The following is a 55,874-nucleotide window of genomic DNA, read 5'->3' on the forward strand; positions in this document are numbered from 1 at the left end:
ACCACTGGGGCCCGCGCCGGGTGTTTTCGGTGCTGCTGGTGGTGATGGCCGCGCCGGCGCTGTTCTTCGCCTTTGGTGACAGCCGCACCCAGCTGCTGGTGTCGCGGCTGATCCTCAGCTCCATCGGCGCCAGCTTCGTGGTTGGCATCCACATGACCGCCATGTGGTTCAAGCCCAAGGACATCGGTTTCGCTGAAGGCTTCTACGCCGGCTGGGGCAACTTCGGTTCCGCCGCCGCCGCCATGAGCCTGCCGGCCATCGCCATCCACGCCTTCGGTGGCCCGGAAGGCTGGCGCTGGGCGATCGCCAGCTCGGCGATCATCATGGCCGTCTACGGTGTGTACTACTGGTTCGCCCTTACCGACGGCCCAGCCGGCACCGTGCACCGCAAGCCGCACAAGGCCAGCGCGCTGGAAGTCAGCACCTGGGCCGACATGATCAAGCTGATCATCTGGACCATCCCCATGGTCGGCGTGCTCGGCATCCTCGTCTGGCGCATCGAGAAGCTGGGCTACCTGGGTTCCACCGGCGCGCTGATCAGCTACGCGGTGATCGCGCTGGTGGTGGTTTTCCAGATCGTGCAGATCCTGCGGGTCAACGTGCCGATCCTGAAAAAGGGCGTGCCGGAAGACGACAAGTATCCCTTCAACACCGTGGCCGCGCTGAACTCCACCTACTTCGCCAACTTCGGCGCGGAGCTGGCGGTGGTCTCGATGTTGCCGATGTTCTTCGAGCAGACCTGGGGGCTGACCCCGACCACCGCCGGCATCATCGCCGCCTCGTTCGCCTTCGTGAACCTGGTGGCGCGGCCCATGGGCGGGCTGGTCTCCGACCGCTTCGGCAACCGCCGCTTCGTCATGCTCGCCTACATGCTCGGCATCGCCGTCGGCTTCTTCCTGATGGGGCTGATGAACGCCGCCTGGCCGCTGATCGTCGCCGTCGCCATCACCGTGGCCTGCTCGATGTTCGTCCAGGGCGCCGAGGGTGCGACCTTCGGGATCATCCCCTCGATCAAGCGCCGCGTCACCGGGCAGATCTCCGGCATGGCCGGGGCCTACGGCAACGTCGGCGCCGTCTGCTACCTGACCCTCTACACCTTCGTGACCCCCTCGCAGTTCTTCATGGTGATCGCCGCCGGTGCCTTCGTCAGCTTCGGGCTTTGCCTGCTCTGGCTGAAGGAGCCCGAGGGCGCGTTCTCCGACGAGTACTACGTGTCCAGCGTCGACCGCGAGCTGGAGGCCCGCCAGAAGCTCGCGTCCTGAAATTTCACCGAACGAATGCGCCAGCCACCCCGGCTGGCGCAAGCCGAGATTGATAAGCCGACCGGTCGGGCCAGTGGTTCGCAACCGGAGTGAGGAGAGAAACCAATGAGCCACTTGCTCGATCAACTGCGCTTCTTCAACAGGAAGCAAGGCGAGTTCGCCGATGGTCATGGCGAAACCCGCATCGAATCCCGCGACTGGGAGAACGTCTACCGCTCGCGCTGGCAGTACGACAAGATCGTGCGCTCGACCCACGGCGTGAACTGCACCGGTTCCTGCTCCTGGAAGATCTACGTCAAGAACGGCCTGATCACCTGGGAAACCCAGCAGACCGACTACCCGCGCACCCGCAACGACCTGCCCAACCACGAGCCGCGCGGCTGCCCGCGCGGTGCCAGCTACAGCTGGTACATCTACAGCGCCAACCGCCTGAAGTACCCCAAGGTGCGCAAGCCACTGCTGAAACTCTGGCGTGAAGCGCGGCGCAACATGACCCCGGTGGACGCCTGGGCCAGCATCGTCGAGGACAAGGCCAAGGCCGAGTCCTACAAGAGCAAGCGCGGCATGGGCGGCTTCATCCGCTCCAGCTGGGACGAAGTCAACGAGATCATCGCTGCGGCCAACGTCTACACCGTCAAGCAGTACGGTCCGGACCGCGTCATCGGCTTCTCGCCGATCCCGGCCATGTCCATGGTTTCCTACGCGGCCGGTAGCCGTTACCTGTCGCTGATCGGCGGCGTGTGCCTGTCCTTCTACGACTGGTACTGCGACCTGCCGCCGGCCTCGCCGCAGATCTGGGGCGAGCAGACCGACGTGCCGGAATCGGCCGACTGGTACAACTCCAACTACATCATCGCCTGGGGCTCCAACGTCCCGCAGACCCGTACGCCGGACGCCCACTTCTTCACCGAGGTCCGCTACAAGGGCACCAAGACTGTCGCCATCACCCCGGACTACGCCGAAGTCGCCAAGCTCACCGACCTCTGGCTCAATCCGAAGCAGGGCACCGACGCCGCGCTGGCCCAGGCCTTCGCCCACGTCATCTTCAAGGAATTCCACCTGGAGAAGCCGAGCGAGTACTTCCGCGACTACGCCAAGCGCTACACCGACCTGCCGGTGCTGGTGCGCCTGAACGAGAAGGACGGCAGCTACATCGCCGACCGCTTCCTGCGCGCCTCCGACCTGGCTGACAACCTCGGCCAGGAAAACAACCCCGAGTGGAAGACCATCGCCGTCGACGGCAGCACCGGCGAGCTGGTTTCGCCGCTGGGTTCGATCGGTTACCGCTGGGGCGAGAAGGGCAAGTGGAACATCGAGGCCCGCGAAGGCAAGGAAGGTCGTGATGTCGACCTCTCCCTGACCCAGATCGAGGGCGGCGAGACGGCCGAGGTCGCCTTCCCGTACTTCGGCGGCATCCTCCACGAGCACTTCCAGCACGCCGAAGGCGAAAGCATCCAGCTGCGCCGCGTGCCGGTCCGCACCATCACCCTGGCCGACGGCAGCACCACCAAGGTCGCCACCGTGTTCGACCTGATGGCTGCCAACCTGGGTATCGACCGTGGTCTGGGTGGCGGCAACGTCGCTTCCAGCTACGACGACGCCAGCGTGCCCGGCACTCCGGCCTGGCAGGAAGTCATCACTGGCGTGTCCCGCGAGAAGGCCATCCAGATCGCCCGTGAATTCGCCGACAACGCCGACAAGACCCATGGCCGGTCCATGATCATCGTCGGTGCGGCGATGAACCACTGGTACCACATGGACATGAACTACCGCGGCCTGATCAACATGCTGATGTTGTGCGGTTGCGTGGGTCAGACCGGTGGTGGCTGGGCGCACTACGTGGGTCAGGAGAAGCTGCGTCCGCAGTGCGGCTGGCTGCCGCTGGCCTTCGGCCTCGACTGGAGCCGTCCGCCGCGCCAGATGAACGGCACCAGCTTCTTCTACAACCACAGCTCTCAGTGGCGCCACGAGAAGATGAGCATCCACGAAGTGCTCTCGCCGCTGGCCGACAAGTCGCAGTTCCCCGAGCACATGCTCGACTACAACATCCGCGCCGAACGTGCCGGCTGGCTGCCGAGCGCACCGCAGCTCAACCGCAACCCGCTGCAGATCTGCCGTGACGCCGAAGCGGCCGGCATGTCGCCGGTCGACTACGTCACCCAGTCGCTGAAGGACGGATCGCTGAAGTTCGCCTGCGAACAGCCGGACAATCCGGATAACTTCCCGCGCAACATGTTCGTCTGGCGCTCCAACCTGCTCGGTTCTTCGGGCAAGGGCCACGAGTACATGCTCAAATACCTCCTGGGCACCAAGAATGGCGTGATGAACGAGGACCTCGGCAAGCGCGACGGCTTCAAGCCGACCGAGGCCGAATGGCAGGACGAGGGCGCCATCGGCAAGCTCGACCTGGTCACCACCCTCGACTTCCGCATGTCCTCGACCTGCGTGTACTCCGACATCGTCCTGCCGACCGCGACCTGGTACGAGAAGGACGACATGAACACCTCGGACATGCACCCCTTCATCCACCCGCTGTCGGCAGCGATTGATCCGGCCTGGGAAGCCCGTTCCGACTGGGAGATCTACAAAGGCATCGCCAAGGCGTTCTCGAAGATGGCCGAAGGTCAGCTGGGCGTGGAGAAGGACCTGGTCACCGTGCCGCTCCTGCACGACAGCCCCGGCGAACTGGCGCAGCCGTTCGGCGGTACCGACTGGAAGACCGCTGGCGTCGATCCGCAGCCGGGCAAGAACTGCCCGAACATGGCGGTGGTCGAGCGCGACTACCCGGCCACCTACAAGAAGTTCACCTCCCTCGGCCCGCTGCTCGACAAGCTCGGCAACGGCGGCAAGGGCATCAACTGGAACACCCAGGATGAAGTCGATTTCCTCGGCGAGCTGAACTACAAGGTGCGCGACGAGGGCGTCAGCCAAGGGCGTCCGCAGATCGAATCGGCCATCGATGCTGCCGAGGTCATCCTCAGCCTGGCACCGGAAACCAACGGTCACGTTGCCGTGAAGGCCTGGGCCGCGCTGTCGGAATTCACCGGCCGCGACCACAGCCACCTGGCGCTGCCCAAGGAGCACGAGGCGATCCGCTTCCGTGACATCCAGGCGCAGCCGCGCAAGATCATCTCCAGCCCGACCTGGTCAGGCCTGGAAGACGAGCATGTGTCGTACAACGCCGGCTACACCAACGTCCACGAGTACATCCCGTGGCGCACCATCACCGGTCGCCAGCAGTTCTTCCAGGATCACCCCTGGATGCAGGCCTTCGGCGAGCAGCTGATGAGCTACCGGCCGCCGATCAACACCCGCACCGTCGATTACGTGAAGGGCAAGAAGAGCAACGGCAACCCCGAGATCGTCCTGAACTGGATCACCCCGCACCAGAAGTGGGGCATCCACAGCACCTACTCGGACAACCTGATCATGCTCACCTTGAGCCGTGGCGGCCCGATCGTGTGGATGTCCGAAGTCGACGCCAAGAAGGCCGGCATCGAGGACAACGACTGGATCGAGTGCTTCAACGCCAACGGCGCCCTGACCGCCCGCGCGGTGGTCAGCCAGCGCGTGATGGAAGGCATGGTGATGATGTACCACGCCCAGGAACGCATCGTGAACGTGCCGGGCGCCGAGAGCACCAAGACCCGCGGCGGCCACCACAACTCGGTGACCCGTGTGGTGCTCAAGCCCACCCACATGATCGGCGGCTACGCCCAGCAGGCGTACGGCTTCAACTACTACGGCACCGTGGGTTGCAACCGTGACGAGTTCGTCGTGGTGCGCAAGATGAACAAGGTCGACTGGCTCGATGGCCCGAATGGGCATGAGCTGCCGCAACCCCTGCCGCAAGATATCTGAGGAATAAGGCCATGAAGATTCGTTCACCCAAGGTGGCAGCGCATGGTCCCCGGACCATGCCCGCTCTGAAGATCAAGGCGCCGGTTGTGGAGGTCGCACAATGAAAATTCGTTCACAAGTAGGCATGGTCCTGAACCTGGACAAGTGCATCGGCTGCCACACCTGCTCGATCACCTGCAAGAACGTCTGGACCAGCCGCGAAGGCATGGAATACGCCTGGTTCAACAACGTCGAGACCAAGCCCGGCATCGGCTACCCGAAGGAGTGGGAAAACCAGGACAAGTGGAAGGGCGGCTGGGTGCGCAACGGCGACGGCACCATCAACCCGAAGATCGGCGGCAAGTTCCGCGTGCTGGCGAACATCTTCGCCAACCCGGACCTGCCGACGATCGACGACTACTACGAGCCGTTCGACTTCGACTACCAGAACCTGCACACCGCGCCGATCTCCGAACATCAGCCGGTGGCGCGTCCGCGCTCGCTGATCTCCGGTCAGCGCATGGAGAAGATCGAGTGGGGCCCGAACTGGGAAGAGATTCTCGGTACCGAGTTCGCCAAGCGCCGCAAGGACAAGAACTTCGACAAGGTGCAGGCCGACATCTACGGCCAGTACGAAAACACCTTCATGATGTACCTGCCGCGCCTGTGCGAGCACTGCCTGAACCCGGCCTGCGCCGCGTCCTGCCCGAGCGGTGCGATCTACAAGCGCGAGGAGGATGGCATCGTCCTCATCGATCAGGAGAAGTGCCGCGGCTGGCGGATGTGCATCAGCGGCTGCCCGTACAAGAAGATCTACTTCAACTGGAAGAGCGGCAAATCCGAGAAGTGCATCTTCTGCTTCCCGCGCATCGAGGCCGGCATGCCGACCGTCTGTGCCGAGACCTGCGTGGGCCGCATCCGCTACCTCGGCGTGCTGCTGTACGACGCCGACCGCATCCATGAAGTGGCCAGCACCGTCAACGAGCAGGACCTGTACGCCAAGCAGCTGGAGATCTTCCTCGATCCGTTCGACCCGAAGGTCATCGAGCAGGCGCTCAACGACGGCGTACCGATGTCGGTGATCGAAGCCGCGCAGAAGTCGCCGGTCTACAAGATGGCGGTGGACTGGAAGCTGGCCCTGCCGCTGCACCCGGAATACCGCACGCTGCCGATGGTCTGGTACGTGCCGCCGCTGTCGCCGATCCAGAACGCCGCCAGCGCCGGTCACGTCAGCATGGACGGCGTGCTGCCGGACGTCGACAGCCTGCGCATCCCGCTGCGCTATCTGGCCAACCTGCTCACCGCAGGCGACGAGGAACCGGTCAAGCTGGCGCTCAAGCGCATGCTCGCCATGCGTGCCTACAAGCGCGCCGAGCAGGTCGATGGCGTGCAGGACCTCAAGGTGCTGGACAGCGTCGGCCTGTCGGTGGCCCAGGTGGAGGACATGTACCGCTACCTGGCCATCGCCAACTACGAGGACCGCTACGTGATCCCGACCGCGCACCGCGAAGAGGCCATGAGCGACGCCTTCGCCGAGCGCTCCGGTTGCGGCTTCAGTTTCGGCAGCGGCTGCTCGGGCGCCTCGGACACCAACATGTTCGGTGCCAAGAAGGCCAACCGCCGCGACATCATCAAGACCGTCCAGCTGTGGGAGGACTGAGCCATGCGCATCCTTAAAGTGATATCCCTGCTGCTGGACTACCCCGACCAGCACCTGCGCGACGGCCATGCCGAACTGGCCCAGGCCATCGGCTCGGCCCGCGAGATCAGCCCGGAGCAGCGCATCGCGCTGCGCCGCCTGCTCGACGAGCTGACCGAAGGCGACCTGATGGACGTGCAGGAGCGCTACACCGACCTCTTCGACCGCGGCCGCGCGCTGTCGCTGCTCCTGTTCGAACACGTGCATGGCGAGTCCCGCGATCGCGGCCAAGCCATGGTCGACCTGATGGCGCAGTACACCGAGGCCGGTTTCGACATCGGTGTGCGCGAGCTGCCGGACTACATCCCGCTGTACCTCGAGTACCTCGCCACCCGCGAAGACCTCGAGGCCCGCGAGGGGCTGGCCGATGTCGCCCATCTGCTGGCCCTGCTGGCAGCGCGTCTGCAGGAACGCGAGAGCCCGCATGCCGCGTGCTTCCGCGCACTGCTGCAGATCGCCGGCGAGCCGGTGCAGGAAACCCTGGCCAGCCTGCAGGAGCAGGTCGCCGCCGAAGAGCGCGACGACTCGCTGGAGGCGCTGGACAAGATCTGGGAGGAGGAGCAGGTCAACTTCCTCCAGGCCGAGCAGCAGGATCGCTGCCCATCCATGCCGAGCGGGCCGGGTAAGGCTCGCGAGGAAAGCCCGGTGCCGCTGCACTGGACCGATTTCAAGCATGACGGGCAGGCCGCCGCGCTCGCCCAGGAGGTGCGCAATGTCTAACTTCAATTTCCTGCTGTTCGGGGTCTACCCCTACATCGCCCTGGCCATCTGCCTGATCGGCAGCTGGGCGCGCTTCGACCTGTCGCAGTACAGCTGGAAGGCCGGCTCGAGCCAGATGCTGTCGAACAACCGCATGCGCCTGGCGAGCAACCTGTTCCACGTCGGCATCATCTTCATCCTGGCCGGTCACTTCGTCGGCCTGCTGATGCCCGAGGCGCTGTATCACCACTTCATCACCAGTGGTCAAAAGCAGATCGTGGCGATGGTGTCCGGTGGCTTCTTCGGCATCCTCTGCCTGATCGGCCTGGTGATGCTGATCCATCGCCGTCTGACCGATGCGCGTGTGCGGGCCACCTCCAACACCAGCGACGTGATGATCCTGTTCGTGCTGCTGGCGCAGCTGGTGCTGGGGCTGCTGACCATCGTCGCCTCCACCGGCCACCTGGACGGTTCGGTGATGGTGCTGCTGGGCACCTGGGCACAGAGCCTGGTCACCCTGCAGCCGGTCAAGGCCGCAGGCGCCATCGAGTCGGTCAGCGTCATCTACAAGCTGCACGTGTTCCTCGGCATGACCCTGTTCGTGCTGTTCCCCTTCACCCGTCTGGTGCACATCGTCAGCGCGCCGGTGTGGTACCTGGGCCGGCGCTACCAGATCGTCCGGCAGAAGGGCGTCAAGCCGGCCATGCCGCGTCCGCAGCGCCCGCGCACCTACGAAGCACCGGTACGCGAAACTGCCGTGCCGTCCGCCGTGCCTGCCACGGCAAAGAGCAAGAGCCCGGTATGACCCTTGCCGGCTGACGCCCACGCGTCAGCCGGTCTGGCCGATCGGATCGAAGCTTCAAGCGTCTTATCGAGGTAATCATCATGGGTTGTGGATGTGGTGGAAGCACGGGTGGTGGCGGCTGCGGTGGCGGCGCCCGTCCGGAAATCGAAGTGCCGGCAGATGCCCCTCTGTTCGAGGAGCTGCCGCACGAGGAAGACAGCGAGCCGGCTGCCGAGCAGGCATCCGCTGAGCCGCTGCTGATCGCCAGCAGCGAGCAGGAGTGGCCGCGGGTGCGGGTCAACGGGGTGGCGATCGCGGCCCAGGCCATCGCCCAGGAATTGCAGTATCACCCCGCCGAGAGCCGCGACGAGGCGGTCTTTCTGGCGACCCAGGCACTGGTGGTGCGCGAGCTGTTGCAGCAGCGCATCGCCGAACTCGGCCTGGTGGTGCGTGCTGAATCCGGTGAAAGCGAGGAAGAAGCGGCCACCCGCACGCTGATCGAACAGGAAGTGCCGCTGCCGCTGGCCGACGAGGCGGCCTGTCAGCAGTACTACAACGGCAACCGTCAGCGCTTCTTCAGCGCGCCGCTGCTGGCCGCGCGGCACATCCTGCTGGCCTGTCCGGCGGATGACGCCGAAGCGCGCAGCCTGGCGCGTGAACAGGCGCTGGGCCTGTTGCAGCAACTGCAGGCGGCGCCGCAAAGCTTCGCCGAACTCGCGTTGCAGCATTCGGCCTGTCCGTCCAAGGAGCAGGGCGGGGCGCTTGGGCAGATCAGCAAGGGCCAGACTGTGCCGGAGTTCGAGCGCCAGCTGTTCCGTCTGCCGGTCGGTCTCTGCCAGCAGCCGCTGGAAAGCCGCTATGGCTACCACCTGGTGTTCGTCGACCAGCGTATCGAGGGCGAGCAATTGCCCTACGAGATCGTCGCCGGCACGATTCGCGCCGAACTCAACCAGCGTGTCTGGCAGATCGGCGTCAGCCAGTACCTGCAGAACCTGGTGGGGGCGGCGAACATCGAGGGCATCCACCTGCAGGGCGCGGAAACGCCACTGATGCAATGACGGCGGCTTGGCCCTGCGTCGGGTGGATGATGCTTCACCACCCACCGCGCGGGGCCCACGGTGGATGAAAAAGTGTCATCCACCCTACGAGGCTTCAGAGGTGTTATCGATGACTCAACTACGCGATGCCCACAACCGCCAGATCGACTACCTGCGCATGTCGGTCACCGACCGCTGCGACTTCCGCTGCGTCTACTGCATGGCCGAGGACATGACCTTCCTGCCGCGCCAGCAGGTGCTCGGTCTGGAGGAGCTGGAGCGCATCGCGCGCATCTTCGTCGGGCTGGGCGTGAAGAAGATCCGCCTCACCGGCGGCGAGCCGCTGGTACGCCAGGGCATCGTCGGTCTCTGCGAGCGCATCGCGGCCTTGCCCGGTCTGCGTGAACTGGTGATGACCACCAACGGCTCGCAGCTGGTCAGGCTCGCCGCACCGCTGGCACGGGCCGGGGTCAAGCGGCTGAACATCAGTCTGGATAGTCTGGACGCCGAGAAATTCCACGCCATTACCCGCACCGGCCAGCTGCAGCAGGTGCTCGACGGCATCGATGCGGCGCGCGCCTCCGGCTTCGAGCGGATCAAGCTCAATGCCGTGGTGATGAAGGGCCGCAACGCAGAGGAAGTCGCCGACCTAGTGGACTTCGCCATCGCCGGCGGGCTGGACTTGAGCTTCATCGAGGAAATGCCGCTGGGCGATGTCGGCCGTTCGCGCGGCGAGAGCTTCTGCTCCAGCGACGAGGTCAAGGCGCTGATCGCCGAGCGTCACGCGCTGATCGATTCGGCCGAGCAGAGCGGCGGGCCGGCGCGCTATGTGCGCCTGCCGGAGCACCCGCAGACGCGCATCGGCTTCATCTCGCCGCATTCGCACAACTTCTGCGCCACCTGCAACCGCGTGCGGCTGACCGTGGAAGGTCGCCTGCTGCTGTGCCTGGGCCACGAGCATTCCATCGACCTGCGCGCACTGCTGCGCCGCCACCCGACCAGCGACCAGCCGGTGATCGACGCCATTCACGCCGCGCTGCAACGCAAACCGCTGCGCCACGAATTCTCCAGCGGCGGCGAGGTCCAGGTATTGCGCTTCATGAGCGCCAGCGGCGGTTGACTGCCCGCGCCGAACGGGCTGCGGGCCGACCGTTTTATTCGCTACCATCGGCCGGCACTGCCGGTCTGACCCATGCCCCGCTGCGTTGCAGTCGGGCTTGTCGCAGCGCTCGCTGACCAACGCCATGCGCGTTGGTCGACCTGCCGGCACCGCCTGCCGCGCGCCTACCTCCAACGGGGAATGGGCTGGCCCGCGGCGCCGGTGCAGCCTGCGCACACATCTTCAAGGGAGTTTCGAGCCATGGCTCACCTGTCCAACACCGAATTCCAGCCTCTGAACATCGCCGTGCTCACGGTGAGCGACACCCGCAACCTGGACACCGACACCTCCGGCCAGGCGCTGATCGACGGTCTGCAGAGCGCAGGCCATACGCTGGCCGAACGGGCCATCGTCAAGGACGACATCTGGCAGATCCGCGCCCGGGTGTGCAGCTGGATCGCCAGTGAAAACGTGCAGGTGGTGCTGATCACCGGCGGCACCGGCTTCACCGCCCGCGACAACACCCCGCAGGCCGTACAGCCGCTCTTGGACAAGGACGTCGATGGCTTCGGCGAACTGTTCCGTCATGTGTCGCTGAGTGAGATCGGCACCTCCACCGTGCAGTCCCGCGCGCTGGCCGGGATGAGCAACGGCACGCTGGTCTGCTGCCTGCCGGGCTCGACCAACGCCTGCCGCACCGCCTGGAACAAGATCCTCGTCGAGCAGCTGGACAGCCGTACCAAACCCTGCAACTTCGTCCCGCACCTGAAGGCGGCCGCGGTGGACAACTGCGGGCCACGCTCATGAGCGGCTGCGGCTGCGATACCGGCGGGCTGAAGCCGGTCGACGAGGCCATCGCCGAGCTGCTGGCGCGGGTGCCGGCGCCGCCCGCGGTGGAAGAGGTCGCGCTGCCCGATGCCCTCGGTCGCGTGCTCGCCGAGCCGCTGGATGCCAGCTTTCCGGTGCCGCCCTGGGACAACAGCGCGATGGACGGCTACGCCCTGCGCGCCGCCGATCTGCCGGCCGAGGGCGGTGCGCTGCCACTGGCCGGACGCATCGCCGCCGGCGACGCCGCCAGTCAGCAATTGCCGGCCGGGCATGCGGTGCGCATTTTCACTGGCGCGCCGTTGCCGCCGGGCGCGGACGCCGTGGTGGCGCAGGAAAACTGCCGTATCGAAGGCGATCGCATCTGGCTGCCGGCGGTGAACGCCGGTGACAACGTGCGCTGCCTGGGTGAGGAAACCGCGGCTGGCGAGCGTCTGATCGACGCCGGCAAGCGTCTGCGCCCGCAGGAACTCGGCCTGCTGGCGACCTTCGGCGTGGCGCGGGTGAAGGTGTACCGGCGTCTGCGCGTGGCGCTGCTGTCCAGCGGCAACGAACTGCGCGAGCCGGGCGAGCCGCTGGACGCCGGGCAGATCTACAACTCCAACCGCTACAGCCTGCTCGGCGTGTTGCAGAGCCTCGGCTGCGAAGTGCACGACTACCCGATCCTGATCGACGATCTGGGCGCCAGCCGCGACGCGCTGGCCGATGCGGCGAGCCGCTTCGACCTGATCATCACCTCGGGCGGTGTTTCGGTGGGCGAGGAGGATCACCTCAAGCAGGCGATTCGCGAATTGGGCGAGCTGCACCTGTGGCGTCTGGCGATCCAGCCGGGCAAGCCGCTGGCCTTCGGCGAAGTCAACGGCACGCCGTGGATCGGCCTGCCTGGCAACCCGGCGGCGGCGCTGGTCACCTCGCTGGTGGTGGCTCGACCGTTCCTGCTGCGCGCCCAGGGCTGCACGCAGGTGCAGATCACGCCGCTGCGCCTGCCTGCCGGCTTCGCCTGGCGCAAGGCCAACGTGCGCCAGCAGTTCCTGCGCGCGCGGCTCGAAGCGGTCGATGGCCGGCTCGAGGTGCGTCTGTTCCCACGCCAGGGCTCGGCCATGCTGACCTCGGCGACCTGGGCGGATGGCCTGGCCATCGTCGAATGCGGGCGCACCCTCGCCGAAGGCGAGCTGGTGCAGTATCTGTCGTTCAGCGAACTGCTCGGCTGAGACATGCGAACGCCCGGTCGATGATGAGTCGACCGGGCGTTCTCATGCCCGGGTGCTGCTCCGTGACGCCGCGAGCGCGTTGCATCGACAGCGGGCTGGTGCAGTGGCGATTACCCGACAGCGTTTTCACTTCGCTGATAAAACACGGGGGAGCGTGGTCCTGCCGTGATCCCTGATAGCCGCGTCGCCGATCGATATCGGTACATGTAAAGCCAGCGAGCCTGTACCTACCGCCTAAGGCACCCGCCTTCGGAGGCGGCGGGGCAATCTGCTTTTCACTTTTTCTTCACATTCTTTTGACGAGGCGTTGATTCGCGTCTCGCTAGTTTGGCGTTCCGTTACCGACCGGAATGGCTCGCCATGACCACATCAAGCTCCACCCAGCTGGAGTTCTCGAGCAGATCCGGCTACCGGCGTGCGCTGGAGGCTCTCCACCGGCGCCCGGATGGATGGCCCCGACAGTGGCACGACCAGCAGGCCGCTCATCCCACCTCCAGTGAGGTGCGCTGCGATGTCATCTGAGCTCTCATCCGAGCGTGACCGCGCGGTGGCCGATGGCGCAGCGCTCAAGGGGCGCAGCGGACTGACGCGGCTGTGGCTCGCCGGCGGCTATTCGTTCGCCGGCCTCCGGGCCGCCTATGTCGGCGAGGCGGCGTTCCGCCAGGTGGTGGTGCTCAACCTGCTGCTGATCCCGCTGGCGTTTCTGCTCGACGTCAGCCGCGTCGAGCGCGCCGTGCTGATTGCCGTGGTGCTGCTGGCGCCCATCGTCGAGCTGCTCAATTCGGCCATCGAGGCCACCGTCGACCGCATTTCGCTGGAGCTGCACCCGCTGTCCAAGCGCGCCAAGGACATGGGTAGCGCGGCCCAGCTGCTGACCATGACGCTGATCGCCCTGGTCTGGGCGGTGATCCTGCTCTGAGTCCCTTCCCGTTGCCCAGGAATTTCCCATGACCGATGGAACCGCTCGCCCCCAGGCCGGCCAGCCCGACCTGCGCCACCACCTGCTGTTCATGGCCGGCAGCGCGCTCGCACTGCTGATGCTGTTCACCCTGCTGCGTCTGGCATTGTTGCTGTACAACCGCGAGCTGCTCGGCGATGCCTCGCCGGCCACCCTGCTGGAAGGCTTCGGCAACGGCTTGCGCTTTGACCTGCGCCTGCTGGTCTACATCTGCGTGCCGCTGTCGCTGGCGGTGCTGAGTCGCCGCGCGATGGCCGCGCGCAGACTGCAGCGGCTCTGGCTGGCTGCCTGCGCCAGCCTGGTGATCCTCCTCGGCATGGTCGAGCTGAACTTCTACCAGGAATTCCACCAGCGCCTGAACAGCCTGGTCTTCCAGTACCTCGCCGAGGACCCGGCGACGGTGCTGAGCATGCTCTGGCATGGCTTTCCGGTGCTTACCCTGTTGAGTGTCTGGGGCGGGCTGACCCTGATCTGGTCGCTGCTGTTCGGTTGGCTCGACCGTCGTTGCCGGCCACGCGCTGGGCTGCTGACCAAACGATCGACAGCACCTACGCAGCTGAGCTGGCACTGGCACGGTGCGACGCTGGTCGCGCTGGTGCTGATCAGCGTGGTCGCCGCTCGCGGCACCCTGCGCCAGGGGCCGCCGCTGCGCTGGGGCGACGCCTTCACCACCGATTCGGTGTTCATCAACCAGCTCGGCCTGAACCCGGCGCTGACGCTCTACGAGGCGGCGAAGAACCGCTATTCCGATCATCGCGACAATGCCTGGAAGGCTGTGCTGCCTGAGGACGAGGCCCTGGCGGTGACCCGCGAGCTGCTGTTGACCGGCAACGACCAGCTGGCCGACCCGGAGCTGGCCGCCGTGCGCCGCGACTACCGGGCGCCAGGGGCCGGTCGCCTGCCGGTGCGCAACGTGGTGGTGATCCTGATGGAGAGCTTTGCCGGGCGCTATGTCGGTGCGCTGGGCAGCCGCGACGGCATCACACCCAACTTCGACCGCCTGGCCGCTGAGGGCCTGCTGTTCGAGCGCTTCTTCGCCAACGGCACCCACACCCACCAGGGCATGTTCGCCAGCATGGCGTGTTTTCCCAACCTGCCGGGCTTCGAGTACCTGATGCAGTCACCGGAAGGCGGCAACCGCTTCTCCGGGCTGCCGCAGCTGCTCAGTGCGCGGGCGTTCAATGATGTCTATGTCTACAACGGCGATTTCGCCTGGGACAACCAGCTGGGCTTCTTCGGCAACCAGGGCATGACCCGCTTCGTCGGCCGCAACGACTATATCGACCCGGTGGTGGCCGACCCGACCTGGGGCGTCTCCGATCAGGACATGTTCGACCGCGCGGTGCAGGAGCTCGGCGCCCTGGCACCGGGCGAACCCTTCTATGCATTGCTGCAGACGCTGTCCAACCACACGCCATACGCGCTACCGGACCCGCTGCCAGTGCCGGCGGTCAGCGGCCATGGCTCGCAGGATGCGCACCTGACCGCCATGCGCTACTCCGACTGGGCGCTGGGCCGCTTCTTCGAGCAGGCCAAGCGCCAACCCTGGTACAAGGACACCCTGTTCGTGGTGGTTGGCGACCATGGCTTCGGCGCGCCGGAGCAGCTCACCGAGATGGACCTGTTCCGCTTCCATGTGCCGCTGCTGCTGATGGCCCCCGGCGTCACCGAACAGTTCGGCAGCCGTCGCGAAGTGGTCGGCACCCAGGTCGACGTGGTGCCGACCATCATGGGCCGCCTCGGTGGCGAGGTGCGCCATCAGTGCTGGGGCCGTGACCTGCTGGCACTGGACGAGCGCGATCCCGGCTTCGGCATCATCAAGCCCTCGGGCAGCGACCAGACCGTGGCGATGATTCGCGGCGAGCAGATCCTGGTCCAGCCCAAGGACCTCGCGCCGCGGCTGTACCGCTATCGCCTCGGTGCCGATGCCAGCGCCCAGCGGATCGAGGATGCCGACAACGCGGCGTCGATGCTGCGCCAGCTGCAGGCCTATCTGCAGGTCGCCACCGCCAGTCTGCTGGCCAACACCAGCGGAGATCGCAGCGGCGAGGGCGAGTCGGAAGCGGTGGCCGCCGAGGTGCCGCTCGCGGTGAAAGCGGCCCCGCCGGCACGGCCGGACAAGGGTTGAGCGCGGCGGTCGATCAGTGTTCCAGCGGCTTGAAGCTGTCGTCGGCGAAGTAAGTGGCGTAGTCGCCCAGCGCGCCGACCACCGTCACTGCGCCGTCGCGCTGACCGGCCGGGGCGCCGCTCATGGCGTCGGCACCGGCGAGCAGCTGGGCGATGATCAGGTGCAGCTGCGCGTCGGCCTCGGCGCTCAGCTTGCAGTTCTCCACCATGTAGGCGACCTGGCCGCGCACCGTGTCGGCCTGTTCGCCGTAGCGGGCGGCGGGCAGACGGTCCTCGTGGATCGCCGGCAGCGCCTGGCGCATATCGTCGTTGATGGTGCCCATCGCCTGGCGCAGCGGCGCATCGGTGGACCAGCGCTTGCCGGCATCGAGTTGCAGCGCCGGCGCGCCTTCGCCGTGGCCGTGGTCATGGCTGGTGGCGGCGAGACTGACGCCGGCGTGGCCGAGGGTGCCGGCGAGGATGATGGCGAAGGCGAGAGCGTGGGGTTTGCGGATCATCGATAGAACTCCATTGAGCGAGCCGGCGAAGTGCGGCTCCTGATGTTCTAACGCAGGCGCGACGGTTTTGTTCCATCGCGCCGTGCAATCCGTCATTTGCGGTGCAATTGCTCGATGTTGTCGGCGCCGAACGACTGCTGCGTGAGCACCTGGACGAGCCGCGCGCGCTGCTGCGGTTCGAGGATCTCGCGCTCCTGCAGCAGCTGGTCGATGAGCAGGCGCTGCTGTTCGTTCTGCAGTTCGGCGATCTTCGCCTGCTCGGCGTCGATCACCGTGCGGTCCACCTGTTCGGCGAAAATCGCCTCGATCAGCCGGTTGCGGTGTTCGCCGAGGCTGGCGTTGGAGGCGCGCAGGTAGGCCAGGAACGGCGCCTCGGCATCGTGCCAGCGCTGCAGCTGGCTGGCGCTCAGTTGCAGCTCGCGCGACAGCTCGGTCGGTGCGCCAGAGGGCATCGGCAGGCCATCGCGACTGAGTTTCTGCCAGCCGAGGCCGGCGAGCACGCCGACGTTGACCAGCACGGACAGGGCCAGGGCGTTGCGCAGGGTGGTGTTGCTCATTTCGGGTTTACCTTCAGATAGCAGAATTCGGGACGCGCGCAGAGCGCGCCGGGTGGCGCGCTGCCGAGGACGGCGAGCAGGTCGTGGCTGGGTGAGCTGCCCGGCGGCTGGCCGGGCAGGGCATAGCCGAGCAGCAGGCCGAGCAGGATCGACGCCGCGGCGCCGATACCCTGCGCCCAGTGCCGGGCCCACCCGCTGCGCACCGGCGGCGGCGCGAAGGGCCGCTGCAGACGCGTCTGCAACTCGGCCGGCAACTCCGGGCAGGCCAGCGCACGCAAGCCCTGGCCGAGCCCGTCGAGTTCGGCCAGGGTGGCGCGACACTGCGGACAACCCGCCAGGTGGGCGTCGGCGTGGCGCTGTGCGGCTGCGTCGAGTTCGTTGTCGAGGTAGGCGGACAGGATCGCCATGTCCAGATGCTCAGTCATCGAGGGTGCCTCCGTTGGCCTGGCGATAGCCGTGCAGCAGCGCCTCGCGGGCGCGTGCCAGGCGCGACTTGACGGTGCCGGCGTTGAGCTGCAGCGTGGCGGCCAGTTCGTCGTAGGCCAGCCCCTCCACTTCGCGCAGCAGCAGGATCTCGCGCTGTTCGTGGGGCAGGCGGGCCAGCAAGCGTTCCAGCAATGCCAGATCGCGCCCGGTCTGCAGCCGGCTCAGCGGCGATGGCGCCGGATCGACCGGCTCGGCCAGTTCCTCCGGCGCCACGTCGACGTGGCGTTGCCGCTGGCGCAGCGCATCCAGCGCGGCATTGCGTGCGATCTGCAGCAACCAGGTCTGCAAGCGTGCTTCCGGGCGCCACCTGGGGAGCGCCTGGAAGGCGCGGATGAACGTTTCCTGAGTCAGGTCCGCGGCCTCGTCGGCGCTGCCGAGCAGGCGACGGAGGAAGTGGAAGACCCGCGCCTGATGGACGCGCACCAGCGTGCCGAACGCCTGGCGATCACCACGCGCGGCCTGCTGGATGAGGTCCTGTTCGCTGTCGTTCATTAAGCGCTCGTCTGGGCTGACCGCGCAGGGCGCCGCTAAAACCTGCCTGCGTTACCAACGCCTCGGTTTTTACCGGTGCCCGTGCGCTGCCGGCCGGGTTGCCGCAGGGATATAACGCAACGGTTGGCAAAATGTTCCGGCTATTTTTGTCTCAGCGCGGAATCTTCACCCGGTCCTCGTCGAAGTCGCCTTTTTCTGCGTCGCGATGGCAGGCCACGCAGTTGAAGCGGCCGCCGACCGACTCGCGGGCGAACTTGGCTTCGCTGACCTCGTCGTGCTTGTGCTCGAACCAGCGCGTCTGGCTGATGCGTGGCGGCTCGCCGGCGGTGGGTGACGGCTCCACCGGCAGGCGGTTGGCGGCCGAGGCGCGGACCAGGAAGTCGAGGATTTCCTTTTCCTGCACCGGGTCCAGCGACGCGTTGCTGCCGTAGTGATCGCCCAGGGTGCGCATCTGCTCGCGCCAGGCATCGGCAGGCAGCAGACCGGGGGAATAGAGCATGTGGCAGGCCGCGCATTCTTCCTTCCACACCAGCGGCGCGTCGCTGGGTACCGCCAGGCGCTTGGGCCGCTTGTAGCCCTTGCGCTCGCGATGGTCGTCGTCATCGGCGAAGCTGAGGCCGGCCAGTACCAGGGTCAGGCCCAGCCCGGCGACGGCCGCGAGGGGTGCAATCTTCATGGCAGGCTCCTTACTTGATGCTGTCGATCCAGCTGATGAAGTCACCCTTTTCCTGCGCGGTGCATTCACGGGCGTAGACGTCGTCGCAGTTGCGGCGGAACCATTTCTCGACCTTCTTCAGGTCGGTGAAGCGCTTGGGGTTGGCTGCCGGGGCGAGCGGATCGACCTTGCGGTGCGCCGGCGTCTTGCCAGGCTGACGCGGGTCGGCGGTGTGGCAGGTGGTGCAGCTCATGGTCTTGCCGTTGCGCTGCTCCTCGGCGAAGTACAGCGCCTTGCCGCGCTCGGCGGAGAAACCGGCGAAGTTCGGATTCTCCTGGCGCGCCTGGGTGGCGTAGCCGGCCAGCAGTGGGTGTTCGGTTTCGGCCAGGGCCGGCAGGCTCAGGCAACAGGCGAGGGCAATCCAGTGGGCTTTCATGGTGCGGTCTCCGGGGTGGATGAGCGCAGCCTAGGCGCGCCGCCTTACGCCAAACTGAATCTGGCCAGGTGATGGCATTCAGCTTGGCTTCAGCTGAGGGGCATACAAGGGAGGTATTCCGTTCATCGAGGATTGCCACCGTGGCTGCCTTCAACCGCTTTCGTTTGTTCCACTGGCTGCTGGCCGGTTTCTTTCTTGGCGTTTACCTCAGCGGTGACGACGCCGAGACGCTGCATATCTGGCTGGGCTACGGCCTGGTAGCGCTGTTGGTGTGGCGCGTGCTGATCGTGCCGCTGCGCCTGCGCGGCTTCCCGCAGCTGCTGCCGCCGAAGAGCCAGCGGCGCAAGCCCGGCCTGTCGGCAATCGGCAAGTGGCTGACGGTGGGTGCGCTGGGCTGTTTTGCCATCGACAGCCTGGTCGGACTGGGCATGGTCGATAACGGCGACGTGCTGGCCACGCTGCCGGGCGTGGGGCCGGACGTGTTCGGCGCCGCCAGCGACATCGACTTTGTTGGCTGGATGGGCGACGCCGACGAGGTGCACGAGTTCTTCGCCAACCTGGGGCTGTGGCTGATCGGCCTGCATGTCGGCTACGTGCTGCTGTTTCGCCGCAAGATGGTGTGGCCGATGCTGCGTGGCACGTCCTCGGCAGGACCGGCTCGGAGCCCGAGCACGACATTAACTGCACCCGCACCTGCTCCCGTCTCAGGGGAGTTCACCCGGCTGCGCATCGCCTCACGCCAGGCCGAAACCGCCGACAGCTGCTCATTCATCCTGCAGGTCCCGGCCGCCCAGCGCGCACGCTTTGTCGCGCAGCCGGGGCAGTTCCTCACGCTGAAGGTGCCTGGTGCCGAGCCGGTGCTGCTGCGCTGCTACTCGCTGTCGCAGCGGCCGCAGGCGGATGGTGCGCTGCGCATCACCATCAAGCGGGTGCCCGGCGGCCGGGCGTCGAACTGGCTGCTGGACAACCTGCAGGCGGGCGACTGCATCGAGGCGCTGCCGCCGGCCGGTGTATTCGTGCCGCGCAACCTGGATGACGATCTGCTGCTGCTTGGCGCCGGCATTGGCATCACGCCGCTGATGGCGATCCTGCAGGCCGCGCTGGTCGAGGGCAGTGGGCGGGTATGCCTGTTCTACGCCAGCCGCGATGCAGCCTCCCTGATCTTTGCCGAGGAACTGGCCGAGTTGGCCGTGCGTTACCCCGAGCGCCTGCAGCTGCGCATCTGGCTTGATGCGGAGCAGGGCGTGCCGAGCGGTCGGGCGATCGCCGAGAGGATTGCCGGCTGGTCTGCCGCCGACGCCTTTGTCTGCGGACCGCAACCGTTCATGGATGCCGCCAGCGCCGCGCTGGTCGAGCTGGGTGTGGATGCCTCGCGCATCCATCTGGAGCGCTTTGCCGCCGCAGTGCCGACGGTCGCACCGGGCGGGCGCCGCAGTCGCCTGCGGGTCGCGCTCGACGGTCGCCGTCACGAATTGGACGTGCCGCGTGGAGAGGTGCTGCTGGAGGCTATGGAGCACGCCGGCCTGCAACCACCGAGCGCCTGCCGCTCGGGTGTCTGCGCCGCCTGCAAGTGCCGGGTGGTGGAGGGCAGCGTGAGCATGCGCAGCAATCAGGTGCTGAGCGAAAGCGAGGTGCGCCAGGGCTGGACGCTGGCCTGCCAGGCCGAACCGCGCAGCGCCGAATTGCAGGTGGAGTACTGAGATGCAAAAGGCCCTGGTTTGCATGATTTGACGCAGCGTCCGCCGGATAACGGCATAGCCTTTATCCGGCGGGCGGAAGCGCCCGGGCAGTCGAAAAGGCCGTCGGCCGTTTTCCACCCTTGGCGGGTTACCCCGCGGCGGGCTTAGCGCTCCGCCACCGGCAGATCGTGCTTCTGCCAGGCGAGCCACGAGCCGGGCACGTTTACCACGTCGCGGAAACCCTCGCGCTTGAGGATGCTGGCGGCAATCGATGCGCGGTAGCCGCTGCCGCAATAGGTCGCCACGGTCCTGTCCTTGTCCAGTTGCTCCAGTCCTTCGGGCAGATGGGCGACGAAGGCGTGGCGGGCGCCGGGCACGCGCCCTTGCTCGACCTCCTCGGGGGCACGCACGTCGAGTACCTGTACCTGGGGATCGTCGCGGCGACGATCGAGCTCGTGCACCGTCCATTCGCCGACGCACTCCAGTGGCAGGCCGGCGTTCTGCCAGTCGCTCATGCCGTTGCGCAGGTAACCCGCCACGTGGTCGAGGCCGATGCGGTACAGCTGCAGCGTCGCCTGGTGGATTTCGTGACTGTCTTCGCCGATCAGGTAGATCGGTCGCTGGTCGTCGAGCATCCAGCCGGCCCAGCTGACGAACTCGTTTCGCAACGCGATGTTCAGTGCGCCATCCACATGGCCGCCGCCAAAGGCGAGTATCGAACGCAAGTCCACCAGCTGCACCGCTTCCTTGTCGGCGATGCGCTCGGCGAAGCGCTCCGGTGACAGTGGCGGCGGCAGCGCCGGCCCATGGATGCGCGTGGCCGGCCGCACGTTGTAGCGCTTGAGTCGCGCATAGTGGCGTGGTGGTTCGGGCATCCCGGTCAGCAGCCAGTCGACGAATTCGCTTTCGCTGCGCCGCTGGTTGAGCGCCGGGTTGAACAACAGCTCGTTGCCGAGCGTGGAGCGTCGGCGATCACCGATGGATTTGCCGCAGGCCGAACCCGCGCCGTGGCAGGGATAGATCTCGACGCGCTCGCCCAATGGCAGGTAGCGGGTGAAGAGGGTGGCATAGAGCTGTGCGGCCAGCTGTTTGGTGCTGTCTTCGCCGAGCAGGTCCGGCCGGCCGACGTCGAGGTTGAACAGGGTGTCGCCGGTGAAGAGAGCGAACGGCTGTTTGCCCTGCTGGCTGTCGCGCAGCAGCAGGGAGATGTGTTCCGGCGTGTGACCGGGCGAGTAGATGATTTCCAGGCTGACCTGGCCGAGCTCCAGCACCTCGCCATCGGCAGCCTGGCGCAGCTCGAAACCGTAGTCCGCTGAGCAGCCGCCGATGATCTCTGCGCCGCTGCGTTCGGCCAGCGCCTGGGCACCGGAGACGAAGTCGGCATGGATGTGGGTTTCGATGGCGTAGGCGATGCGCAGGCCTTTTTCGCGGGCCAGGTCGAGGTAGATATCGACGTCGCGCCGCGGGTCGATCACCGCGGCGACGGCGGCCTTGCTGTCGCCCACCAGGTAGGAGATCTGCGCCAGGCCATCGGTATAGATCGGCTCGAACACCAGCATGGTTGCACCTCCGTAACGGCTGAATGGTTACGGATGTGGAACGTCGACGGGTTGCCGACGTTCACTCGCCGATCACCGGCGGACCAGCAGAACCCCGGATTCCATATGGTGGGTGTATGGGAACTGGTCGAACAGCGCACAGCGCTCGATGCGATGGGTGTCGGCGAGCTGGGCGATGTTCTGCGCCAGGGTTTCCGGGTTGCATGAGATGTAGAGGATGCGCTCGAAGCGACGGGCCAGTTCGCACGTGTCCGGGTCCATGCCGGCGCGCGGTGGGTCGACAAAGATGCTGCCGAAGTCGTAGCTCTTCAGGTCGATATGGGCCAGGCGGCGGAACGGGCGCACCTCTTTCAGCGCCTGGGTCAGCTCCTCGGCGGAAAGACGCACCAGCTCGATGTTGTCGATGCCGTTGTCGGCGATGTTGGCCAGCGCGGCGTTGACCGAAGTCTTGCTGATCTCCGTGGCCAGCACGCGGCGCACGCGGGTGGCCAGCGGCAGGGTGAAGTTGCCGTTGCCGCAGTACAGCTCCAGCAGGTCGTCGTCGCGCTCGCCGAGCGCTTCAAAGGCCCAGTTCAGCATCTTCTGGCAGACCTCGCCGTTGGGCTGGGTGAAGGCGCCTTCCGGCTGGCGATAGCGGAAGCGGCGTCCGGCGACCGTTAGCTGTTCTTCCACGTAATCGCGGCCGATGACGATGCGCTTGCCCTTGGAACGGCCGACCAGGCTGACGCCGAGGTCTGCGGCGAGCTGCTCGGCTTCGGCCTGCCAGGCCTCGTCCAATGGGCGGTGGTAGGCGAGGGTGATCAGCGCATCGCCGCTCAGGGTGGTGAGAAATTCCACCTGGAACAGTTTGAAGCTGAGTACTTCCGAGGCCTGCCAGGCGGCCTTCAGTTGCGGCATCAGCTCGTTGATGCGGCGGCTGGCGATGGGGAAGTCGTCGATCAGGATCGCCTTGTGCTTGTCGCCCTGCTCGAACATTGCGTAATGGCGCTGGCCGTCTTCGCGCCACAGGCGGAACTCGGCACGCAGGCGGTAATGCTCGCGCGGCGAATCGAAGACTTCTGCTGCCGGTGCATCGAACGGTGCCAGCAGCTCCTCCAGCCGGGCGGCTTTTTCGGCGAGTTGGGCGTCGTATTGGGCGGGGTCGAGGTGGGGCAGCGGCATGGCAGGGCTTCGTGCAGAGGTTTCAGGAGCTTCGCGGCCAAGCCCACTTCCGGGCGGACAGTGGGGGAGCGGCCGCGAACGTGTACGGTCTGGTCAGCCGGTAAACCAGCCCAGCTTGACCACGAACAGTGCCGAGAGCACCCACATCGCCGGGCTCAGCTCGCGCCAGCGGCCGGCCAGCAGCTTGATGGCGGTCCAGGCGATGAAGCCGAAGGCGATGCCGTTGGCGATGGAGAAGGTCAGCGGCATGGCCAGCGCGGCGATGGCCACCGGCGCGGCGACGGTGAGGTCGTCCCAGTCGATGCCGGCCAGGCTGCTCATCATCAGTACGGCGACGAACAGCAGCGCCGGGGCGGTGGCGTAGGCCGGCACGGCACCGGCCAGCGGGGCGAAGAACAGGCTGAGCAGGAACAGCAGGGCGACCACGCAGGCGGTCAGGCCGGTGCGGCCACCGGCAGCGGTACCGGCGGCGGATTCGATGTAGCTGGTGGTGGTCGAGGTGCCCAGCGCCGCGCCGGCCATGGTGGCGGTGCTGTCGGCGAGCAGGGCGCGGCCCAGGCGCGGCATCTTGCCGTCCTTGTCCAGCAGCTCGGCTTTCTGCGCCACGCCGATCAGGGTGCCGGAAGTGTCGAACAGGTCGACGAAGAGGAAGGCGAAGATCACGCTGATCAGGCCGATATCCAGCGCCCCCATGATGTCCAGCTGCATGAAGGTCGGCGCCAGCGACGGCGGCATAGACACCACGCCGTTGAGCTGCGACAGGCCGAGCAGGATCGACAGGCCGGTGACCACCAGGATGCCGATCATCACCGCACCGGTGACCTTGCGGTAGGCCAGCGCGGCGATCAGAAAGAAGCCCAGGCACGCCAGCCGCGGGCCGCCGGCGCTGAGGTCGCCGAGGCCGACCAGGGTGGCCGGGTTGTCGACGACGATGCCGGCATTCTTCAGGGCGATGATCGCCAGGAACAGGCCGATACCCGCGGCAATGCCGGCGCGCAGGGCCAGCGGAATGCTGTGGATGATCCATTCACGGATCTTGAAGATCGACAGCCCGAAGAAGATCAGGCCGGAAAGGAACACCGCACCCAGCGCGGTCTGCCAGGTGTAACCCATGGTCAGCACCACGGTGTAGGTGAAGAAGGCATTCAGGCCCATGCCCGGTGCCAGCGCGATCGGGTAGTTGGCGACCAGACCCATGATCGCCGAGCCGATGGCTGCCGCCAGGCAGGTGGCGACGAACACCGCGCCGTGGTCCATGCCGGTCTCGGCGAGGATGCTCGGGTTGACGAAGAGGATGTAGGCCATCGTCAGGAAGGTGGTGATGCCGGCCAGGATCTCGGTGCGCAGCGTGGTGTTGTGCGCCTTGAGTTGAAACAGCTTTTCCAGCATGGTCGATCCTCTTGTGCCGGTTAAGTGTGGGGCCGTCGCCTCTGGCGGGCGGCTGGCCTGTCGTCGCAAAAGCCGGGCATCTTACACCGGCCGGCAGCGCGGTTGAATTTCCATTGAGCAGGTGAACGCCATGAGCAAACGTGTCCTGATTCCGATCGCCGACGGTTCCGAAGACCTGGAGGCCGTCACCCTGATCGACGTGCTGCGCCGTGCCGAGTTCGACGTGGTGGTGGCCAGCGTCGAGGAACGGCGCATGCTGACCTGTGCGCGCGGCACCCGGATCACTGCCGACACCATGCTGCTCGACGTGCTGGCGCAGGATTTCGACCTCATCGTGCTGCCCGGCGGCATGCCCGGCGCGAAGACCCTCGGCGAGCTGGAGCCACTGGCCGAGCGCGTACGCCAGCAGGCCCGCGCCGGACTGGACTACGCGGCGATCTGCGCCGCGCCGGCGGTGGCGCTGCACCCCTACGGCGTGCTCAAGGGCCGCCAGGTGACCTGCTACCCAGGCATGAGCGACAACCTCACCGGCACGCATTTCCTCGACCAGCCGGTGGTGGTGGACGGCAACTGCATCACCAGCCAGGGCCCGGCGACCGCCCTGGAATTCGCCCTGACCCTGGTGGAGCGCCTGGCCGGACGGGGCAAGCGGCGCGAGGTGGCCGACGCCATGCTGGTGCCGGCGACGAACTAACCACATAGCCCATCGGTCACTGCTTGCATGCCGGCCAGCCGGTGCAAACGGTGAATTCGAGGAGAACGATGGACAGTGTCGATCTGGCAGTGCTGCGGCGTGCCCGCGACTGGTTGCGTGACGGTCACGCGGTGGTGCTCTACACGGTGATCGAAACCTGGGGCAGCGCGCCGCGCCCGGTGGGCTCGCTGCTGGCGCTGCGCGGCGACGGCCGTGTCGAGGGCTCGGTGTCCGGTGGCTGCGTCGAGGACGACCTGCTCGCCCGGGTCATGGCCGATGAGCCACCGTCGACCTGCCAGCTGATCACCTATGGCGTGAGCAAGGAAGAATCCGCGCGTTTCGGCCTGCCCTGCGGTGGCACCCTGCGCCTGCTGCAGGAGCCATTGCGCGATGCCGGCTGGATCGACGAGCTGCTGTCGCGCTGTGCCGCACACGAGCGGCTGCTGCGTCGGCTGGACATGGCCAGCGGCGCGGTCGTCCTGCAGCCCGCCGGGCGTGAGGCTGTGCTGCAGTTCGACGGGCATACCCTGCGCGCGCCATTCGGTCCGGCCTGGCGCCTGCTGATGATCGGCGCCGGGCAGCTGTCGCGCTATGTCGCCGACCTGGCTCACGGCCTCGGCTTCGAGGTGCTGATCTGTGACCCACGCGAAGGCTATGCCCACGACTGGAATCCGGCCGCCGTGCGCTTCGTGCCCGGCATGCCGGACGACGCCGTGCTGGCCATCGAGCCGGATGCGCACACCGCCATCGTCGCGCTGACCCACGACCCGCGGCTGGACGACATGGCGCTGCTCACCGCGCTGCAGTCCGAAGCCTTCTACGTCGGCGCCCTGGGCTCGCGGGTCAATAGCGAGAAGCGCAAGGCGCGCCTGCTCTCGCTGGGTCTTGGCGAGCGCCAGGTGCAGCGCCTGCACGGCCCCATCGGGCTGCCCATCGGCAGCCGCACGCCGGCGGAAATTGCCCTGTCGCTGATGGCCGAGGTGGTGGCGCTGAAGAATGGCGCCCTGGCGCCGAGCCTGTCGGCGCAGCAGCGCTGTGCCTGAGCGCAGGGTGCCTGGTGCCGGTGTCTGCGCCATCGTGCTCGCCGCCGGGCAGGGCAGCCGCTACCGCGCCATAGGCGGGGCAGACAAGCTGCTGGCGCCGAGCCTCAGCGATGCGCCGGCGCCGCCGGTGCTCGCCGCCACGCTGGCGAACCTGCGCGGCGTCGCCGAGCGGCTGCTGGTGGTGAGTCGCGCCGACAATGGTCCGCTGCACGACTGGCTTGCCGCCCATGCCGGGGACTGCGAGCGGCTGCTGGTGGAGACCCGTGGCCTCGGTCATAGCCTGGCGCAGGCGGTCGCCCATGCACCGGCGGCCGGCGGCTGGCTGGTGGCGCTGGGCGACATGCCCTATGTGCAGCCAGCGACCCTGCGGGCCATCGTCGCGGCGATCGACCACGACAATCTGGTGGTGCCTGTCCATCAGGGGCGGCCCGGCCATCCGCGCGGGATTGGTGGCGCTTATCGCGAACGGTTGCTGCAGCTCGATGGCGATCGCGGTGCCCAGGCGCTGTTCGCCCGGCATGCCGTGCAGCAGCTGGAGGTGGACGACCCCGGCGTGTTGCAGGACATCGACCACCCGGACGATCGCCGGCGGTGCTGATCCGATAAGCCTGCACGGCGATGCTCCGGCCCCTGCTCAGGGAGCTGAACGATTTCGGCGCCACGCCAGTCGTACCCCAAGACGCACGGACAGCGCACACCAATGCCCAAACCGTGAGGCTGCCATGAGCGAACATTCTTCAGCTGCAGGCCAGACCTGCACCATCAGCCTGGAGCTGAACGGCGAACGCCGTGAGCTCCAGGTGCAACCCTGGACCACCTTGCTCGACCTGCTGCGCGACCAGCTCGGCCTGACCGGCACCAAGAAAGGCTGCGATCACGGCCAGTGCGGCGCCTGCACGGTGCTGCTCGACGGGCGGCGCATCAACAGTTGCCTGACCCTGGCGGTGATGCACGACGGCGCGCGTCTGACCACCATCGAGGGCCTGGCCAGCGCCGAGGCGCTGCATCCGCTGCAGGCCGCCTTCGTCAAGCACGATGCCTTCCAGTGTGGTTATTGCACGCCGGGGCAGATCTGCTCGGCGGCCGGGCTCGCGGCCGAGCACCGCGCCAGCAGCCGCGACGAGATCCGCGAACACATGAGCGGCAACCTCTGCCGCTGCGGCGCCTATCCGAACATCCTCGCCGCCATCGAGGAGGCACTGCCGGTGCTACGTGGCCAGGAGGGTGCGCAATGACGCCGTTCAGCTACCAGCGCCCCGAACGTATCGACCAGGCCATCGCCCTGCACGGGCCGGACAGCCGCTATATCGCCGGTGGCACCAACCTGCTCGACCTGATGAAGGAAAACGTGCTGCATCCGGGCCAGCTGATCGACATCAACGGCCTGCCGCTGCGCGAGATCGAACAGACCGCCGAGGGTGGCCTGCGCATCGGTGCGCTGGTGAGCAACGCCGACCTGGCCTGGCACCCGCAGATCGAGCAGCGCTACCCGCTGCTGAGCAAGGCCATTCTTGCCGGCGCATCGCCGCAGCTGCGCAACATGGCCAGCACCGGCGGTAACCTGCTGCAGCGCACCCGCTGCTACTACTTCTATGACACCGCCACCCCGTGCAACAAGCGCGAGCCGGGGTCCGGCTGCGGCGCACGCGACGGACGCAACCGCATCCACGCCATCCTCGGTGCCAGCGAGGCGTGCGTCGCCGTGCATCCCTCGGACATGTGCGTCGCGCTGGCTGCGCTGGACGCGCGGGTGCACATCGAAGGGCCACATGGCCAGCGGCGCGTCGACCTGGTGGACTTTCACCGCCTGCCCGGCGACCAGCCGCAGCTGGACAACGTGCTCACCGAAGGCGAGCTGATCACCGCCGTCGAACTGCCGGTGGAGGGCTTCGCCAGCCACTGCGCCTACCTCAAGGTGCGTGACCGCGCGTCCTACGCTTTCGCGCTGGTCTCCGTTGCCGCCGCGCTGGAGGTCGATGGCGACGTCATCCGTCGCGCACGCATCGCCCTGGGCGGCGTGGCCCACAAACCCTGGCGCCTGGAGGAAGCCGAAGACCTGCTCAGTGGTCAGCGCGCCGAGCCGGCGAAGTTCGCCGCGGCGGCCGATCGCCTGCTGCAAGGTGCGCAACCGCTTGCCGACAATGCCTTCAAGATCGACCTGGCCCATCGCGCCATCGTGCGCGCTCTCACCGAAGCCGCCGGAGGAACCGTCCGATGAACAGCGCCAACTCTCCACTCGGCAAGCCGCTGGACCGCGTCGACGGCCCGCTCAAGGTCACCGGCAAGGCCTGTTATGCCGCCGAAGCCGAGGTGCCGGGGCTGCTCTACGGCGCGGTGGTCTCGAGCAGCATCGCCCGTGGCCGAGTCACGCGCATCGATGCCGCCGCGGCCGAGGCATTGCCCGGCGTGCGCCTGGTGCTGACCCATCAGAACCGACCGCCGGTGGCCAGCTACGACAAGCCCTACGAGGACGACGATGCCGCCGAAGGCTCGCCGTTCCGCCCGCTGTACAACGATCGCGTGCTCTACAGCGGCCAGCCTCTGGCGCTGGTGGTGGCCGAGACCCAGGCCCTGGCGCGCCATGCGGCGAGCCTGGTGCGAGTCGAATACGAAGTCGAGGCACACCAGACCGATCTGCAGGCCGTGCGCGATCAGGCCCACGATGCGCCTGCCGAGCTCCCCGAGCCGCGTGGTGATTTCGACTCGGCGTTCGCGGCGGCGGCAAATCACATCGACCGTGAGTACGAGACCCCGGTGGAACACCACAACCCCATGGAGCCGCATGCTTCCATCGTCCAGTACCAGCCGGGCGGGGAGCTGCTGATCCACGACAAGACCCAGGGCGTGCAGAACTGCCAGCGCTACCTGGAGCAGGTGTTCGACATGGAGGGCAAGATCCGCGTGCTGTCGCCCTTCGTCGGCGGCGCCTTTGGCTCCGGCCTGCGCCCGCAGTACCAGCTGCCGCTGGCGGTAATGGCCGCGCTCAAGCTCAAGGCTTCGGTGCGCGTCGAGCTGACTCGCCAGCAGATGTTCACCTTCGGCTATCGCCCGCGGACCGTCCAGCAGCTCAAGCTCGCCGCCGATGGCGAAGGGCGGTTGCAGGCCATCGAGCACAGGGCCATCGGCCAGACCTCGCGCTTCGAGGACTTCACCGAGCACGAGGTGGAGTGGTCCGGCATGCTCTACGCCTGCGACAACGTGCGCCTCGGCTACCGTCTGGCACCGCTGGACGTCTATACCCCGCTGGACATGCGCGCCCCGGGGGCGACCATTGGCGTCTATGCGCTGGAGTGCGCGATGGACGAGCTGGCGTATGAAGTCGGTATCGATCCGTTGGAGCTGCGCTTGCGCAACTACACCGAGACCAACGGCAACGAGGGCAAGCGCTATTCCAGCAAGGAGCTGCGTGCCTGCTACCAGCAGGGTGCCGAGCGTTTCGGCTGGTCGCGGCGCCCGACGCAACCACGCAGTCTGCGCGACGGCCATCAGCTGGTCGGCATGGGCATGGCCACCGGTGTCTGGGAGGCGATGCAGATGCCTGCCTCCGCTCGCGCCTGTCTCGACGCGGACGGAAGGCTGCTGGTAACCAGCGCCACCGCCGACATCGGCACCGGCACCTACACCGCGATGACCCAGATCGCCGCCGACGCGATGGGCCTGCCGATGAGCGAGGTGGAATTCCGTCTCGGCGACTCCAGCCTGCCGCAGGCGCCGCTCGAAGGCGGTTCGGCCACCGTGTCTTCGGTGGGCAGCGCGGTGCAGCGGGCCTGCGCCGGCCTGCGGCAGAAGCTGCTGGACGCCGTGCAGCAGTCGCCGGCCTCGCCGTTCACCGGGGCGAGTCTGGACGCGGTGGAGTTCGTCGATGGGCAGCTGCGGCTGAAAACCGGCGAACATGCCGTGGCGCTGCGCGACATCGTCCAGGTCAGCGGGGCGCTGGACGCCGAAGCCAGCGTCAAGCCTGACGAGAAGCGCGACGCCTGGGCCACCGCGACCCATTCGGCAGTGTTCGTCGAGGTGCGCGTCGACGAGGACCTTGGCACCATCAAGGTCAGTCGCGTGGTCAGCGCGATCGCCGCCGGACGAATCGTCAACCCGAAGACGGCCGGCAACCAGATCGTCGGCGGCGTGGTATGGGGCATCGGCCAGGCGCTGCACGAGGAGACGCTGATCGACCACCGGCTCGGCCGCTACATGAACCACAACCTCGCCGAGTACCACATCCCGGTGAACGCGGACATTCCAGAGGTCGAGGTGATCTTCGTCGAGGAACACGACGAGGTGGTCAACGAGCTCGGGTCGAAGGGAGTAGGGGAGATCGGTATCGTCGGCGTGGCGGCGGCGGTGGCCAATGCGGTCTACAACGCGACCGGCAAGCGGGTTAGGGACCTGCCGATTACCCTGGATAAATTGCTGTAGTCGCCGGCGCGCTGGGTGGGCTTCGGCCCGCCGGTGCGGCTGCGTCAGCTGGAGCAGCTGATCGTGCCCACGCAGCGGCGTGGTGGGCGCGCCGTTTTGGACGCTACGCGTTCGGAGGGGTTTGGGTCCGTGTTGCCTGTAGATTTTCGGTCGCGATCTTTCTTCGCTTGTTCTGGCGCGCATGGGCATGCGACTTCACGCGCCCCTGCATCAAACCTTCAATACTCGCCTCAGCAGGAACTGCCTCACCGGTACCACCGCTCGCTCCTGCGCCAGCACGCAGACCACGATGCACAATCCCAGATACAGCGGATAGAAGGCTGGCGTCAGCGCCAGTTCCCCCGCCTGAGCCACGCAATCGGCCCAGTCCTCGAAGCATTCGGCCGACAGTGCCCCGAGCAGCTTCTCCGAGCGCGAGAAGAGGATGAACACCGGCACATGCAGCACGAACAGCGGCAACGAGGCCGCGCCGAGGCGCTGTGACCAGCCGACCACTGCGGCACTGCGTGGCGTGGCGATCAGCGCGCAGAGCCAGACCAGTGCCAGTTGCGCCGGCAGCAGCAGGCCGTTGTGCAACAGGAAATACCAGTAGCGTTCGCCCTTGAGCAGCCACACCGTGGCCAGAAAGCTCGCCAGCACGAAGGCCCCCAGTGCCAGCCGTGCTGCGATGCCGAGTTGCCCGCCGGCCGCTCGCCATTCGCGGAACAGCCCGCAGAGCAGAATGCCGGCGAGAAATTCCGGCAGCCGCAGCAGCGGCATGCGGTGCAGCATGCCGGTGACGGGAATGCCGTAGGCATCCTGCTGGATTGCCCACAGCGGCGGCAGCAGGTAGAGCGCGGCGATCGCCAGCAGCCACCAGCCCTTGTGGCGCAGGCGCATCAGGCGCGGTGCCAGCAGCGGGAAGCACAGGTAGAAGAAGAACAGCGTGGAGATCGACCACAGCGGCGGGTTGAACGTCAGGTACAGCGGGTTCCAGGCATGCAGCATCAGCAGCTGCAGAATGAAGTTGAACGCCAGCTCGCGGTTGTTCATGAAGTACTCGAGGGCGTCGCGGGCCTCGCCGCTGAGCTCCTCGTTGGTGTCGTAGACCACATAGCGCAGGCTCGCCTTGGCGTCGTCCGGCGGAATGCCTAGCTTGGCGATGATGGTCAGCACGATGGCCGTCAGCAGCAGCGAGAACAGGTGCAGCGGGTAGAGGTTGGCCAGGCGTTTGCCGAGGAAATGCCGCGCCGGCTCGCGCAGTTCGCCCTGCCGACAATAGACGTGCGCCAGCAGAAAGCCGGAGAGGACGAAGAAGCTGCTGGTGGCGAAGAAGCCGACGCCGGCCAGCTCCGAGAGCCAGGTCGGCTCGTCCTCGACGTAGGCGTGCACGGTATGGAACAGCACGACATAGATGGCCAGCAGAAAGCGCAGCCACTCCAGTCCGATGAAATGTTCGGTGCGCGCCACAGCCCGCTCCTGTGTCGGTTGATAGTCATCGGACTCGCAGCGACGCCAGCGGTTGCGCTGCACCGGTAATCGGGACCCGGCGCACGGCAGCCGGCGCCGGTGGTCGGATAGGAAGGAAATGCACCATCGATCCGGAGGCCCATGTTGTTGCCCGCCCCGCTACGTTCACCGCTCGCCGTTCTATGTCTGCTGCTGATCACGCTGCCGCTTGCCCAGCGCGCCGTGGCGCAGGACAGCATCGAATGGAGCGGCCCGTTACTGGCGCGTCTGGCCCAGGTGGACAGGCAGACACCGGGGCAACTGGGCGTCTACGTCAAGGACATGCAGACCGGCATCTCGGTCTCCTACCATGGCGAAGACGCCTGGTACCTGGCCTCGACGGTCAAGGTGCCGATCGCCATCGCGGTGATGCGCCGTGTCGAGCAGGACGACTTGACGCTGGACAGCCCGGTGACCCTGCTTGCCAGCGACTACGTCGACGGTGCCGGCCCGACCAACCGCCATGCGCCGGGCAAGGCGCTGAGCGCGCGTTATCTGCTGGACCAGATGCTGATCCACAGCGACAACACCGCCAGCGACATGCTGATCCGCCTCGTCGGCATCGACCAGGTCAATGCGGTTACCCGCGAGCTGGTGCCCGGGGGCTTCGGGCCGATCACCACCCTGGCCGATGTGCGACGGCTGATCTACGGCGAACTGCATCCGGCGGCGCGCACGCTGTCCGGCAAGGACTTTCTCGCCCTCAAGCGGCAGCCGAACGACGCCGGCCGCCTGGCCTTGCTGCCGCGGCTGATCGGCGTGGAGCGCAGCGCGCTGGTGCCCATCAGCCTCGGCGAGGCCTACGAGCGTTACTACGCCACGCCGTTCAACTCCGGCACGCTGAAGGCCTATGGCGATCTGCTCTCGGCACTCGATGCCGGCACCGCGCTGGGGCCGGCGAGCACCGAGTACCTGCTGAGCGTGATGCGCCGGGTCGAGACCGGCGGGCGGCGAATCAAGGCTGGCCTGCCGTCCGGCACCGGATTCGCTCACAAGACCGGCACCCAGCGCGCGCGCATCTGCGATGCCGGGCTGGTGGACCAGCCAGGCGCGGCGGACTCGACGTCCCAGCGCCTGATCATTGTCGCCTGCGTGCGCGGGGTGGCCTCCACCACCCAGGCCGAGCGGGCATTGCGTGGCACCGGCGAGGCCGTCGCCGCAGCGGGGTTGATTCGAAGATGAGCAGATTGATCGCGTTTGGCGCACTGCTGGTGCCACTGGCCGGCCTGACGGCCTGCACCGAACAGGCCGAGGCGACCTGGAAGGATGGGCTGGAGCAGGAGCTGCGTCGGGTCGACGAGGCGTCGCCGGGCAAGCTCGGCGTGTACATCAAGCATCTGGGCGAGGATGCCGAGCTGCGCTACGACGCCGAGCGCTTCTGGTACCTGGGCTCGGCAGTGAAGGTGCCGATCGCGCTGGCCGTGCTGCAGGGCGTCGACGATGACGAGTTTCGCCTCGATCAGCGGCTGACGCTGGAGGCGGAGGACAAGGTGGACGGCTCCGGCGATCTGGTCTGGCAGGACAACGGCGTCGATTACTCGCTGCGCGATCTGCTCAAGGAAATGCTCATCGAAAGCGACAACACGGCCGCCAACATGCTGATCCGCCTGGTCGGCGAGGATGCGCTCAACCAGCGCACCCGCAAGAGCATGGGCGGCGACTTCGAGGCCATCACCAGCTTTACCCAGGTGCGGCGCGACGTATACGGCGAGGTACATCCCGATGCCGCCCAGCTGGACAACATGCAGCTGGTGGAGCTGGCCTCAGCGCCGTTCAGCAAGCCGCGTTATGAGGCGCTGGCGCGGGTACTCAATCTGCAGCAGGACGAGTTGAAGGCGGCAAGCATGGAGCAGGCCTACGAGCGCTACTACGCCCGCCAGCTCAACTCCAGCAGCCTGGTGGCCTACGGCACGATGCTGGAAAAACTGGTGCGCGGGGAGTTGCTGTCGGCCGAGAGCCGCGATCTGCTGTACGGCTTCATGAAGCTCGATTCCTATGACAACTACCGGCTCGAGGCCGGGCTGCCGGAGGACGTGCCCTTCATCCAGAAGACCGGCACGCAGCTGGAGCGCGCCTGCCATGTGGGCGTGATCGAGCCAGAGGACGAGCGCCGTGCGATCGTCGTGGTGGCCTGCGCCGAAGGCCTGGACGAAGGCAAGGAAGCCGGCAGCCTGTTCGAACAGGTCGGCCAGGCGATCAGCAAGGCGTTGCTGAGCGAGGCGCCGCCGAACTGAGCCGCGCCTGCAGCAAGGCAAGCCCGGCAGTTGGTCATTCGTTGGCGTTGCCGGTCGGCAGCAAACCTCGTTCGGCGAATACCGCCTTCACGGTGTGCATGCCATTGAGTGCCGCCGGGAAGCCCGCGTAAACCGCCATCTGAATGACCACTTCGACGATCTGCTCCGGCGTGCAGCCGACATTCAGCGCGCCGTGAACGTGCACCGCCAGCTGCGGTTGGCAGTGGCCGAGCGCGGTCAGCGCCGCCACGGTCGCCAGCTCGCGCTGGGGGAGGTCCAGGCCGGGGCGCTGATAGATGTCGCCGAAGGGAAACTCGATAACGTAGCGGGCCAGGTCCGGTGCGATGGCTTGCAGGCTGTCGATGACCTTGTGCCCGGCTTCGCCGTCAATTTCTTGGAGCTTGGCCAGGCCGTCTGTGTAGCGGGTCGATGCAGACATGGAGCGTTCCTCTTGATGGACTAGAGGAAAGCCTGCGGGTTGGAGTCAGCTCCAGGTCAAGCGGAAGTTTGCTGCCGATACAGGGCGATCTTCGCGCGCAACGCGTCGAGATGATCATGGTCGCGCTGGATGCGTTCCTGCAGCCGGGCCGCATGTTCTTCGAGCAGCGCCTGGCGCGCCGCCAGCGTGGTAGCGCCGCATTCGCGCAGTTCGGCATAGCGGATGATGTCGTCCAGCGCCATTCCGGTGTCTTTCAGGCGCAGGATGAAGCCGATCCACTCCAGGTCGCGTGGGCCATAGACGCGAAAGCCGCTGGAATCCCGAGCGACCTGTCGCAGCAGGCCGATCTTCTCGTAATAGCGCAGCGTGTCGGCGGACAGCCCGGTACGTGCGGCGAACTGCCGGATGCTCAGACGGACCGGCACCTCGCTCATGCCTTGATCGATCGCAGAATGACGAACTTCGGCGTGGCGGCGACCTGCTCGGCATTGCCGAACAGGCGCTTGAGCTTGAGGTGATAGCCAAGGTGGCGATTGCCGACGATCCACAGCTCGCCGCCCTTGGCCAGCGCCGCCTTGGCCTGGGTGAACATGCGCCAGGCGAGGAAGTCGCCGACCACCTGCTGCTGGTGGAACGGCGGATTGCACAGTACCAGGTCCAGCGAGGCCGGCGGCTGCTCGGCCAGGCCGTCGCCGGCGCGAATCTTGACCGGACGCTGACCGTGGATTGCCTGCCAGTTCTCCCGTGCCGACTGCACAGCCATGTAGCTCTCGTCCACCAGTATCAGTTGCGCCTGCGGGTTGCCCAGCGCGTAGACGATGCCGAGCACACCGTTGCCGCAGCCGAGATCGGCGACGCGCAGCGCACCGAGTGCCTGCGGCAGATGTGGCAGGAAGGCGCGGGTGCCGATATCGAGGCCTTCGCGGCAGAACAGGTTGGCGTGGTTGAGCAGTTCAAGCTTCGGCTGATCGAGCTGGTAGCGGGTAGGGTAGGGCGACTGCGGCGCCGGTTTTGCGCTCGGCGTTGTGCTGAGCAGACGTGCCTTCTTCACCGCCAGCGAGGCCTGCACCGGGCCAATGTACTGCTCCAGCAGATCACCGGCGGCGCGCGGCAGGTGCTTGATCATCGCCGCAGCGATCACCTGCGCGCCGGGCGCCAGCTGGCCGTGCAGGCGGATCAGCTGTTCTTCCAGCAGGGCAAGGGTTTTCGGTACGCGAATCAGCACCCGGTCGAACGGGCCCTGGGCGACCTCGCTGGCAGGTACGAAGCGCACGCTGTCGGCCGGCAGCTCGTTACGTGCCAGGTTCTTTTGCAATGCCAGGTGGCCGAGGTGCGAGTCGCCGCTGCTGGTGACCGCGACGTGTGCGGCCAGCGAGCAAGCCAGGGCGCCGAAGCTGTCATTGAGGATCAGCACTCGCGTGGCCGCTGGCAATCCCTGCTCATGCAGCTGGGCCAGCAGGTATTCGTCGGCGGCATCGAAGGCCTGCAGCGGCTCGTTGGGCTGCTCCGGCTGACGGATCAGATCGAGGCTTGCATAGGGGGTATCGAGAATAGGCATGAGAACTGGCGGTGTTTGTAAGCGTCGGAAAGGAGTATCAAGGATTCATACGGGCGCTGCGTGCAGTGGGCCCAAAGATGCTCGGAGGGAGCGAAGTATGACCGCCAGCGAAGAGAAGTTCACCCGCCAGCGCCTGCTAGAGGTGCAGACGTTGACGCCTAACCTGTTCACTCTGCGTACCAGCCGCGATCCCGGTTTTCGCTTCACCGCCGGGCAGTTCGCCCGCCTCGGTGTGCGCAAGCCCAGCGGCTGCATCGTCTGGCGCGCCTATTCGATGGTCTCGGCGCCGCATGACGAGTTTCTCGATTTCTTTTCCATCGTGGTGCCGGACGGCGAATTCACCAGCGAGCTGAGCCGGCTCAAGGTCGGCGACGAGTTGCTGGTGGACAAGCAAGCCTTCGGCTTCCTGACGCTGGATCGCTTTCCCGATGGCCGTGACCTCTGGCTGCTGGCCACCGGCACCGGTATCGCGCCGTTCCTGTCGATCCTGCAGGACTTCGAGGCCTGGCAGCGCTTCGAGCGCATCATTCTTGTCTACAGCGTGCGCGAGGCCCGTGAACTGGCCTACCAGCAGCTGATCGCCGAACTGCCGCAGCGCGACTACCTGGAAGGGCTGGGCACGAAGCTGCTGCACCTGCCGGTGGTCACGCGCGAACGGGTGCCCGGCGCGCTGCATGGGCGCATCACTACGCTGATCGAGAACGGCGAACTGGAACGCGCCGCCGATCTGCAGCTGACGCCTGAGCATTCGCGGATCATGCTCTGCGGCAACCCGCAGATGATCGAGGACACCCGTGCGGTACTGAAAGCCCGTGATCTGAACCTGGCGATGACCCGCCGGCCCGGTCAGGTGGCAGTGGAGAACTACTGGTAGTCGATTGCCGCGGGAAGCCCCGCAAAGCAAAAGCCCCCGCCGGACGATCCGACGGGGGCTTTGTCTTTCTGGCCAGGCTTGCCGGTCGGCGCGGCCGTTACACGACGCCCTGGGCCAGCATGGCATCGGCGACCTTGACGAAGCCGGCGATGTTGGCGCCTTTGACGTAGTTGATCCGGCCGTTTTCCTCGCCATGGGCGACGCAGGCGTGGTGGATCGACTGCATGATGCCGTGCAGCTTGGTATCCACCTCACCGGAGGTCCAGTGCAGGCGCATGGCGTTCTGGCTCATCTCCAGACCGCTACAGGCCACACCACCGGCGTTGGATGCCTTGCCCGGTGCGTAGAGGATGCCGGCCTCGAGGAACAGGTCGACGGCCTCCAGGGTCGACGGCATGTTCGCGCCTTCGGCCACGCAGATGCAGCCGTTCTTCAGCAGTGCGCGGGCGTCTTCGCCATCCAGTTCGTTCTGCGTGGCGCAGGGCAGGGCGATGTCGCACGGCAGGTTCCACGGACGCTGATCGGCCAGGTAGGTCACGCCGAACTGCGTGCCCATCTCTTCCAGGCGACCGCGACGGACGTTCTTCAGGTCCATCAGGTAGGCCCACTGCTCGGCGGTCATGCCGTCCGGGAAGTGCAGGGTGCCGCCCGAGTCGGACAGCGAGACGACCCGGCCGCCCAGTTCCATGACCTTCTGCGCCGCGTACTGCGCGACGTTGCCGGAACCGGAGATCGCCACGCGCTTGCCGTCGAAGCTGCTGTGGCTGCTCTTGAGCATTTCCTCGGCGAAGTACACGCAGCCGTAGCCGGTGGCTTCCGGGCGGATCAGGCTGCCGCCATAGGCCAGGCCCTTGCCGGTCAGGACGGAAGTGAACTGGTTGGACAGGCGCTTGTACTGGCCGAAGAGGAAGCCGATCTCGCGACCGCCGACGCCGATGTCACCGGCCGGCACGTCGAGGTCGGCACCGATGTGGCGATACAGCTCGCTCATGAACGACTGGCAGAAGCGCATGACTTCGTTGTCGCTCTTGCCCTTGGGATTGAAGTCCGAGCCGCCCTTGCCGCCGCCCATGGGCAGCGACGTCAGGGAGTTCTTGAAGACCTGCTCGAAGGCCAAGAACTTGAGGACGCCGAGATTGACCGAGGGATGGAAGCGCAGACCACCCTTGTACGGGCCGATGGCGCTGTTCATCTGGATGCGGAAACCGCGGTTGACCTGGACGCGGCCCTGATCGTCGACCCACGGCACGCGGAAGATGATGGCGCGCTCCGGCTCGACCATGCGCTCGATGATGCCGGCCTGCATGTAGTGCGGATGGGCTTCGAGGAAGGGCCAGAGGCTGCGAACCACTTCTTCCACCGCCTGGTGGAACTCGGGTTGGTGGGGGTCGCGTTGCTTCAGTCGGGCGAGAAAGGCATCAACGGTTTCGATCATCAGTAGGCCCTCGGCGACCGCTTGTTGGCAGTCATTAATAATTTTGGCCGGCGACTGTAGCAAACCTGATTTGCACCGCGGAAGTGCGACATGAGTCTGGCATGCCGCCAAATGGTGCGTTTGAGGGGTAGTGGTGCTGAAGGTCTCGGCTCCGCGCGTGGCGTCTGGTTTCTATGTTTCCCGATGCTTCAGACTTCACAGGGCGGAGGCGTTGCTCGATTTGCACGGAATTGGAGCGCTGGGTGCGTCATTCTTGTGACTGGTGGGGTGATGGCTAGTCGGCCAGCTCACAGCGATTGCGACCACTGCGCTTGGCTCTCAGCAGCGCGATGTCGGCGCGGTTGATGGTGCTCGAGTAGGTTTCGTCGGCGCGCAGCTCGGCGATACCCATGCTGGCGGTTACCCCGAGCAGGTCATCGTTTACCCGCACGCCGAGCGCGGCAATGCTGTCGCCAAGACGGCGTATCACCGTGCAGGCCATTTCGGCGCTGCTTTCCGGCATCAGGATGAGGAATTCTTCGCCGCCCCAGCGCCCGCACAGATCATGTTCGCGTATTTCCGACTCCATGACCCGCACCACCTCGATCAGCACCCGGTCACCGACTTCATGGCCGTACTCGTCGTTGATCACCTTGAAACGATCGATATCCAGCATCACCACCGCCAGCGGTCGCGCATAGCGCTTGGCGCGCTCGCTTTCCTCGCGCAAGCGTTCGGTGAGCAGGCGGCGGTTGGCGATCCCAGTGAGGGAATCCAGGGTCGAGGCCTCACGCAGCGAGGCGTTGAGGTCCTGCATCATCATTTGGTAGCGGTCAGAGATGCGCGCGACCTTTTCCAGCTGGCGCAGCTGCTTGTCGAAACGCGCCGCCAGGCTCAGCTCGCGTTCGCGGGCGATGCTCTGGTAGCCATCCGACACGCGAGCGATGCGCTCGATGCGCCCGAGCAGATCGTGATGGGCGCTCCACAGCTGGCTGAGGGCCTCCTTCAGTGGGTGGCCTTCGAACTCTGGATTGGCGAGGAGACCGGCGATCTCCTGTTCTAGCGGTGATGGCCCGCGCATATCGACCTTCCGTCAGTCGTGGCTCTGGATGGCAAAGGGGAAGGTGCAGTCTTCCTTGAACTCTTCGGCCAGCTCGACCACACGCTCGTTGCGGATGTCGTAGTACCAGTTGACCGCCACCTGGCGACCGTCCTGGAAGGCCGCTTCGAGCAGGTCGAAGATGTCCATCATCGCCTTGATGCTGCTGGTGTTGAGGTACAGCAGGCGCAGCTCGAGGCTGAGTGGGTGGCTGGCCTGGGCGAGAAAGCGTTCGATCCACTCGTAGACCTGATGGAACAGCTCGTAGGAATTCTCAGGGTAGGAATCGCCCTGCATCGAGACGATGCCTTTTTCCCAGTCGGACTGGATTTCAGGGGTGGACTGGCTGCCGGGGATGGAAAAGTCGTTCATGGGGATGCTCTTGGGATTCAGATGACGGCGCTCAGGCTGATGAAAGACAGTTCGTCGGAGACTGGCTGCAACGAGGCCTTGAGCGGTTCGCTGGACTTGCGGGCGATGTCGATCAGGCCAAGCCCTGCGCCAGACGCCACGTGCTCGTCGCGCGGCTTGCGCAGTTGTTCCTTGTACAAAGCCTTCAGTTCGGCTTTGTCCTTCTTCGCCAGTTCCGCGATGGCATCGAGCAGTACCTGGCCATCGGCGGTTTCGATCAGGTTGCCGGCCGAGACGACGTAGCGGCCCTGCTCATCGCGGGCGACCACTACGGTGGCCCCGGCCTGCTGATCGGACCAGTTCTTCTCGCGGGTGTAATGACGGATGTTCTGGGTCATCTCGATGTATACGGCGAACACATCCATGGCCGATGACGGGTGGGCCTGTTCTTCGGCCATGTAATTGCGCAGCGCGTTGCCTATCTCTTCGATCAGGCTGCGCGAGATAGGGCCGTTGAAGCACAACATGATCTGTTGCTGGTTGTAGCATTCGCGCATCGCGAACATGTCAATGGGGGCCATGGCCAACTCCCTGTCTCAATCGAAACGGAAACATAACATCGTGATGTCGTCGCGCTGCGGAAAATCGCCCTGGTAGCGCGCCAGTGCGAGGCTGAAGGCTTCGCCCTGTTCAGCCAGCGGACGCCTTGCATGCTCACGGATCATGCTGGCGAAGCGGCTATTGCCGAAGCCGTAGCCCTGGTCGCCGCCGGCCTGGTCGAGGAATCCGTCGGTGGTCATGTAGAAGGTCCGGCCTGACCGCAGGTCGATACTGGTGTTGTGGTACTCGCCGACGCGCTTGTCGCCGATCGCCCGGCGTGCCGCCTTGACCTCGTGAACGTCCTCGCCGTCACAGTAGTACAGAGCGATCTTCGCGCCGGAATAATGCACCTTGCGCCGCTTGAGATCGACATAGGCCAGGCCGATGTCCATGTTGGTGGCCAGCGCGTGGGCATCATCCTCTTCCTTGAGCATGCTGCGCACGATGGCGTCGGTACGCGCCAGCGCCGCGGCCGGATCGGCCAGGCCGGTGCTGCCGAGTGCCTGATCGATCGCGGCATGGGCCAGCATGGTCATCAGGGCGCCGGGTACGCCATGGCCGGCGCAGTCGACCACGCCAAACAGACAGCCGTGGTCGTCGGCGCGATAGACATAGAAGTCACCACCAACGACATCGCGCGGCCGCCACAGCACCGCATGGCGATCGCCCATGGCGCTGACCAGCTGCCGGTTCGGCAGGATCGAGCGCTGGATGAGGCTGGCGTAATCGATGGAGTCGTCGATCTTCTTGTGTGCCGCGGCCATGTCCCGGTTGGCCTGTTCCAGGTCGCGGGTGCGCTCGCGTACGCGGTTCTCCAGCTCGCTGGTGTGGCTGCGCACCTTCTGCGCCATGGTGCCGAAGGCTGCACTGAGTTCGCCGATCTCGTCCTGGCGATGCAGCGGCAGCGGCGCGTCGTACTGCCCGGCCGCCAGCGCCTGGGCGCTGCGGCGTAGCTGGCGCAGTGGCTTGAGTACACGCTTTTCCACCAGCCAGGCGCCGCCGCCGATCAGCAGCAGGAACAACACCAGGAACAGGCCGATGGCCGGCAGCAGCGGGCGGATCTCGACCACCTGCGCGGTGCCCAGGTCGACGGCGCTGGCGACGAACCACTGCAGTTCAGGAATCCAGCTCAGCGCCAGCAACCGCGGGGCGCCATCCAGCGTGACCCGAACGGTCGCCACGCTGCCGGGACTGTCGCGGCTTTCGGCCATGGCCTGGCGTACCGCCGACGCTGCGCTGAGGTCGTCGAGCAGGCCGAGGATATTGGTGGACAGCGAGCGCCCCCGTGCCGTCTCGGCATTCAGCGTGACGAGGTTCTGGTTGGGGTGGACCAGGATGGAGCCGAAGGCGTCGAGCACCATCGACTCGACACCGACCTTGTTGGACTCGATGAAGTCGTCGAGGAAAGCCTGCAGACCGATGCCCGAGCCGACCAGCCCGAGGCGCCGATCGCCATCTCGTACCTGCACGTTGAACCAGACCTTGAGTTCGCCGGTGACCACCGAACGATCGACGTTGAGTGCGTAGGGTGCATTGGCCTGGAGCGTCTGGAAGAACCACTCGTCGCGGGGATTTTCCGGGCTCATTTCATAGCGCGGCGTCTCGCTGGGCGCCTGGTCGGGTCCGTTGGAATAGTAGCTGTTGCTGCGTGCCGACGCGGCAAAGTAGGCGTGATCGCCCAGCGCTTGCTGGTAACCGGCAGCTTCCTTGAAAAAGGTCTCGCGCTTGGTCGGATTGCGCTCATCGATGAGCCAGGCGAGGGTCAACTGGGACGCGGCGAGGCGCTGGGCGAGTGCGAGCTCGCGAGACACCGGCGCGAACAGGCGTTCGCGGTTGAGTTGCACCACGTTGCGTGCATAGGCTTCGCCGAAGCGGTTCTGCACGCCGAGCAGCGCCTCGCGGCCGATGAAGCCTGCGAACACGAAGGCCAGCAGGCAGGTAAGCAACAAGGCCAGCAGTGATTTGCCGCGCAATCCCAGGGCTGCCATGCGAAATTCCTTCCTGTCACGAAGTCGTGGCGCGGTAGACGATTGCCGGCCGTGGGTCAGAGTGGGCGGCAATTATCCGGCATAAGGCGTTTTGCTACTAGTCGATTGTCGTGTTTCTGACGCAGGAACGGAGCCGATTGGCTCCGTTCCTGTGTGCATACCGACTTACTGCGCCAGTTTCTTGTACTTGACGCGGTGGGGCTGGGACGCGGCATCGCCGAGGCGCTTCTTGCGATCGGCCTCGTATTCGGTGTAGTTGCCCTCGAAGAACACCACACTGCCATCGTCCTCGTAGGAGAGGATATGAGTGGCAACCCGATCGAGGAACCAGCGGTCGTGGGAGATCACGATGGCGGCGCCGGGGAAGTCCAGCAGTGCCTCTTCCAGCGAGCGCAGGGTTTCCACGTCGAGGTCGTTGGACGGTTCGTCGAGCAGCAGCACGTTGGCACCCTGCTTGAGGGTCAGCGCCAGGTGCAGGCGGCCGCGCTCACCACCGGACAGATCCTTGACGAACTTCTGCTGGTCGCCGCCCTTGAAGTTGAAGCGGCCGACGTAGCCGCGCGACGGCACCTCGTAGTTGCCGATCTTGATCATGTCGAGTCCGTCGGACACCGCTTCCCACACGGTCTTGCTGCCGTCCAGGTCGTCGCGGCTCTGATCCACGCAGGCCAGCTGCACGGTATCGCCGACCTCGATGCTGCCCGAATCCGGGGTTTCCTTGCCCATGATCATCCGGAGCAGGGTCGACTTACCGGCGCCGTTACCACCGATCACGCCGACGATGGCGCCCTTGGGCATGCTGAAGCTCAAGTCTTCGATCAGCACGCGGTCGCCGTAGCCCTTGGTCACGTTCTTGAACTCGATGACCTTGTCGCCCAGGCGCGGGCCGGCCGGGATGTAGATTTCGTTGGTCTCGGCGCGCTTCTGGAATTCCTGCGACTGCATCTCCTCGAAGCGTTGCAGGCGGGCCTTGGACTTGGCCTGGCGGGCCTTGGCGCCCTTGCGCACCCACTCCAGCTCTTCCTTCATGGCTTTTTCGTGGGCCGACTGCTGCTTGGACTCCTGGGCCAGACGCTCGGACTTGGCTTCCAGCCAGCCGGAGTAGTTGCCCTCGTACGGGATGCCGGCGCCGCGGTCGAGCTCGAGAATCCAGCCGGCGACGTTGTCGAGGAAGTAGCGGTCGTGGGTGATGGCCACTACGGTGCCCGGGAAGTCATGGAGGAACCGCTCCAGCCAGGCGACCGAGTCGGCGTCCAGGTGGTTGGTCGGTTCGTCCAGCAGCAGCATGTCGGGAGCCGACAGCAGCAGACGACACAGCGCCACGCGACGCTTCTCGCCGCCGGACAGGTGCTCGACCTTGGCGTCCCACGGCGGCAGGCGCAGGGCGTCGGCGGCGACTTCCAGCTGGCGCTCCAGGTTGTGACCGTCGGACGCTTGCAGGATGGCCTCCAGCTTGGCCTGCTCGGCAGCCAGGGCGTCGAAATCGGCGTCCGGCTCGGCGTAGGCGGCGTACACCTGATCCAGGCGCGCCTGGGCGTCCTTGATCTGGCTGACGGCTTCTTCCACCACGTCGCGAACGGTCTTGCTCGGATCGAGCTGTGGCTCCTGTGGCAGGTAGCCGACATTGATCCCCGGCATGGCGCGGGCTTCGCCGTCGAACTCGGTGTCGACGCCGGCCATGATGCGCAGCAGGGTGGACTTACCGGCGCCGTTCAGGCCGAGCACGCCGATCTTGGCGCCAGGGAAGAACGACAGGGAAATGTTCTTGAGGATCTCACGCTTCGGCGGAACGACCTTGCTCAGCCGGTGCATGGTGTAGACGTATTGAGCCATGGAAACAGATGCCCGTGACAGTGGTGATGGATGCCGCCCCGAAGCCGCCAGGGCCGGGAAGAAAAGGGTGGCATGTAAAGGGCGCAAAGCTACCCGAATGGGCCGGTCAGGGCAAACCGCGGCGGTGCTGTCGGTGGGGCCTGCACGGGTCGGTAGGGGCGCTCGCGTTCATGCTGACCATGACCAGCGCTCATACCCGCAACGGCGTGGATGGGGTAGAATCCGCGCCTCACTTTTTAACCGCCAGCTGACCTCAGAGGACTGCCATGTTCAGCCGTGATTTGACCCTCGCCAAATACGACGCCGAGCTTTTCGCTGCCATGCAGCAGGAAGCCAAGCGTCAGGAAGACCACATCGAGCTGATCGCCTCGGAGAACTACACCAGCCCGGCGGTGATGGAAGCCCAGGGTTCGGTGCTGACCAACAAGTACGCCGAAGGCTACCCGGGCAAGCGCTACTACGGCGGTTGCGAGTACGTCGACGTGGTCGAGCAGCTGGCCATCGATCGCGCCAAGGAGCTGTTCGGCGCCGACTACGCCAACGTCCAGCCGCACGCCGGCTCCCAGGCCAACGCCGCGGTCTACCTGGCCCTGCTCAGTGCGGGCGACACCATCCTCGGCATGAGCCTGGCCCACGGTGGTCACCTGACCCACGGTGCGTCCGTTTCCTCCTCCGGCAAGCTGTACAACGCCGTGCAGTACGGCATCAATGATCAAGGCCTGATCGACTACGACGAAGTCGAGCGCCTGGCCGTCGAGCACAAGCCGAAGATGATCGTCGCCGGCTTCTCGGCCTATTCCCAGAAGCTGGACTTCGCCCGCTTCCGCGAGATCGCCGACAAGGTCGGTGCCTATCTCTTCGTCGACATGGCTCACGTGGCCGGTCTGGTCGCCGCCGGCGTCTACCCGAACCCGGTGCCCTTCGCCGACGTCGTTACCACCACCACCCACAAGACCCTGCGCGGCCCTCGCGGCGGCCTGATCCTGGCCAAGGAGAACGAGGAGATCGAGAAGAAGCTCAACTCCGCAGTCTTCCCGGGCGCCCAGGGCGGCCCGCTGGAGCACGTGATCGCGGCCAAGGCGGTGTGCTTCAAGGAAGCCCTGCAGCCCGAGTTCAAGGCTTACCAGCAGCAGGTGGTGAAGAACGCCCAGGCCATGGCGGAAGTGTTCATCCAGCGCGGCTTCGACGTGGTTTCCGGCGGCACCCAGAACCACCTGTTCCTGCTCAGCCTGATCAAGCAGGACATCACCGGCAAGGATGCGGACGCCGCTCTGGGACGCGCCCACATCACCGTGAACAAGAACAGCGTGCCGAACGATCCGCGTTCCCCGTTCGTCACCTCCGGCCTGCGCATCGGTACGCCGGCGGTCACCACTCGTGGTTTCGGCGAAAGCGAGTGCCGCGAGTTGGCCGGCTGGATCTGCGACATCCTCGACAACATGGGCGACGAGTCGGTGATCGACGCGGTCCGTGGCAAGGTCGAGGCGGTCTGCGCCAAGTTCCCGGTGTACGGCAACTAAGCGCGTCCAGACGCAAACGGAAAGCCCGCGCAAGCGGGCTTTCTGCTTTCTGGCGCCAGCAATTGCTGATGGCTTGATCCCGGTCGTCGCTGCGGGCTTGTGCCGCGCTAGACTCCGCTTACCGCTCATCGGAGTTCTGGCATGTTCAAAAACGCCACTGGCGTGATCCTCCCGCCACCGCTTATCTACCTGTTGTTCCTGGCTGCCGCCTGGTTGCTCGACGCGATGCTGCCCATCGCGCTGCCGCAGACGCTCTGGACGCGCTACATCGGTTGGGGATTGATCGATGCCGGCGTGCTGTTGATGCTCTGGGCCGGGTTGTTGATGCTCTGGCGCAAGACCACGGTCAATCCCTACGGCAAGCCGGCGAAATTGTTGGAGGAGGGGCCGTTCCGCTTTTCGCGCAATCCGATCTACCTGGCCGACAGCCTCATTTACCTCGGCATCGCGCTGCTATGGGCGTCGCTGTGGCCGTGGCTGCTGTTCCCTGCAGTGATCGTGACCATGCAGCGTGGCGTCATCGTGCATGAGGAGCGGCTGCTCATCCAGCTGTTCGGCGAGGACTATCGGGCCTACTGCGCGCGCGTCCGCCGCTGGTTGTGACGGCGGCTTCGGCTGGTACTGTCCTATAGTGAACCCAGACTTCGCGGAGTAATGCCATGAGTGATTCGTCCAGTGAGCGCCGGCGCTTTCAGCGCATCGAGTTCGACGCAGCCACCGAACTGGTGCAGGGTGAGCGTTGCTGGTCGGTAGAGCTGCATGACCTGTCGCTGAAGGGGCTGCTGGTTCGTCGTCCGGCCGACTGGAGCGCTGACGCCGAGCAACCCTTTGCAGCACGGGTGCGCCTCGCCTACGACGCCGAGGTGCGCATGGAGGTAAGCATGGCTCACGAGGAAGGCGAGTTGATCGGCTTCGTCTGCCAGCACATCGACCTCGACTCGATCGCTCATTTGAGACGTCTGGTCGAACTCAACCTTGGCGACGAAGCGCTGCTGGAGCGTGAGCTGGCGGCGCTGGGCGGCGCCTAGCAGCTCACTCGAACAGCGCGTCGAGGGCCTGCTCCAGACGTGTCACGGCAATGATCTGCAGGCCGGGCGGGGCCTCTTTCGGCGCATTGCCCTTGGGCACGATGGCGCGCTTGAAGCCGTGCTTGGCGGCTTCCTTCAGGCGTTCCTGGCCGCTCGGCACCGGGCGGATCTCGCCGGACAGGCCCACCTCGCCGAACACCAGCAGATCGGTATCCAGCGGGCGGTTGCGCAGGCTGGAAATCACTGCCGCCATCAGCGCCAGGTCCGCCGCCGTCTCCAGTACCTTCACGCCGCCCACCACGTTGATGAACACGTCCTGGTCGTAGGTCGGGATGCTGCCGTGGCGGTGCAGTACGGCGAGCAGCATGGCCAGGCGGTTCTGGTCCAGGCCGAGGGTGACGCGGCGCGGGTTGGCCAGGTGGCTGGTGTCGACCAGCGCCTGCACTTCCACCAGCATCGGCCGGGTACCTTCCCAGGTCGCCATCACCACGCTGCCGGGCACCGCTTCCTGAGCGCGGGTGAGGAAGATCGCCGAGGGGTTGGTGACTTCCTTCAGGCCCTTGTCGGTCATGCCGAACACGCCCAGCTCGTTGACCGCGCCGAAGCGGTTCTTCACCGCGCGCAGCAGGCGCAGGCGGCCGTCCGACTCACCCTCGAAATACAGCACGGTGTCGACCATGTGCTCGAGCACGCGCGGGCCGGCCAGCGCGCCTTCCTTGGTGACGTGGCCGACCAGAAAGATCGCCGTGCCACTCTGCTTGGCGAAACGCACCAGCAGCGCCGCGCTCTCTCGCACCTGGGCCACGCCACCCGGAGCCGATTGCAGCTGCTCGGTGAAGATGGTCTGGATCGAGTCGATGACCATCACCTTGGGCTTTTCCAGCCGCGCGGTGGCGATGATCGACTCGATGCAGGTTTCGGTCATCACCTTGAGCCTGTCCTGCGGCAGGTCCAGACGGCGCGCGCGCATGGCGACCTGTTGCTGCGATTCCTCGCCGGTGACATACAGCGCCGGGAAGCGCTGAGCGATGGCGCAGAGCGTCTGCAGGAGGATCGTGGACTTGCCGATGCCCGGGTCGCCGCCGATAAGCACCACCGAACCATCCACCAGGCCGCCGCCCAGCACGCGGTCCAGCTCGCCGGAGGCGGTGGAGAAGCGCGGCACTTCCTCGACGCTGACTTCAGCCAAGGTCTTGATGTTGGCCTGATCCCCGGCCCAACCGGCGCGGCCGGACGGCGGTGCGGCGCCGTCGATGACGGTTTCGACCAGGGTGTTCCAGGCGCCACAGTCGCCGCACTGGCCGGCCCACTTGGGGAAGGTCGAGCCGCATTCGGTGCAGCCATACATGCGCTTGGCCTTGGCCATGGGAAACTCCGGGTCGGGGAATGGGTGTCGCATGATAACGGCTGACTTGATTGCCATCAGCCACAAGCGGCGCGGGAACCGCCAGACTGTAAACAAATCGAGCAGGAGTGCGTGCCATGCGTCATCTGTTGTTTCTGCATCTGCTGGGCGCGAGCGTCTGGGTCGGCGGGCACCTGGTGCTGCTGCTGGGCGTGCTGCCCAGGGCCATGCGCCAGCGCGATCCGCAGCCGGTACGCCAGTTCGAGCAGCTTTACGAACGCATCGGCATCCCGGCATTGCTGATTCAGATCGTCACCGGCTTCTGGCTGGCGAGCCTCTGGCTGCCCCATGCCCAGTGGTTCGATGGCGCGCCGCTCGCACGGCTGGTGCAGGCCAAGCTGGTGCTACTCGGCTTGACCGCGCTGCTCGGCGCCCATGCACGGCTGGCCTTGATTCCGAAGCTGGACGGGCAGCGCCTGCCGCAGCTGGGCCTGCATATCGTGCTGATCACGCTGACTGCCGTGGCGTTCGTCTGGGTCGGTTCGGGTTTCCGTTTCGGCGGGCTGTTCTAGCGGGGTGTGCAACGAAGAAGCCCGCCGAATGGCGGGCTTCTCGTTTTCGTCGGGCCTATCAGCCGCAGCATCCACCGCAGCAGCTGCCGGAGGCGCGCTTGAGGTCGCGGGCGATGTCGTCCTTCATGTTCACACGCTCTTGCTTGAGCGCACTGAGCGCGGCGTCGTCGAGGGTTTCGACGCCGTCTTCGACGCGGCAGATGCGCTTGTCCAGCGCCTCGTATTCTTCGGCCTTGCGGGCGAAGACCGGGTCTTCCTGACGCAGCTTCTGCAGTTGCTCGCGCTTTTCAGGGAAGTCCTTGATCAGGGGGTGGTGTTCGACGTGCATGGAATCGCTCCGGGTGTCAGGAAGGGCTCTACCTTATTCGCCCGTCCGGCAGAACCGGTTGACGGCGATCAAGCGAACCTCATCCGCGACAACCGGTCGATGAAAGGCACATCGGCGTGGCTTTTGCCGATTGCGCCGCCTATGCTCTACGACGGCGCTCCGCGCCAGGATGCTGCGCCATTTCATGCAAGCCTGCGACTACCAGAAGGATGATGCGAATATGAGTCTGATCAGCGAGTTCAAGGCGTTCGCCGTGCGCGGCAACGTCGTCGACATGGCGGTGGGGATCATCATCGGCGCCGCGTTCGGCAAGATCGTGTCGTCGTTCGTCGATGGCGTGGTCATGCCGCCGCTGGGGCTGCTGATCGGTGGAGTCGATTTCACCGATCTCGCCATCGTGCTCAAGGATGCTGTTGGGGATACCCCGGCCGTGCTGCTGCGTTACGGCGCGTTCATCCAGACGGTGGTGGATTTCGTGATCATTGCATTTGCCATCTTCATGGCGATCAAGGCGATCAACCAGCTCAAGCGCAAGGAAGCCGAGACGCCGTCGGCACCACCGGCGCCCTCGAAGGAGGAGCTGTTGCTGACCGAGATCCGGGACCTGCTCAAGGAGCAGAATGGTCGGTGAGGGCGTGCGGCTGTACGGACGGAAACCCGGCGCGCTGCGCCGGGTTCTTGAATGCATTCACTCCGGCTTGGGAGTGTCTGCGGTGCTGGGCGGCAGCACGGGATAGACCACCTGCGGCTGGTCCCCGGTCACGCTGTGCAGGAAGGCGGTGATGGCGCTGACTTCGTCCGGGTTGAGCTGCTGGCCGAGCTGGCTGTCACCCATGATGGCCACTGCCTGCTCGAGTTCCCAGACCTCGCCGCTGTGGAAGTACGGCGGTGTCAGCGCGACGTTACGCAGCGGCGCAGCGCGGAATACGTACTCGTCGCTGGCGGTATTGGTCACCGCGAAGCGGCCCTTGTCGCCAGTCGGCAACACGTCAGCCCCTGGCTTCTTGATCACGCCGAAGGGGAAATAGCCCTGGCCACCCAGGTTCACCCCGTTGTGGCAGGCCGAGCAGCCGGTGTCCATGAACAAAGCCAGGCCTTGCTTCTGCTTGTCGTCCAGCGCCTTGTCGTCGCCCTTGAGGAAGCGGTCGAACGGTGAGTTCGGCGTGGTCAGGCTGACCTCGAAGGCTTCCAGTGCATAGGCCATGTTGTCGAAGCTGACCGGTTCCTTGTCCTTGGGGAAGGCCTTCTTGAACTCGGCGGCGTACTCCGGAATGCTCTTGAGCGTGGCGACGACGCGCTCGGGGGTGCTGTTCATTTCGACGCTCGCCTGAACCGGGCCCTTGGCCTGTTCCTGCAGGTCCTTGGCGCGCCCATCCCAGAACTGCGCGGCGTTGAACACGGCGTTCAGCACGGTTGGCGAATTGCGCGGGCCCTTCTGCCAGCCGTGACCGATGGAGGTCGGCACGTTGTCGCTGCCGCCGATGCTCAGGTTGTGGCAGGTGTTGCAGCTGATGACATGGCTGCTCGACAGGCGAGGGTCGAACCAGAGTTTGTGTCCAAGCATGGCCTGGTCTTCACTGACCTGGCGACCACGGAGCTCAGTGACCTTGTCCGGGATCGGCTTGAACATCGCATTGGCTCGCTCGCGCAGTTCATCTGCGTTCGCTGCGCCGGTAACGATTAGGCTGCTAAGCAATAGGGTAAGAGAGGGGCGCATCACGGAGGCTCCTTTTGTGTTGGCTGGCTCTAGGAGGCGCCTTTTCGTCAAGTGGCCGGTTGACCCACATCAAGAGCTGCGAACAGAACAGGCGCGCACGATTGTTTCCTCATATGTCGGCAGCAAAGAAGCAGCGAGCGCCGGTCAGCCGCATCCGGCGGTCGTCGGCCAGGAGACACCGGCTTCAACCTTGCGGCGCGGCTGGCTCGGCGCGAGAATGACGCGCATCAATCGTGGCTGCGCGCCACCCCGTCAAGGATTCCCGATGCCTGAAACTGTCGCTGCCGGCCTGCGCCTGGCACCCGATGCGCTGACCCGTCCCTTCGAGCCTAGCCAATTCAACTTCAAGACCACCGCCGAGCTTGAGCCCTTTCTCGGGGTACTCGGCCAGGAGCGCGCGGTCGAGGCGCTGCAGTTTGGCGTGGCGATGCCGCGCCCGGGCTATAACGTCTATGTCATGGGCGAGCCCGGCACCGGGCGTTTCTCCTTCGTGCGACGTTATCTTAAGGCCGAAGGGAAGCGACTGGAGACGCCGTCGGACTGGGTCTATGTGAACAACTTCGACGAGCCGCGCGAGCCTCGCGTGCTCGAGCTGCCCCATGGCGGTGCCGCTGCGTTTATCGCCGATATCAACCAGCTGATCGACAACCTGCTGGCCACCTTCCCGGCGGTGTTCGAGCATCCCAGCTTCCAGCAGAAGAAGAGCGCTATCGACCGCGCCTTCAATCAGCGCTACGACAAGGCCCTGGATGTGATCGAGAAGCTCGCCCTGGAAAAGGAGATCGCTCTCTATCGCGACAGCACCAACATCGCCTTCACACCCATGAAGGAAGGCAAGGCGCTGGACGAAACAGAGTTCGCGCAGCTGCCGGAGAGCGAGCGCGAGCGTTATCACGAGGACATCTCCGCGCTGGAAGTGCGGCTGAACGAAGAGCTGGCGAGCCTGCCGCAGTGGAAGCGCGAGTCGACCAACCAGCTGCGCCAGCTCAACGATGAAACCATCAGCCAGGCGCTGCAGCCGCTGCTCGCGCCGCTGTCCGAGAAATATGCGGAGAACGCAGGTATCGAAGCGTACCTGCAGGCGGTGCAGGTCAACCTGTTGAAGACGGTGGTCGAGCAACTGGTCGACGAGAACCGTCCGGAAGCGCAGAACCGGGTGCTGCTGGAAGAGCAGTACAGCCCGAGCCTGGTGGTCGGCCATCCGGTCGATGGTGGCGCACCGGTGGTATTCGAGCCGCACCCGACCTACGACAATCTGTTCGGTCGAATCGAGTACAACACCGATCAGGGCGCGCTCTACACCAGCTACCGCCAGCTGCGCCCGGGCGCCCTGCACCGCGCCAATGGCGGTTTTCTGATGCTCGAGGCCGAGAAACTGCTCAGCGAGCCCTTTGTATGGGAAGCGCTCAAGCGGGCCCTGCAGTCACGCAAACTGAAGATGGAGTCGCCGCTCGCCGAGCTGGGCCGCCTGGCCACCGTGACGCTGACGCCGCAGGTGATCCCGCTGAACGTCAAGGTGATCATCATCGGCTCGCGCCAGCTCTATTACACGCTGCAGGACCTGGATCCGGACTTCCAAGAGATGTTCCGCGTGCTGGTGGACTTCGACGAGGACATCCCGCTGGCGGAGGACAGCCTCGAGCAGTTTGCGCAGCTGATGAAGACCCGCACTTCGGAAGAGGGCATGGCGCCGCTAACCGCCGCGGCCGTCGCGCGTCTGGCTACCTACAGCGCACGCCTGGCCGAACATCAGGGGCGCTTGTCGGCACGTATCGGCGACCTGTTCCAGCTGGTCAGCGAGGCCGATTTCATTCGCCAGCTGGCCAAGGACGAGGTCACCGACGTCGGTCACATCGAGCGTGCGCTGAAGGCCAAGGCCACGCGCACCGGTCGGGTTTCGGCGCGAATACTCGAGGATATCCTTGCCGGGGTGATCCTGATCGACAGCGAGGGCGCAGCAATCGGCAAGTGCAACGGGCTGACGGTGCTGGAGGTCGGCGATTCGGCCTTTGGCATGCCGGCGCGCATCTCCGCCACCGTCTACCCGGGCGGTTCGGGGATCGTCGACATCGAGCGCGAGGTCAATCTCGGCCAGCCGATCCACTCCAAAGGGGTGATGATTCTCACTGGCTACCTCGGCAGCCGCTATGCCCAGGAGTTTCCGCTGGAAATCTCGGCAAGCATCGCGCTTGAGCAGTCCTACGGCTACGTCGACGGTGACAGTGCCTCGCTGGGCGAATGCTGTGCGCTGATCTCGGCGCTGTCGCGTACACCGCTCAAGCAGTGTTTCGCCATTACCGGCTCGATCAACCAGTTCGGCGAAGTGCAGGCGGTCGGCGGGGTCAACGAGAAGATCGAGGGCTTTTTCCGCCTTTGCGAAGCACGTGGGCTGACCGGCGAGCAGGGGGTGATCATCCCCTTTGCCAACGTCACCACGCTGATGCTCGACGAGCGTGTGCTCGAAGCGGTACGCCAGCAGCGATTCCACGTCTATGCTGTAAGACAGGTGGATGAGGCTTTATCGCTTCTGGTCGGCGAAGACGTCGGTGCCGCCAACGAACAGGGGCGCTTCCCCAAGGGCAGCGTCAACGCCAGGGTGGTCGAGCGTCTGCGTGATATTGCCGAGATCGAAATGGAAGACGAAGGCAAGAGCGAGTCGGCGACCGCCGATCAGGCACCGTCCACGCCTGAGGGTGGAGATTGACTGCGCCATTGTGCGGTTTTTGAACGGAACGATAGCGCCAGCGGCGGGTCTGCAGTGGAGGAGGGCATCCACCCTTCATCCACATGGTTATCCACAGCTTCAGGGGATAAACAGGCTTGCGCGCCCACCCGGACAGGGTGTCTCCCGCGTCGGCCGATGCGAGGACCGCCACCATGCCGCACAACTTGTGTCTGAACCGCCAGTGCCTGGGCCTGGTTACCCGAATCGAATGCGCCATACGCCCGCTTGCCGGCGGTAACGGTTTGTGGACGTTGCTCTGCGCCGCCGGACTGGCCGATGGTCAGCCCACCGCCATCAAGGTGCAGGGCCCATTCCACGGGCCTGCCAAGGCCGAGTCGGTGCTCGCTGCGATCGCCGACAACCTGATGGGGCAGGGTTACGCCGAGTCGACCGATCCATCCATCTGGCAGCTGCACATGCAAGCCGAGCTGCGCCGCGTCAACGCCAACCAAGGGCGCTTTCTGAGCGGTTGGGAATAGTTGCGCTCGACGGCCGAGCACGTCGCGGCCAATCGTTCCAGGCGAATTGGCCGCGTGATGCCCTTGTGCTTATCCACATGCCGGATAGCGCTCCCTGACTGCCTTGGTGCACTGGTCCCTGCTGCGTATACTCGCGTCCTTCGTCATTTCCCGTGTGAGACCTCATGGAGCGTATTCTCGAAAATGCCATGTATGCCGCTCGCTGGCTGCTGGCTCCCATCTATTTCGGCCTGGCGTTCGCTCTGCTGGCGCTGGCGATCAAGTTCTTCCAGGAAATATTTCATATCCTCCCGGCGATTCTCTCGCTTAGCGAGGCCGAACTCATCCTCAAGCTCCTGTCGCTGATCGACATGGCGTTAGTCGGTGGTCTGCTGGTGATGGTGATGATTTCCGGCTACGAGAATTTCGTTTCGCAGCTCGACATCGAAGAGGGCAAGGAAAAGCTCGACTGGCTCGGCAAGATGGATTCCGGCTCGCTGAAAATGAAGGTCGCGGCCTCCATCGTCGCCATCTCCTCAATCCACCTGCTGCGTATGTTCATGGATGCGCAGCAGCTGGAGAGCGAAAAGCTGATGTGGTACGTGATCATCCATCTGACGTTCGTGGTCTCGGCGTTCGCCATGGGCTACCTCGACAAGCTCACCAAGCACTGAGTGTGTCGAAGGGCTGAACGGAAAAGCTGTACAGAAATTTATTTTTGTTAAATATTCTGTATCGGATTTTCCGGGGAGCCCGCCATGAACCTCCAAGACCTTGTCCGGCACGCCGATGCCGGTCGCATCGACGCCCTCGAGCTGATCTCCCTCGAGGGCGGCATCTACATCCTCGATATCTATCTGCAAGGCCAGCGTCACAGCCTGGTCGATGAGCTCGGTCGCGTCTGGCATCTGCGTTCGGTCGAGCATGCCCGTGATCTGCTGCGGGAACTGCCCGAGCTGCCTTTCCATCTGGTGCAACAGTCGCCCTACGATGAGATGTGCGGCCTGTCCGAGGGGCTGCGCGAGCCTTTGCGCGTACCTATCGGTATGCGCTCGCAGTGGTGAGCCGAGTATTGTCACCACGCTGGAGTGGCGCAGCGTCCGGCAGCCAGAGTGTCGCCGCGTTGCGGCTGGTGCTAGGCGATCAGTTGAGCGTCGAGCTGTCCGCGCTGAGCGGCCTGGACCCATCGCGTGATCGGGTGTTGTTGGCCGAGGTAGCTGAAGAGGCTGGTCATGTCCCGCACCACCCACAGAAGATCGCCTTCCTGTTCAGTGCCATGCGCCATTTCGCCGAAGCGCTTCGCGAACGTGGCGTGGCAGTGGATTACGTGCGGCTCGATGACCCGGCCAACAGCGGCTCTCTGGCGGGTGAGCTGGCCCGCTTTGCCGCATTGCACCGGCCCGAAACGATACACATCACTGAGACCGGCGACTGGCGCGTCGAGCAGGCGCTGAAGGGCACGGGATTGCCAATCAACTGGCATGAAGATCGGCGCTTTCTCTGCTCGCGCAGCGAGTTCGCACGCTGGGCGCGGGGCAAGCAGCAGTTGCGCATGGAGTTCTTCTATCGGGAGATGCGGCGCAAGACCGGCCTGTTGCTGACCCCGGATGGCTCGCCGGAGGGTGGTGTCTGGAATCTCGACGCCGACAATCGCAAGGCGCTGCCGCGCGGGTTACATGGCCCGATCAGGCTGTCCTT

The 55,874-nt window shown here is 65.7% G+C and carries 53 protein-coding genes (2 of these 53 only partly in view); 31 read left to right on the forward strand and 22 right to left on the reverse strand.

Annotation, left to right across the window (positions count from 1 at the left end):
• The 11 genes from HZR81_RS03265 to HZR81_RS03315 form a co-directional block, all read left to right on the forward strand.
• Positions 1 to 1,262, forward strand: partial view of an MFS transporter gene (locus HZR81_RS03265; RefSeq protein ID WP_063544206.1) — the 3' portion only. 226 nt of this gene lie to the left of the window's left edge; the window shows 1,262 of its 1,488 coding nt (coding positions 227-1,488); its start codon lies beyond the left edge, outside the window; its stop codon occupies positions 1,260 to 1,262.
• 105 nt (positions 1,263 to 1,367) lie between these two features.
• On the forward strand, positions 1,368 to 5,123 hold the full coding sequence (locus HZR81_RS03270) for a nitrate reductase subunit alpha (protein ID WP_500127321.1): 3,756 nt from the start codon (positions 1,368 to 1,370) through the stop codon (positions 5,121 to 5,123).
• Between the two features lie 100 nt (positions 5,124 to 5,223).
• Positions 5,224 to 6,762: a nitrate reductase subunit beta gene (gene narH / locus HZR81_RS03275; protein WP_500127322.1), complete on the forward strand. Its 1,539-nt coding sequence runs from the start codon at positions 5,224 to 5,226 to the stop codon at positions 6,760 to 6,762.
• Positions 6,763 to 6,765: 3 nt separating this feature from the next.
• The gene (gene narJ, locus HZR81_RS03280) at positions 6,766 to 7,521 is read left to right on the forward strand and encodes a nitrate reductase molybdenum cofactor assembly chaperone (RefSeq protein WP_230485565.1); all 756 of its coding nucleotides are present in this window, start codon (positions 6,766 to 6,768) and stop codon (positions 7,519 to 7,521) included.
• A complete protein-coding gene (gene narI / locus HZR81_RS03285; protein WP_013981800.1) occupies positions 7,514 to 8,305 on the forward strand; it encodes a respiratory nitrate reductase subunit gamma in 792 nt (263 codons plus the stop codon). Before narJ ends, narI begins: the two co-directional genes overlap by 8 nt.
• Positions 8,306 to 8,385: 80 nt before the next feature.
• Positions 8,386 to 9,342, forward strand: coding sequence for a peptidylprolyl isomerase (locus tag HZR81_RS03290; RefSeq protein WP_500127323.1), 957 nt, complete (start codon positions 8,386 to 8,388; stop codon positions 9,340 to 9,342).
• Positions 9,343 to 9,451: 109 nt separating this feature from the next.
• Positions 9,452 to 10,441 (forward strand): GTP 3',8-cyclase MoaA, encoded by a 990-nt coding sequence (gene moaA, locus HZR81_RS03295; protein WP_500127324.1) that lies wholly within the window; start codon positions 9,452 to 9,454, stop codon positions 10,439 to 10,441.
• A gap of 240 nt (positions 10,442 to 10,681) precedes the next feature.
• Positions 10,682 to 11,227, forward strand: coding sequence for a molybdenum cofactor biosynthesis protein B (gene moaB, locus HZR81_RS03300; RefSeq protein ID WP_020306607.1), 546 nt, complete (start codon positions 10,682 to 10,684; stop codon positions 11,225 to 11,227).
• Entirely contained in the window at positions 11,224 to 12,456 is a 1,233-nt protein-coding gene (locus tag HZR81_RS03305; protein WP_500127325.1) for a molybdopterin molybdotransferase MoeA, read from the forward strand. Before moaB ends, HZR81_RS03305 begins: the two co-directional genes overlap by 4 nt.
• A gap of 511 nt (positions 12,457 to 12,967) precedes the next feature.
• Entirely contained in the window at positions 12,968 to 13,375 is a 408-nt protein-coding gene (locus HZR81_RS03310; protein WP_063544212.1) for a diacylglycerol kinase, read from the forward strand.
• A 28-nt stretch (positions 13,376 to 13,403) separates the two neighbouring features.
• Entirely contained in the window at positions 13,404 to 15,542 is a 2,139-nt protein-coding gene (locus HZR81_RS03315; RefSeq protein ID WP_500127326.1) for an LTA synthase family protein, read from the forward strand.
• A 13-nt stretch (positions 15,543 to 15,555) separates the two neighbouring features.
• Here the strand turns inward: HZR81_RS03315 and HZR81_RS03320 are convergent, their stop codons facing one another.
• The 6 genes from HZR81_RS03320 to HZR81_RS03345 form a co-directional block, all read right to left on the reverse strand.
• A complete protein-coding gene (locus HZR81_RS03320) occupies positions 15,556 to 16,038 on the reverse strand; it encodes a hypothetical protein (protein ID WP_500127327.1) in 483 nt (160 codons plus the stop codon).
• Between the two features lie 92 nt (positions 16,039 to 16,130).
• Positions 16,131 to 16,595 carry a periplasmic heavy metal sensor gene (locus HZR81_RS03325; protein WP_278447273.1) on the reverse strand — a complete coding sequence of 155 codons (465 nt, stop codon included), beginning with the start codon at positions 16,593 to 16,595 and terminating at the stop codon, positions 16,131 to 16,133.
• Complete coding sequence (locus tag HZR81_RS03330) at positions 16,592 to 17,020, reverse strand: anti-sigma factor family protein (RefSeq protein ID WP_500127328.1); 429 nt, start codon at positions 17,018 to 17,020, stop codon at positions 16,592 to 16,594. Before HZR81_RS03330 ends, HZR81_RS03325 begins: the two co-directional genes overlap by 4 nt.
• Positions 17,013 to 17,573, reverse strand: coding sequence for an RNA polymerase sigma factor (locus HZR81_RS03335; protein WP_064482713.1), 561 nt, complete (start codon positions 17,571 to 17,573; stop codon positions 17,013 to 17,015). The genes HZR81_RS03330 and HZR81_RS03335 overlap by 8 nt, the downstream gene beginning before the upstream one ends.
• 151 nt (positions 17,574 to 17,724) lie before the next feature.
• Positions 17,725 to 18,249 (reverse strand): hypothetical protein, encoded by a 525-nt coding sequence (locus HZR81_RS03340; protein ID WP_500127329.1) that lies wholly within the window; start codon positions 18,247 to 18,249, stop codon positions 17,725 to 17,727.
• Positions 18,250 to 18,259: 10 nt separating this feature from the next.
• Positions 18,260 to 18,664 carry a DUF1924 domain-containing protein gene (locus tag HZR81_RS03345; protein ID WP_500127330.1) on the reverse strand — a complete coding sequence of 135 codons (405 nt, stop codon included), beginning with the start codon at positions 18,662 to 18,664 and terminating at the stop codon, positions 18,260 to 18,262.
• A 140-nt stretch (positions 18,665 to 18,804) separates the two neighbouring features.
• On the opposite strand from HZR81_RS03345, the gene HZR81_RS03350 reads away from it, so the two are divergent.
• Positions 18,805 to 20,364, forward strand: a complete 1,560-nt coding sequence (locus HZR81_RS03350) for a 2Fe-2S iron-sulfur cluster-binding protein (RefSeq protein WP_500127331.1) — start codon at positions 18,805 to 18,807, stop codon at positions 20,362 to 20,364.
• Positions 20,365 to 20,507: 143 nt separating this feature from the next.
• On the opposite strand, the gene HZR81_RS03355 is transcribed toward HZR81_RS03350, so the two are convergent.
• The 3 genes from HZR81_RS03355 to HZR81_RS03365 form a co-directional block, all read right to left on the reverse strand.
• A complete protein-coding gene (locus HZR81_RS03355) occupies positions 20,508 to 21,902 on the reverse strand; it encodes an MBL fold metallo-hydrolase (protein ID WP_500127332.1) in 1,395 nt (464 codons plus the stop codon).
• A 72-nt stretch (positions 21,903 to 21,974) separates the two neighbouring features.
• Positions 21,975 to 23,063, reverse strand: coding sequence for a tRNA (uridine(54)-C5)-methyltransferase TrmA (trmA, locus tag HZR81_RS03360; RefSeq protein WP_500127333.1), 1,089 nt, complete (start codon positions 23,061 to 23,063; stop codon positions 21,975 to 21,977).
• 93 nt (positions 23,064 to 23,156) lie between these two features.
• Entirely contained in the window at positions 23,157 to 24,452 is a 1,296-nt protein-coding gene (locus tag HZR81_RS03365) for an NCS2 family permease (protein WP_500127334.1), read from the reverse strand.
• Positions 24,453 to 24,582: 130 nt separating this feature from the next.
• Between HZR81_RS03365 and HZR81_RS03370 the strand changes: the two genes are divergently transcribed.
• The 6 genes from HZR81_RS03370 (at position 24,583) to HZR81_RS03395 (ending at position 30,605) form a co-directional block, all read left to right on the forward strand.
• Positions 24,583 to 25,146, forward strand: a complete 564-nt coding sequence (locus HZR81_RS03370) for a DJ-1 family glyoxalase III (RefSeq protein WP_017245379.1) — start codon at positions 24,583 to 24,585, stop codon at positions 25,144 to 25,146.
• A 68-nt stretch (positions 25,147 to 25,214) separates the two neighbouring features.
• Positions 25,215 to 26,189, forward strand: coding sequence for an XdhC family protein (locus tag HZR81_RS03375; RefSeq protein WP_011912112.1), 975 nt, complete (start codon positions 25,215 to 25,217; stop codon positions 26,187 to 26,189).
• A gap of 7 nt (positions 26,190 to 26,196) precedes the next feature.
• Positions 26,197 to 26,787, forward strand: a complete 591-nt coding sequence (locus HZR81_RS03380; protein WP_500127381.1) for a nucleotidyltransferase family protein — start codon at positions 26,197 to 26,199, stop codon at positions 26,785 to 26,787.
• A 124-nt stretch (positions 26,788 to 26,911) separates the two neighbouring features.
• Positions 26,912 to 27,424: a (2Fe-2S)-binding protein gene (locus tag HZR81_RS03385; RefSeq protein WP_133456229.1), complete on the forward strand. Its 513-nt coding sequence runs from the start codon at positions 26,912 to 26,914 to the stop codon at positions 27,422 to 27,424.
• Complete coding sequence (locus tag HZR81_RS03390) at positions 27,421 to 28,407, forward strand: FAD binding domain-containing protein (protein ID WP_125853836.1); 987 nt, start codon at positions 27,421 to 27,423, stop codon at positions 28,405 to 28,407. Before HZR81_RS03385 ends, HZR81_RS03390 begins: the two co-directional genes overlap by 4 nt.
• Positions 28,404 to 30,605, forward strand: coding sequence for a xanthine dehydrogenase family protein molybdopterin-binding subunit (locus tag HZR81_RS03395; protein WP_500127335.1), 2,202 nt, complete (start codon positions 28,404 to 28,406; stop codon positions 30,603 to 30,605). Before HZR81_RS03390 ends, HZR81_RS03395 begins: the two co-directional genes overlap by 4 nt.
• Positions 30,606 to 30,815: 210 nt before the next feature.
• On the opposite strand, the gene HZR81_RS03400 is transcribed toward HZR81_RS03395, so the two are convergent.
• Complete coding sequence (locus HZR81_RS03400) at positions 30,816 to 32,054, reverse strand: acyltransferase family protein (protein ID WP_500127336.1); 1,239 nt, start codon at positions 32,052 to 32,054, stop codon at positions 30,816 to 30,818.
• Between the two features lie 141 nt (positions 32,055 to 32,195).
• Between HZR81_RS03400 and HZR81_RS03405 the strand changes: the two genes are divergently transcribed.
• Complete coding sequence (locus HZR81_RS03405; RefSeq protein WP_500127337.1) at positions 32,196 to 33,275, forward strand: serine hydrolase; 1,080 nt, start codon at positions 32,196 to 32,198, stop codon at positions 33,273 to 33,275.
• Positions 33,272 to 34,327 carry a serine hydrolase gene (locus tag HZR81_RS03410; RefSeq protein WP_500127338.1) on the forward strand — a complete coding sequence of 352 codons (1,056 nt, stop codon included), beginning with the start codon at positions 33,272 to 33,274 and terminating at the stop codon, positions 34,325 to 34,327. The genes HZR81_RS03405 and HZR81_RS03410 overlap by 4 nt, the downstream gene beginning before the upstream one ends.
• Before the next feature lie 34 nt (positions 34,328 to 34,361).
• Here HZR81_RS03410 and HZR81_RS03415 read toward each other — a convergent pair whose 3' ends face one another.
• Genes HZR81_RS03415 through HZR81_RS03425 form a run of 3 tightly spaced genes read right to left on the reverse strand, consistent with a single transcriptional unit; the run spans position 34,362 to position 36,324 of the window.
• Entirely contained in the window at positions 34,362 to 34,766 is a 405-nt protein-coding gene (locus HZR81_RS03415) for a carboxymuconolactone decarboxylase family protein (protein WP_500127339.1), read from the reverse strand.
• 56 nt (positions 34,767 to 34,822) lie between these two features.
• Entirely contained in the window at positions 34,823 to 35,200 is a 378-nt protein-coding gene (locus tag HZR81_RS03420; RefSeq protein WP_500127340.1) for a MerR family transcriptional regulator, read from the reverse strand.
• On the reverse strand, positions 35,197 to 36,324 hold the full coding sequence (locus HZR81_RS03425) for a methyltransferase (protein WP_125862654.1): 1,128 nt from the start codon (positions 36,322 to 36,324) through the stop codon (positions 35,197 to 35,199). The genes HZR81_RS03420 and HZR81_RS03425 overlap by 4 nt, the downstream gene beginning before the upstream one ends.
• Positions 36,325 to 36,421: 97 nt before the next feature.
• Between HZR81_RS03425 and HZR81_RS03430 the strand changes: the two genes are divergently transcribed.
• On the forward strand, positions 36,422 to 37,198 hold the full coding sequence (locus tag HZR81_RS03430) for a ferredoxin--NADP reductase (protein WP_500127341.1): 777 nt from the start codon (positions 36,422 to 36,424) through the stop codon (positions 37,196 to 37,198).
• 97 nt (positions 37,199 to 37,295) lie between these two features.
• Here the strand turns inward: HZR81_RS03430 and gdhA are convergent, their stop codons facing one another.
• From gdhA to ettA, 6 genes are all read right to left on the reverse strand, one after another.
• Positions 37,296 to 38,633 (reverse strand): NADP-specific glutamate dehydrogenase, encoded by a 1,338-nt coding sequence (gene gdhA, locus HZR81_RS03435; protein ID WP_500127342.1) that lies wholly within the window; start codon positions 38,631 to 38,633, stop codon positions 37,296 to 37,298.
• A gap of 274 nt (positions 38,634 to 38,907) precedes the next feature.
• Entirely contained in the window at positions 38,908 to 39,693 is a 786-nt protein-coding gene (gene siaD, locus HZR81_RS03440; protein WP_500127343.1) for a biofilm regulation diguanylate cyclase SiaD, read from the reverse strand.
• 12 nt (positions 39,694 to 39,705) lie between these two features.
• A complete protein-coding gene (gene siaC, locus HZR81_RS03445) occupies positions 39,706 to 40,083 on the reverse strand; it encodes a biofilm regulation phosphoprotein SiaC (protein ID WP_102840505.1) in 378 nt (125 codons plus the stop codon).
• A gap of 17 nt (positions 40,084 to 40,100) precedes the next feature.
• Entirely contained in the window at positions 40,101 to 40,643 is a 543-nt protein-coding gene (siaB, locus tag HZR81_RS03450) for a biofilm regulation protein kinase SiaB (protein ID WP_102840506.1), read from the reverse strand.
• 15 nt (positions 40,644 to 40,658) lie between these two features.
• Positions 40,659 to 42,650: a biofilm regulation protein phosphatase SiaA gene (gene siaA, locus HZR81_RS03455; RefSeq protein ID WP_500127344.1), complete on the reverse strand. Its 1,992-nt coding sequence runs from the start codon at positions 42,648 to 42,650 to the stop codon at positions 40,659 to 40,661.
• A 165-nt stretch (positions 42,651 to 42,815) separates the two neighbouring features.
• On the reverse strand, positions 42,816 to 44,483 hold the full coding sequence (gene ettA / locus HZR81_RS03460; protein ID WP_500127345.1) for an energy-dependent translational throttle protein EttA: 1,668 nt from the start codon (positions 44,481 to 44,483) through the stop codon (positions 42,816 to 42,818).
• A 266-nt stretch (positions 44,484 to 44,749) separates the two neighbouring features.
• On the opposite strand from ettA, the gene glyA reads away from it, so the two are divergent.
• The 3 genes from glyA (at position 44,750) to HZR81_RS03475 (ending at position 47,031) form a co-directional block, all read left to right on the forward strand.
• Positions 44,750 to 46,003, forward strand: a complete 1,254-nt coding sequence (glyA, locus tag HZR81_RS03465; protein WP_500127346.1) for a serine hydroxymethyltransferase — start codon at positions 44,750 to 44,752, stop codon at positions 46,001 to 46,003.
• Between the two features lie 141 nt (positions 46,004 to 46,144).
• Positions 46,145 to 46,606, forward strand: coding sequence for a methyltransferase family protein (locus HZR81_RS03470; RefSeq protein WP_125883151.1), 462 nt, complete (start codon positions 46,145 to 46,147; stop codon positions 46,604 to 46,606).
• Between the two features lie 56 nt (positions 46,607 to 46,662).
• Entirely contained in the window at positions 46,663 to 47,031 is a 369-nt protein-coding gene (locus HZR81_RS03475) for a PilZ domain-containing protein (RefSeq protein ID WP_102840510.1), read from the forward strand.
• A 4-nt stretch (positions 47,032 to 47,035) separates the two neighbouring features.
• Here the strand turns inward: HZR81_RS03475 and radA are convergent, their stop codons facing one another.
• Positions 47,036 to 48,397, reverse strand: coding sequence for a DNA repair protein RadA (gene radA, locus HZR81_RS03480; RefSeq protein ID WP_200600224.1), 1,362 nt, complete (start codon positions 48,395 to 48,397; stop codon positions 47,036 to 47,038).
• A 116-nt stretch (positions 48,398 to 48,513) separates the two neighbouring features.
• On the opposite strand from radA, the gene HZR81_RS03485 reads away from it, so the two are divergent.
• The gene (locus HZR81_RS03485; protein ID WP_482739471.1) at positions 48,514 to 48,948 is read left to right on the forward strand and encodes a CopD family protein; all 435 of its coding nucleotides are present in this window, start codon (positions 48,514 to 48,516) and stop codon (positions 48,946 to 48,948) included.
• A 58-nt stretch (positions 48,949 to 49,006) separates the two neighbouring features.
• Here HZR81_RS03485 and HZR81_RS03490 read toward each other — a convergent pair whose 3' ends face one another.
• Positions 49,007 to 49,276 carry an HP1242/YdcH family protein gene (locus HZR81_RS03490; protein ID WP_133456215.1) on the reverse strand — a complete coding sequence of 90 codons (270 nt, stop codon included), beginning with the start codon at positions 49,274 to 49,276 and terminating at the stop codon, positions 49,007 to 49,009.
• A 220-nt stretch (positions 49,277 to 49,496) separates the two neighbouring features.
• On the opposite strand from HZR81_RS03490, the gene mscL reads away from it, so the two are divergent.
• Positions 49,497 to 49,907 (forward strand): large-conductance mechanosensitive channel protein MscL, encoded by a 411-nt coding sequence (gene mscL / locus HZR81_RS03495; RefSeq protein ID WP_482739472.1) that lies wholly within the window; start codon positions 49,497 to 49,499, stop codon positions 49,905 to 49,907.
• A gap of 57 nt (positions 49,908 to 49,964) precedes the next feature.
• Here mscL and HZR81_RS03500 read toward each other — a convergent pair whose 3' ends face one another.
• Positions 49,965 to 50,993, reverse strand: coding sequence for a cytochrome-c peroxidase (locus HZR81_RS03500; RefSeq protein WP_500127347.1), 1,029 nt, complete (start codon positions 50,991 to 50,993; stop codon positions 49,965 to 49,967).
• A 265-nt stretch (positions 50,994 to 51,258) separates the two neighbouring features.
• Here HZR81_RS03500 and HZR81_RS03505 point away from each other — a divergent pair, with 265 nt between their 5' ends.
• The 5 genes from HZR81_RS03505 to HZR81_RS03525 form a co-directional block, all read left to right on the forward strand.
• The gene (locus HZR81_RS03505; RefSeq protein ID WP_208217549.1) at positions 51,259 to 53,697 is read left to right on the forward strand and encodes a Lon protease family protein; all 2,439 of its coding nucleotides are present in this window, start codon (positions 51,259 to 51,261) and stop codon (positions 53,695 to 53,697) included.
• Between the two features lie 173 nt (positions 53,698 to 53,870).
• Positions 53,871 to 54,197, forward strand: a complete 327-nt coding sequence (locus HZR81_RS03510) for a PA4575 family protein (RefSeq protein ID WP_063544264.1) — start codon at positions 53,871 to 53,873, stop codon at positions 54,195 to 54,197.
• A gap of 164 nt (positions 54,198 to 54,361) precedes the next feature.
• The gene (locus HZR81_RS03515) at positions 54,362 to 54,850 is read left to right on the forward strand and encodes a TIGR00645 family protein (RefSeq protein ID WP_125868215.1); all 489 of its coding nucleotides are present in this window, start codon (positions 54,362 to 54,364) and stop codon (positions 54,848 to 54,850) included.
• 84 nt (positions 54,851 to 54,934) lie between these two features.
• Positions 54,935 to 55,240, forward strand: coding sequence for a DUF6482 family protein (locus HZR81_RS03520; RefSeq protein ID WP_063544268.1), 306 nt, complete (start codon positions 54,935 to 54,937; stop codon positions 55,238 to 55,240).
• Positions 55,241 to 55,248: 8 nt separating this feature from the next.
• A protein-coding gene (locus HZR81_RS03525; RefSeq protein WP_500127348.1) for a cryptochrome/photolyase family protein crosses the window boundary here: on the forward strand, positions 55,249 to 55,874 show its beginning. 946 nt of this gene lie beyond the right edge of the window; only the first 626 of its 1,572 coding nucleotides appear in the window; it begins with the start codon at positions 55,249 to 55,251; its stop codon lies beyond the right edge, outside the window.

Origin of the sequence: Pseudomonas sp. LM13 (assembly GCF_041381355.1) — a bacterium.
In the GTDB taxonomy this organism is placed as follows: domain Bacteria; phylum Pseudomonadota; class Gammaproteobacteria; order Pseudomonadales; family Pseudomonadaceae; genus Stutzerimonas; species Stutzerimonas frequens.

Excerpts from the sequence above, each read along its gene's own strand:
- HZR81_RS03270 (WP_500127321.1), top strand. The coding sequence starts at position 1,368 with ATGAGCCACTTGCTCGATCAACTGCGCTTCTTCAACAGGAAGCAAGGC.
- narH (WP_500127322.1), top strand. The coding sequence starts at position 5,224 with ATGAAAATTCGTTCACAAGTAGGCATGGTCCTGAACCTGGACAAGTGC.
- narJ (WP_230485565.1), top strand. The coding sequence starts at position 6,766 with ATGCGCATCCTTAAAGTGATATCCCTGCTGCTGGACTACCCCGACCAG.
- narI (WP_013981800.1), top strand. The coding sequence starts at position 7,514 with ATGTCTAACTTCAATTTCCTGCTGTTCGGGGTCTACCCCTACATCGCC.
- HZR81_RS03290 (WP_500127323.1), top strand. The coding sequence starts at position 8,386 with ATGGGTTGTGGATGTGGTGGAAGCACGGGTGGTGGCGGCTGCGGTGGC.
- moaA (WP_500127324.1), top strand. The coding sequence starts at position 9,452 with ATGACTCAACTACGCGATGCCCACAACCGCCAGATCGACTACCTGCGC.
- moaB (WP_020306607.1), top strand. The coding sequence starts at position 10,682 with ATGGCTCACCTGTCCAACACCGAATTCCAGCCTCTGAACATCGCCGTG.
- HZR81_RS03305 (WP_500127325.1), top strand. The coding sequence starts at position 11,224 with ATGAGCGGCTGCGGCTGCGATACCGGCGGGCTGAAGCCGGTCGACGAG.
- HZR81_RS03310 (WP_063544212.1), top strand. The coding sequence starts at position 12,968 with ATGTCATCTGAGCTCTCATCCGAGCGTGACCGCGCGGTGGCCGATGGC.
- HZR81_RS03315 (WP_500127326.1), top strand. The coding sequence starts at position 13,404 with ATGACCGATGGAACCGCTCGCCCCCAGGCCGGCCAGCCCGACCTGCGC.
- HZR81_RS03320 (WP_500127327.1), bottom strand. The coding sequence starts at position 16,038 with ATGATCCGCAAACCCCACGCTCTCGCCTTCGCCATCATCCTCGCCGGC.
- HZR81_RS03325 (WP_278447273.1), bottom strand. The coding sequence starts at position 16,595 with ATGAGCAACACCACCCTGCGCAACGCCCTGGCCCTGTCCGTGCTGGTC.
- HZR81_RS03330 (WP_500127328.1), bottom strand. The coding sequence starts at position 17,020 with ATGACTGAGCATCTGGACATGGCGATCCTGTCCGCCTACCTCGACAAC.
- HZR81_RS03335 (WP_064482713.1), bottom strand. The coding sequence starts at position 17,573 with ATGAACGACAGCGAACAGGACCTCATCCAGCAGGCCGCGCGTGGTGAT.
- HZR81_RS03340 (WP_500127329.1), bottom strand. The coding sequence starts at position 18,249 with ATGAAGATTGCACCCCTCGCGGCCGTCGCCGGGCTGGGCCTGACCCTG.
- HZR81_RS03345 (WP_500127330.1), bottom strand. The coding sequence starts at position 18,664 with ATGAAAGCCCACTGGATTGCCCTCGCCTGTTGCCTGAGCCTGCCGGCC.
- HZR81_RS03355 (WP_500127332.1), bottom strand. The coding sequence starts at position 21,902 with ATGCTGGTGTTCGAGCCGATCTATACCGATGGCCTGGCGCAGATCTCC.
- trmA (WP_500127333.1), bottom strand. The coding sequence starts at position 23,063 with ATGCCGCTGCCCCACCTCGACCCCGCCCAATACGACGCCCAACTCGCC.
- HZR81_RS03365 (WP_500127334.1), bottom strand. The coding sequence starts at position 24,452 with ATGCTGGAAAAGCTGTTTCAACTCAAGGCGCACAACACCACGCTGCGC.
- HZR81_RS03370 (WP_017245379.1), top strand. The coding sequence starts at position 24,583 with ATGAGCAAACGTGTCCTGATTCCGATCGCCGACGGTTCCGAAGACCTG.
- HZR81_RS03375 (WP_011912112.1), top strand. The coding sequence starts at position 25,215 with ATGGACAGTGTCGATCTGGCAGTGCTGCGGCGTGCCCGCGACTGGTTG.
- HZR81_RS03385 (WP_133456229.1), top strand. The coding sequence starts at position 26,912 with ATGAGCGAACATTCTTCAGCTGCAGGCCAGACCTGCACCATCAGCCTG.
- HZR81_RS03390 (WP_125853836.1), top strand. The coding sequence starts at position 27,421 with ATGACGCCGTTCAGCTACCAGCGCCCCGAACGTATCGACCAGGCCATC.
- HZR81_RS03395 (WP_500127335.1), top strand. The coding sequence starts at position 28,404 with ATGAACAGCGCCAACTCTCCACTCGGCAAGCCGCTGGACCGCGTCGAC.
- HZR81_RS03405 (WP_500127337.1), top strand. The coding sequence starts at position 32,196 with ATGTTGTTGCCCGCCCCGCTACGTTCACCGCTCGCCGTTCTATGTCTG.
- HZR81_RS03410 (WP_500127338.1), top strand. The coding sequence starts at position 33,272 with ATGAGCAGATTGATCGCGTTTGGCGCACTGCTGGTGCCACTGGCCGGC.
- HZR81_RS03415 (WP_500127339.1), bottom strand. The coding sequence starts at position 34,766 with ATGTCTGCATCGACCCGCTACACAGACGGCCTGGCCAAGCTCCAAGAA.
- HZR81_RS03420 (WP_500127340.1), bottom strand. The coding sequence starts at position 35,200 with ATGAGCGAGGTGCCGGTCCGTCTGAGCATCCGGCAGTTCGCCGCACGT.
- HZR81_RS03425 (WP_125862654.1), bottom strand. The coding sequence starts at position 36,324 with ATGCCTATTCTCGATACCCCCTATGCAAGCCTCGATCTGATCCGTCAG.
- HZR81_RS03430 (WP_500127341.1), top strand. The coding sequence starts at position 36,422 with ATGACCGCCAGCGAAGAGAAGTTCACCCGCCAGCGCCTGCTAGAGGTG.
- gdhA (WP_500127342.1), bottom strand. The coding sequence starts at position 38,633 with ATGATCGAAACCGTTGATGCCTTTCTCGCCCGACTGAAGCAACGCGAC.
- siaD (WP_500127343.1), bottom strand. The coding sequence starts at position 39,693 with ATGCGCGGGCCATCACCGCTAGAACAGGAGATCGCCGGTCTCCTCGCC.
- siaC (WP_102840505.1), bottom strand. The coding sequence starts at position 40,083 with ATGAACGACTTTTCCATCCCCGGCAGCCAGTCCACCCCTGAAATCCAG.
- siaB (WP_102840506.1), bottom strand. The coding sequence starts at position 40,643 with ATGGCCCCCATTGACATGTTCGCGATGCGCGAATGCTACAACCAGCAA.
- siaA (WP_500127344.1), bottom strand. The coding sequence starts at position 42,650 with ATGGCAGCCCTGGGATTGCGCGGCAAATCACTGCTGGCCTTGTTGCTT.
- ettA (WP_500127345.1), bottom strand. The coding sequence starts at position 44,483 with ATGGCTCAATACGTCTACACCATGCACCGGCTGAGCAAGGTCGTTCCG.
- glyA (WP_500127346.1), top strand. The coding sequence starts at position 44,750 with ATGTTCAGCCGTGATTTGACCCTCGCCAAATACGACGCCGAGCTTTTC.
- HZR81_RS03470 (WP_125883151.1), top strand. The coding sequence starts at position 46,145 with ATGTTCAAAAACGCCACTGGCGTGATCCTCCCGCCACCGCTTATCTAC.
- HZR81_RS03475 (WP_102840510.1), top strand. The coding sequence starts at position 46,663 with ATGAGTGATTCGTCCAGTGAGCGCCGGCGCTTTCAGCGCATCGAGTTC.
- radA (WP_200600224.1), bottom strand. The coding sequence starts at position 48,397 with ATGGCCAAGGCCAAGCGCATGTATGGCTGCACCGAATGCGGCTCGACC.
- HZR81_RS03485 (WP_482739471.1), top strand. The coding sequence starts at position 48,514 with ATGCGTCATCTGTTGTTTCTGCATCTGCTGGGCGCGAGCGTCTGGGTC.
- HZR81_RS03490 (WP_133456215.1), bottom strand. The coding sequence starts at position 49,276 with ATGCACGTCGAACACCACCCCCTGATCAAGGACTTCCCTGAAAAGCGC.
- mscL (WP_482739472.1), top strand. The coding sequence starts at position 49,497 with ATGAGTCTGATCAGCGAGTTCAAGGCGTTCGCCGTGCGCGGCAACGTC.
- HZR81_RS03500 (WP_500127347.1), bottom strand. The coding sequence starts at position 50,993 with ATGCGCCCCTCTCTTACCCTATTGCTTAGCAGCCTAATCGTTACCGGC.
- HZR81_RS03505 (WP_208217549.1), top strand. The coding sequence starts at position 51,259 with ATGCCTGAAACTGTCGCTGCCGGCCTGCGCCTGGCACCCGATGCGCTG.
- HZR81_RS03510 (WP_063544264.1), top strand. The coding sequence starts at position 53,871 with ATGCCGCACAACTTGTGTCTGAACCGCCAGTGCCTGGGCCTGGTTACC.
- HZR81_RS03515 (WP_125868215.1), top strand. The coding sequence starts at position 54,362 with ATGGAGCGTATTCTCGAAAATGCCATGTATGCCGCTCGCTGGCTGCTG.
- HZR81_RS03520 (WP_063544268.1), top strand. The coding sequence starts at position 54,935 with ATGAACCTCCAAGACCTTGTCCGGCACGCCGATGCCGGTCGCATCGAC.